The organism is Caballeronia catudaia, assembly GCF_001544755.2.
In the GTDB taxonomy this organism is placed as follows: Bacteria; Pseudomonadota; Gammaproteobacteria; order Burkholderiales; family Burkholderiaceae; genus Caballeronia; species Caballeronia catudaia.
On the sequence record NZ_FCOF02000042.1, the window covers coordinates 1 to 55,897 of the forward strand.

Genomic DNA, 55,897 nt, shown 5'->3' on the forward strand with positions numbered 1-55,897 from the left:
ATCACCGTGTGGCTGGTCGGTCATCCGCCGCTGGCCAGCATGCTCGAACGCACACCTTACGCCGCGCTCTACAGCCGCGTCCAGGCGCGCGTGCAATTGCAGCCTGTGATCGAGCGCGAACGCTTTGCACAACTCATCACACACGCGCTTAAGGCCGCCGGCTGTACCCATACGCTGCTGTCCGATTCCGGGCTCGAACTGCTGCGTCAGGCCTCGCGCGGACTACCCCGGCAGGCCGGGCGCATCTTGCGTATTGCCATGCAGCTCGCAGTCCCCCGCGGACTCAACCATCTCCCCGACGAGCTGTTGCAGCAGGCCATCGAGGAAATGCGTTAAACGCGATCTCTAATCCGTCATTCTTCAATCGCGAGATACACCATGTTCATCTTTACCCGAAACACGACGCCCTGCCGTCCCGAGCTCACCGATGAAGCGGCCTACCTCATCCGGCTCATGCTCGCCGACCTCTACCACTGGTTCGACTGGGAATACGGCAAGCAGGCACGCCGCTATCGTCCGCCCGACGGCGTTCCGCCGCTCGACGAGGATCCACTGGACGATCCGTTCTGACCTTCGGCCCCGGCGTTCATCGCGCCGGGGCCGTTTCACATGGGCGGCCGTATGCGCGACACTTCCCCGTCTGGCTGCCCGTTCCGTCGCGCACTGCTCAAGACACCATTCTTCCCGTCTGGCGCGCGACGAACTTCATCGTCTCACCTCGAATAGCACGCGACGCCGAACCTATTCCAGCGCGCGCCATAACACCATTCGACGCGACCGAGATCGGAATGCACGAGAATCCTCGGACCAGTGTGGCCAATCGCATCGAGGTGACGCGCCACGGCCAGCGCACAAGCGACGCTGTCTTTGCCTCCACTCACCCCAATCGCGACGACCGCATCTGCTGCCAGCAGCGCGGCGATCTCGGGCGTGACGGCGAAATCTCGCGCGGGAGCACCGATGTGTTGATGATTGATGCGCGGCGCGCGCAACGAGGACAGGTCGATGGCTTGGAGCATGGCGAAGAGGAATCGAAGAGGATGATTCATCTTCGCAGTTGCAGCGCGAAGTCAAGGCGGCGAAGGCAGGCAGGTAAGCGCGAGCACAGACAAAAAAGAAAGACCCCTGTGGATCGCTCCGAAGGGTTTTGGTACCACACCTAACTCACTCCGACGAATCATTTCGAATTACCCGATGGGCGCAAAGGACCAATGAGAGCGAGTTTGCCCTCGCTTTTCGGCAGTTGGGATGAGCCGCCGATCATTAGAATAAAATCTTGCTTAAGTTCGTCACGGCCCTCGGATACAAAACGAACTTTAAGCGCCGCTTCCGCAAGGATCCGGCGCTTTTTTTGCTGTTGCGGAGCCTGATCGCGTCATTGCCGCTCGACCGAAGACGATGAATGAGAAGAGGCATAGCGAAATCGCGAGCTTTCCTTCATTCGGCGCCACGCTGGATCAGTAGACTAACGTCATTCCCCGCGCTTCTTGCGCATCGACCTACCCCTCCAGCGTGCTGGAGGTCCATTCTTCTCTCCAGCCGTTTTTGACGGCTATCTTCTGGCGACCACCTGTTGGTCGCCTTTTTTCGTCCCGTTGGGAGCCAATCCCAATGGGAGACGGCTCCCTTTTTTTCTAGGAGCTGTCTATGTCTCGCAATCTCGCACCTATCGTCAAAGTTTCCAGCAACAGCGGTTTCATGGCGAATCAGCGTGTGATCGTTACGGACGTCGAGGCTAGTCCGCCGCAACGCTACACCGGTCGAATCAATTCGGTGTGGAGCGACGGTACGGCGGTCGTGACCTGGGACTATCCGCTCAATCATCAAGCCGAGCGGCATCTCGTGAGCAGCGGTCACGTCAGACTGCATCACCTTAACCGCACCACCTCGTAGGTCCCCTTAGATGACGCGTCCAGTGCAGTTTGCTGGACGCCGGTTCGTTGTTTCCGATGCTTGGAGCTTCCCTTCACGGGCGGCTCCCTCCCTGATTCAGGAGTCGCTCATGTTCCCGATACTCAAACATGCTTTCAGCAGTCTCGCCTGGTACGCCAAACAGGACGCTGAAGCTTGGAAGATGCTGTCGTTTCTCGTCGGCGTGGTGTTCCTCTCGGCTGCGATCGCCTCGCTTACGCACTGACGCGCGCCGCTTCGCATTTCTCGTTGTTCGTTCTCTTTCTTCCCTATGGGGCAAACCAGCCCCTCGGGGACGGATGGCCCCGCTTTCATTTGTTGAGGCAATCCATGTTCAAATTTCTCTTCGCCGTCGTCCTCCTTTCGGCTCTGACCGGCTGCGCCACTGCTGATTTCGGTTCGCCGAACACGTATCAGCGCTATGACGTGCAGCACATCGGTCAGTACGAGCAGGCAACCATCCTGCGCGTTCGTCCGATCACGATCGAGAACCCGTCCGATACATCGGGCATCACTTCGATCGTGAGCGCGGCAGCGGGCGCGTTTCTCGGCTCGCAGGTCATCGGTAATGGTCGCGGCCGATATATCGCCGGCGCGCTGTCCGGCTCGGCCTCCGGGCTGATCGCGCAGCGTGTCAGTTCGGTGATGTCGAGGCACAGCGGTGTCGAAGTCTTCCTTCGCCGCGCTAACGGGCAAACCGTGGTCGTGACGCAGGTCGACGATCAGCAGTACGCGCCGGGTCAGCAAGTCTTTCTCGTCTCCAGCGGGTCCGGCTACCGGATCACCCACTGATCTCTTCGTCCAACATCCTTCAGTGCGCGGTGTGAACCGCGCAAATCCCTTGCGGGGCAGGCTCCCCGCAAGGGACCTGCCTCGTCTTATCCGAGGCAATCATGAAACTTCCCCGAGTGTTTTACGCGGACCGCTGTAGCGCCAATTCAGGCGCGAAGGCGGCCCTTGAGCGTCATGCAACGCGCGTTCTTCGACGTGTCGCGCATGACTTGCGGCTCGCCGGCAGTTCGCACGAAATCGTCAACGATTCACGCCGTGGAAGTTCTGCGGTTCGGGTGTCGCTTCGTACCGAAACGCTTTTTGTCGATGTGGTCGAGCGGCGCTGTGGCTCGGGCGTCGCGCTGTGTTTTAGAACTCGGCGTGGCCGTTCCGACCTCACCGGTGGCGGAGAGAACCACGTCTCCCTGCTGCAGCTTGAAACCAGAGGCGGCTATCAGGCAATGCTTGATGGGCTGCGTCTCGCTGGCGGAATCGACTTGAAGTGCGGAGGTCGTCGATGAAACTGGCGAAGGTGAGAATCGAGTACAGCTCCGGCACGACGATCATCGACCGAGTCACCCTCGATCCAGCGACTGGGCAAGTTCATCTGGCGCCGCGCATGCACGGGCTGTTGAGCAAGATGGAGGAGTCCGAATGCTCGCCGGCGTTCAGCCTGGAGTACAAGGGTTACGTCTTGCCTGTGTCTCTCAAGACTGATGGCGCCTACGTGGTCTCGGTGCCGCCCGATTTAAGGCCGGGGCTGCGAAATAGGCTTTATGCGATCGCTAATCCGTCGAAGGATCAGCGGCAGCAGAACGGCCGGTACCTTCACACGCTATCGGCAGCATCGATCGGCGGTGCGGTGGGTTACGCGCACTCCTCGTCCTCATGGGATTGGGCGACTGCCGTTGGGACTGCTGCTCTCGTCGGTCTTGGAGTAATATTGTGGTATGCAGGATTCTTACATATGAAAGGAGAATGACGTGGGCGCAACGATTTTCACGCTGGTGCTCGGGCTCTCCATCGCTGCCTTCTTCATGTGGACAAACCATAACGGACAGAAGCGCGATCGCGAACGCGATTGGGGCAATTGATTCAACGCAGCGCAAGCTGAGTCACAACACGTAAGCCGCACCCTCCGGGGTGCGGTTTTTTTTCGTCCATCGTTTTCGCGCGCCTACGGGCGCGTTTTGCATTTCAGGAGCCCCACGATGCCTCAACCGATCACCGCTGCACTGCCGATGGGCGTCAGCGCCACCGGCGCGGTCGATGTCAAAGCGGTCGCACGACTGGACACCGAAGGCAAAACGGTGAGTCAGGTTTTCTCAGACCTGAGCCGTGCCTTGTACAAAACGGAGCTCGAGCCGGAGTGGCTGTGCCCGGCCAACATGCTCGACGACGCCAATGAAGCCGTTTACGGCGCTCGTCACAGCAGATTGTGGCCGGAATCGTTCGCGTACGACCGGATCTCCGTGTCCGTCTGCACGGGCAATTCGGAAGGGTGGATCATCCACGTCGACTGGATTAGCCGCCGACCGCCCGTTGACGCGATTGAGCGGACCTACGCAGTTATGCCGTTGCTGCGCGCGAAGGTCTTCTCGAGCGACCACGCGTGGACGCTCGCGCGCGTGATTGCGCGATTGCTCGACGCCGCGTAACGCCGTTCTCTCTTTCCTCGCGCCGGTAGGCGCCACCCACCCTTGCCGGGCATCGACCCGACGGGGATCGATCGCCCGGCTTTTCATTGAGGCAATCGATCATGTATCAGCTTTCCTTCGCAGGATTTTCCCAGTCCTTCCGCACGATGCTCGAAGTGTTGAGCTTCTTCCGGAGCAACACGCTTACCGCCGGCCTCGATGCGGCCGACATATCGCTCGCTTTCTTCGGCCATCCCGTTCCGGTCGCTCGTTTCAACGGCACATTGACCGTGCGCAGACCGGGCACTGCGACCAGCGTCTTCCTGTCGCTGATCGACGAAATCGATGGGGCGTACTTCAGACCCGCCTTCGCCGCATTGGAGCCGTGGCAAATCCGCCGCGAACACTGGCAGCTGCTTTATCTCGCCTTTGATTTGGCTCGGGAGCCGCTGTATCTGTTTTCATCTGATCAGCTGGCGCAAGCCAACGAGGAGGCGGGTAAGTATCGTCGTCGCGGGCTGGATCTTTTCGAGCACCTGCAGCTTGAATCCGAACGCCGTTTCGGATTTCGCTACGCGGGTCCGGTCGTCGAGGACGGAGGCGGTCAGCGCAACGGTCGGCATGAAGTCCATGTCGCCTATGCGCTCGCCGCAGGAAAGCCGGTTCCGCAGGCGGTCATCGATGACTACACCTCGTTGTCGAAGTTCGACTCAGACCTGCAATGGGCAAAGCCGCTGCTTGTTGTACCTGAACTGCGTGGTGCGCTGCCGCTTCCCAAGCTCGCGGCGCTCGCGTCTGTGATGCGTCATTCGAAGCAGGCGATCACCTCACAGAACGCCGCGTTGCTGGTCATGCTCATGGGTCCGGCCCGAAACGAGCCGACCACGGTGGAGATCGACGATCTGTTGCACGCAAAGGGCGTGCTTGATCCGCACCCGTTGCCGGAGGCGTATCTAAAGCCGGTCGACGTCGGACAGCCGTCATGCAAGTTCGCGGAAGTGCTCAGGCGGACATTGGCTGATCAAGCGCGTGACAAGCGGTTGAGCGAGCTCGAGCAGGCGCGGGCAACGGGCACGAAGAGCAAGCGCGATCTCGAACTGGGCAAGCAATTGGCAATTCTCGATCACGGCAGGTCCACGCACACGTTCGGCAACGATCTCGCGAAAGCGATTCAGGAAGGCGACATGTCGTATCTGCTGAGTGTGCTTGATCGACCTGACGACGCGAACCGCGGGACGAAACTGGCTGTGCGGGAAGTGTTCGGAATGAAGCTCATCGGCGTTCGCGCCGCGGCGCGGCGTCGGGCGATCTTCGAGTTGGCTGGCATGGATTCGGCGCAGCAGGCGGAGTGGGAGGCGCTGTCCGTGTCGCAGCGCGAGGCGCGGCGCGTTGCGCGTGAAGTTGCACGTGCCCGCGAGATGGCGCTGATGTCGCGTGTTCGTACAGAGGAGGGTGCTGTCTTGACCGCAGCCGATTGGGTCGATCGCACGATCGCTGAAGGCTTTTCGCAGATCGTGAGCGTCCGCCAGGGCGCAAGCGTGCGGTACGCGCTCGCCGACCCTGTGCGTCGCCTGCAGGTATCGCTTCGTGCGACTGACGGCACGCTAGCCTATGCGCGAGCGTCGCTCGAGCAGCGCGCAAGCTGAGGCGCCTTCCGGCAACCTCTGTCGTGATGGCGCCATCCGGCGCAATCAGCCCTTGTCGGAGCTTGATCCGACAGGGGCTGGTCAGTAGGTTCATCTCATCAACCTCCGCACAACGTGGACAAATCCACCGAAGGTAAATCATGAAACAACCGGAAATGCCGCCGCAAGAGGACGACGCGGCTGTCGTGCTCAGGTCGCGTAAGCGGCTACAAAGAATCGCCGATGACAAACGTGTGAGCGAGGCGGTCTACGACTGGCTCAAGATGTGCAATCTGGACGTGCATAAAGATGGCTCGGAAGCGCTGGTCGGCGTCCTGTCGGCCATCGTCAGCCGTGCCCGCTCGGGGCTGGATCAACCGACCGACGCAGAAGTGCGGGCCGATATCGAGGCCAGCGTTCGATTTGCGTTCGAGCACAACGCATGCCCCAGGACGACGCGTATCTTGCGTGTCGTCGATTTGGAGACGCTTCCTCTCGGACACGGCAGGAGCTAATCAGACAATCTTTAACCAACCCGGCATCCGTTCCGGGTTTTTTTCGCCATCAAGACGGGCGCGGTCGGATAAGGCACCCCAAAAAAGCGATCATTTCGCCGTTGCCAGCGCGGCCAGCTCCCTACACTGCTCTCATCACCCGCGTCTTTGACGCATCGACCTTGCCGGCACCAGCCGGCATTTCGCTTATCGCCCCACAGGGACCACGTCCCTACGGGCGTAGTCTTGATGGGGCTTCCCTGGAAGCCATCATGAAAGTCACGCCCGCTCAACTCACTGAACTTCTCTCGCTGTACGTGCCGAAGCGCCTGCCGGTGCTGATCACTGGGCGCCCCGGTATCGGCAAGAGCGACATCGTTGAACAGACCGCGCAAGCGACTGATCACGAACTGCTCATCAGCCATCCGGTCGTCGAGGATCCGACCGACTCGAAAGGGTTGCCGTTTCCCTCGGCCGACGGCGCAACCGCGAAGTTCCTGCCCTTCGGGGATCTGGAACGCGCGATGACCGCCAGACGCCCGCTCATCTGGTTTCTGGATGACCTCGGGCAGGCCTCGCCCGCCGTGCAAGCCGCCAAGATGCAACTGCTGCTCGCGCGGCGTGTGGGCGAGCACGTGCTCCCGCCGCAGGTGACCTTCCTCGCGGCCACCAACCGCCGGACGGACAACGCCGGTGTGTCGGGCATCCTCGATCCGGTGATTTCCCGGTTCGCCACGGTGGTCGAACTGGAACCATCGATCGAAGGCTGGACGCAGTGGGCCGTGCGCGAAAACATCCCGCCCGCGCTCATCGCGTTCCTCCGCTTCCGTCCGGACTTGCTGTCCGTGCAGAAAACGTCGCGCGATATCGAGAACACACCGAGTCCGCGTAGCTGGGGGTTCGTGGCGAAAACCATGGATGTAGTCCCCAAGCACCTCGAGCTGATCTCCTACGCCGGATCGGTGGGCGAGGGCGCGGCGACCGAACTCCTCGGCTTCCTCCAAATCTTCCGCGAACTGCCGCAACCGGACGCGATTCTCCTCGCACCCGACACGGCCATGATCCCGACGATGCCGGCGGCGCTGTATGCGACCGCAACCGCACTCGCGGCGCGCGCGACCGAGGCGAACTTCGATCGCGTCGTGCGCTACGCCGAGCGACTGGCAGCCGACGGGCATCGCGAGTTTGTGGCGCTGCTAATGCTCGATGCAGTCGAGCGCTCCCCGCAGATCCAGAACTCGTACGCGTTCATCGCGGCGCAAGGCGGTGAGATCGGCAAGATCATCCGCGGCGAGTAATACGCTCCTCAGCTTCACTCTCTATCTCAGCTTCACGTCTTTCAGCGTCACCTCTCGGCCCTGTCGTGTCTTCGGACGCGCAGGGCCTTTTCATTTGCTTCATCCATTCCCATTTCTATACAGAGTTTTCTCATGGACATCACTTCCCTCCAATCGAAGGTCATGCTCTGCTCGGTCACGATTTCCGCCTGGGTCGCCCGCCGTTTCGATGGCAAGGTCACGGAGGAGGTCGAGAACAAGCACCACACGAAGGGCATCGGCAGATTCAACAAGCGCCTGTTGCCCGAGCACGCGCCGAGTTTCGCTGAAGTTGTCACGCTCGCCGGTCGCATCCGCTCGTACTTCTATGACCACACCCTGAAGTACGACCAGTTGGGCGTGCGTCTGTTGCCGACGATGGTCTACATGGATTTCGCCGAAAAAATGCGCTCGTTGAAAGACGAGTTCGACTTGGCGGTCTCCGTGTTCCTGACCGACTATCTAGACCTGAAGGAGGCCGCTCGCGAGGAACTGAACGGGCTATTCAACGAGGCGGACTATCCAACTCTCGCTGAGCTGTCGACCAAGTTCGGCGTCAAGATGGCGGTACTGCCGTTTCCTGACGCCAGCCAGTTCGGTGTCGAATTGCCGGCGAACGTGCTGACGACGCTCAAGAGCGAGCTCGACCAGCACGTTCTGGCGTCGATCGCGACCGCGAACGACGATCTGGTGCGCCGTCTCTACGAAGCCGTTTCGCAGATGGCCAACCGCCTGTACGCGACGGGCAACGTCCGACTGGACGTCGCCAACAACGTGCGGGAACTCTGCGCGCTGCTGCCGAAGCTCAACTTCTCGAATGACCCGCAACTGACGCACATCCTCGAGCAGGCCAAGTCGCATTTGGCCGTGCACACGGGCGCGGAGTTGAAGGATTCGAGCGTACTGCGCTCTCAGGTGGCCAGCAAGGCACAGGAGATCGAGGGGTTGATGGCCGCGTTCATGGGCATGCAGCCGGAGCCGATGGAAGTCGAATCGGCGCACGCGGGCCAACTGCGCCTCGTCGCGTAAGGGGGCGTCATGGACCGCAATACGATAGTGTTGGGGGCCATGTCGGGCAGTTGCGCGGTTCATCCGCGCATTGCCCGGCAGCGCACCGAGCTCGTTCTGTCGCAACCGTTCTTCGGGGCGCTCGCGCTGCTACTGACTGTTCGCGAAGATCCCACGGCCAAGACGTTCTGGGTGGATGGCGAGACGATGGGCTACAACCCTGACTTTCTCGATTCGCTCAGCGACCTGGAAGTGCGCGGCATCGTCGCCCACGAGGTCCTGCATGTGGCCAATGGTCATTGCTGGCGCCAGGGCGCGCGCGATCCGGATCGGTGGAACGACGCCTGTGACTACGCGATCAATCCGATCGTGCTGTCCGCGGGCATGGTTTTGCCGAAGGGTGTGCTGATCGATCCGCGCTATACGGGGAAGTCGGCTGAGGAGATCTACGGGTTGCTCACGCAGGAGGCCAAGCAGAAGCAACAGCCTCAGCCGCCGCAATCTCAGCCTAAATCACAACCGCAGCCGGATCCACAAGGCCAGCAGCAGCCGAGTCCGCCCAATCAACCGTCGCAGTCAAACGGGAAGCAGGGCGGACCACAGGCTCCGCAGCCGGGTCAGCAAACTCGCCCGGATCAGCAGCCCTCGAATCCGGGGTCCTTTGGCGAAGTTCGGCCGTACAAGGGTCCGGACCAGCCGGTGAAGGAAGCGGAGTGGAAGGTCGCCGTCACGCAAGCCGCGAAAGCGGCCGCGATGCGCGGCAAGCTGCCCGGGGATTTGCAGGCAATGGCCGGTGAAGCAGTGCGGCCGCTCGTCGACTGGCGTGCGGTGCTGCATCGCTTCGCGCAGCAGAGCTCGCCGTCCGACTACAGCTTCGCCATGCCGAATCGCCGGTATCTGCATCTCGGGTTCTATCTGCCGGCGTTGCACACGCCAACGATCGGCGACGCGGTCTTCGTGCGCGATTCCAGCGGCTCGGTATTCGACGAGACGCAGGCGCAGTTCGATGCGGAAATCCTCTTGGTTTTCCACTCGTTGAAGCCGGCGCGGCTCATCGTGATGGATTGCGATACGCGCGTGACGCAGGTGCAGGTCTTCGAGCGCGGCGACTCACCGGAGATCAAGCCGGTGCGCGGTGGTGGCGGAACGGCGTTCGTCGAGCCGTTCAATCGCATCGTGCAAGACGGCATGAATCCGGCGTTTCTCGTCTATCTGACGGATATGGATGGGCGGTTTCCGGCCGTCGCACCGCATTACCCGGTGCTGTGGGCATCGACCACACCGCTCGCGCGCGCTCGGAAGGCGCCGTTCGGCGAAACAGTGGAGGTGATTTGCTAAACCAGTGCAGTCGATCTGGACATTACTGAAAAAACCCCGCAGAGTCTGCGGGGTTTTTTTGTTTCTCGAATCCTCTTTCGGCCTCGTATTCGCATTCAGTCATTCGGTCAATGGATTGAGTAACGTCGCGAGGCGCCGCAGCTCTTTGTCGATCCCGCGACGAACGACAGGGAGATAACGCCATCGTGAGATGTGTTCGTGGGGTTCGATCCACCATTGAAGAACACCGCTGTCGCGAAAGTTCGCCTTCAACCACCAACAAATCCGCAGCTCACCACTTGCATCCCGCTTCCAGTGCCCGATGCACACGATGTGCAAATTTCTCTGACGACTCGAAAATGACGAACGGGTTTGACCGATGCAAGTGCCCCTGGCACGACCATAGTGTTTTTACTCCATCTTTCGCGTTCAACACTGTGCAGACAGGTTGTATCCCAATCTCAATCATGGTTTCCCTACACGCCCGCTAGTCGGATCAGTCTAAAGACTCTATGTCTAGCAAAGATTGACCCGCTGCTTGCCGAGAAAGCTACATCTTTTTCAGCGTCTTTCCCCGCTGACAGCGCTACCCAGGTAGCTCTCCTTGCTCTCGATAGCGTGGCAAGCTTCCCTCGCGCAGTCTCGTAGACCAGTGCATCGGCGTCGCTCATCAAAAGCCGCACAATTTGACGCCTCTTTCAGCACCCGCGGGAGCGTTGCAACGCGAACAATACTCGACATGTTAGATCGCCCACAGAGCATCGCATGTCAGACACCGCCGACAACCATCTGTTGAAGTTGCGCCCGCTCGAAGCGGAAGCGGTGCGCATGTTCTTCCGGGCGCTTGCGCCGCTGCGCGAGTTGCTCGACGCGCCCGACCTCGCGGAAATCATGATCAACGATTACCGCAACGTATGGGTCGAGCGGCGCGGTGTGATGACGCGCGAGAACATCGATCTGCGGCCTGAGCACCTCGAAGGCGCGATCTATTCGCTCGCCTCGTCGGTCGAGAAATCGGCGAAGGCGGGGAGCGACAAAGGGATCATCAACGCGGGTCACCAGAATCTCCGTATTGCGGCCGTCATGAGTCCGACATCGATTGACGGGCACGCGCTCAGTATCCGGAAGCACCGCGAATCCAAGCTCGCGCTCACCGACTACGTGAGCATGGGCGCATTCGCCGCATCCAACGCCCGACCGGAATTCGCCGAAGCGATCCACTTTGAGGAAGACATCGAGAACGAGGCGCTGATGCGCGCGGTCGTCGCGCTCGTGCAGTCGCGCAAAAACGTCCTGGTCGCCGGCGGCACGTCGGCCGGCAAGACGACGTTCCTCAACGCGCTCATCGAACAGATTCCTGCGGACCAGCGTGTCATCTCGATCGAGGACACGATGGAACTGAAGCTGCACGTCGCGAACCGCGTGCGGCTGCTCTCCAACGCAGACACGAACGTGACGACCCAATTGCTCGTCGCGCTCTGCCTGCGCTTCCGTCCCGACCGGATCATCGTCGGCGAAGTGCGCGGCGGTGAGGCGTACGACCTCCTGCAGGCGCTCAACACGGGCCACGACGGCGGACTGGCCTCGATCCACGCCAACAACGGGCGCACCGCGCTCAGCCGCCTCGAATCGCTCGCCATGCTCGGCATCCCCAACGGCTCGCGCTGGGAGCTCGAGGACATGCGTAAAAACATCGCCGATTGCTTCAACTACGTCGTGCATTTCAAGCGCACCGGCGAAATGCGGCACGTCTCCGAGATCCTCGAAATCCGGGGCTTCAAAGATAACGATTACGACCTACAACGCGTTTTTTAACGGGAGCATCAAAATGAAGGGAATGAAAGTTCTAATCCACGCCACAACGGTCGCCCGCCGCCTGCGCCCGGGCAAACCGATGCTCGTCGGCGCGCTGCTGAGTGTCGTGTCGATGGCGGCGATGGCCGCCGGCGACTATTCGTCGCTCACGGGACTGACCGACATCATCTGCACGATCAGCAACCTCATCAGCGGCCCGTACCTGTACGGGATCGGCATTGTGCTCATCACCATCGGCGGCGTCGCGGTGGCCAACTCGGAAAGCAACATCGCCAAGACGTTCTCGGTGGTGCTGGTGGGCCTCGGCATCGCCTCGGTGGCCGTGCCGATCATGCGCGATCACTTCCATATGTCTGTTGCCTGCTGATATGCGCCAACACAAGGTGAGTCGAGGGCTGTCACTGCCGCGCCAGATGGGCGGGGCGGATCGTGGACTGGCGATCTTCAACGGCACGTTGACAGCGCTGCTCTGCTACACGAGCTGGAGCCCGGCGTTCCTCGTCGTTGGGGTAATCATGCATGTCTTCCTGCGATGGAAAAGCTCGACCGACCCTTGGTGGCGAATCGTGATGCTGGTCTATAACCGCTATCCGGACGTCTATGAGCCGGGGCCGAGCGAGAAATTCAGCGCGCGTTTCAAGCGCCCGTACGGTTTCGATCAGGATCTACCATGCTGAAGATGACGTTCACGAAGCGCGGGGTGCAGGAAATCGCGCCGTGGGCGACGTTGGTTACGCCCGAACTGGTACTCAATAAGGACGGGTCGCTGCTGACCGTGTTCGAATTCGACGGCGTCGACGCCGACTCCCCGAATCCGGGCAATATCACGGCCGCGCGCGACAACCTGGACCACGCCTGCCGCAACTTCGATCACCGGGTAACCGCGTGGTGGCGCATGTCACACCGGCGCGTGAAGGGCGGGATCGACGGGGTGTTCTCGTCGGCCGCCGCCGCGCGGATCGACGCCATCAATCAGGCGAACATCGGCAGTGGCAAGTATTTCAAGAATTCGCATTCGCTCGCGCTCGCGTTTACGCCCGAGACTGGCATTTCTCGGGTGTTCGACAAGATCAGCTACCACATGACCGTGGGCGGGAAGAATCTGTTCGTCGCGATGTTCGAGGCGGCGAGAGACACGATTTTCGCGCGCAGCGCGTTCGCGTTCGATCTGACGAAGATCCAGAACGAGATCAAGCGCTTTGAATCCGTCATCGATGGCTTCACGGGTGGCGTCACGCGCCTGAACATGAAGCGGCTGCAACTGCAGAACATCCTGTCGTTCCTGCATCAGAGAGCGAATCCCTCGAGTCCGAAACGCCGGGTGCGCTATCCAGTCACGATGCTCGACACGCATCTGACGGAGACTGAAGTGACGATTGGCGCGACCGAACTGATGTTCGAGTCCGCGCACGGCAAGGTGTACGCGCGCATCATCGGCGTGAAAGAGTGGATGGGCTTTCAGGAAGCGGCGCTCGACGTGCTCGCGCAGGTCGACGCGGAGCTGGACGTCTGCGTGATGTTCCGATTTCTCGACACGTCACGCGCGAGCAGCTACATCAAGAAGATTCGGGGTTTCTACAAGGTGGCGGCGTTCAATCCGGTCGCCATCCTGAAGCAGTGGGCAACGAAGGAAGAGCAGAAAAACGACGAGGGGCGCGAGCTGCTCGCCAAAGAGGCGGGCGATGCGCTCGCCAAGCTCGATGCTGAAGGCCAGCAGTACGGCTTCGCAAACATTTCTGTGGTGGTGTACGGCAACACGCCCGAGGAGTGCGAGGACGCGACCCGCCAGGTTGTCGGCGTCATCGGCAACGCGGGCTTCGGCGTCATTCAGGAAAAGACAAACCTGTTCGCGTCGTGGAGCGCGACCTTGCCGGGCCGCTGGGACCAGCAGAAGCGCCTGCAATTTGTTGAGACGCCCGCGATCTCGGACATTGCGCCGCTGTGCAGTGTCGGCGAAGGCAAGAAGGTCAACGACTGGCTGACCGAGCAATCCGGCGCAAAAACCGGCCCGCTCACTTGCCTGCCGACCCGCCATCGGACCCTCCAGTATTTCGACCTCCATCATCCGGGCGGCAAGGCCCATCTACTCGTCGTGGGCCCGATCGGCGGTGGTAAGTCGATTTTCCTGAACTACTTGATGGAGCAGACGGAGCGTCACGGCGCGCGCCGCATCCGCTTTGACAAGGATCGTTCGACGCGCATTCCAACGCTGCTCGCCGGCGGACGATTCATCGACGCCACGGGCCGTTTCGAGGCGGCAACGTCGGTGAATCCGCTCTCGTTGATCGGCGACGAGAAGCACTGGCCGTACGTGGCGGACTGGGTGCAACTGGTCATTGAGGGCGAGGATTACACCTGTACACCGCAGCAAGAAACGGAGATCTTCGAGCGCATCCGCACGCTCGCGGTGGGCTACCCGTCCGAGACGTGGCGGTTGTCGGGGCTGATCACACTGCTGTCGTCCGACCTTCGCGATCGCCTGTTCGTGTGGACGGAAGGGCAGAAGAACGGCCGTTTCTTCGACCATGTCGAGGACGGCTTCGCGATCTCGGACAACCTCTCGATCGAGATGGGCGACCTGTTTCAGAACTATCCCGTTGCCGCGGCGCTGTTCATGGACTACGCGTTCTATCGCATCGCGCAGATTCTGGACGGCAAGCGCTACACCGTGATCGAGATCGAGGAGGCGGGGTTCTTCTTCACGTACCCGAAGTTCTACGCGCGTCTGGAAATCTGGGCCGTCACGATCCGAAAGCTTAACGCTGCCTTGCTCATGGCGACACAGTCGCTTGGACAGCTCGCACGGGTGCCGAATTTCGAGATTCTCAAAGAGAACATCCCGAACATCATCTACCTGCCCAACAGCGACGCGATCAACAACCAGTCGCTCTATCACGACATTTTCGGCCTCACGGCGCATCAGATCCGCATGATTTCGGACGCGGTGCCCAATCGTGACTATCTGTGGGTGACGGCCACGCAGACACGCATGCTGCAAGCCCAGTTCCCGAAGGAAGCGCTGGCCTACCTGCGCTCGGACGGACGCGCTCAAGCGCTACTCGACAAGCACGTGAAGTCTGGAAGTGCCCAGTGGCAGCAGGACTACGTGCGCGACGTGCTTGCCAACGCTTAGCGCGCAATCCGAGGCTCAATCCAACGCTCAATCGAAGGCTCAACGGAGTTAATGGCCATGATCAAAAAAATTCTTCGCTGCATCGTCGCGACCGGCGTCCTGACGATCGGATTCGTGCAACACGCCGATGCAAACATGCCTGTGTTCGATGCGTCGAACTTCATTCAGAACACGATGACCGCGGCCGCCGCCGTCAAAGGTGAGGCTTATCAGGATAGCAACCTGATTTACCAGTACCAGATGATGTTGAACCAGCTTAAGCAGGCGACCAATCTTGACCCCGCCGCGATGCTGGCTCAGTTCAAGAGCATCACCAGCGATATCACGGATCTGTCGAAATACACCAGTGCCCTCAACGATCTGTATGGTGGCCTGCAGAGCAATGCGGAGTATGCGAGCAAGGTTCAGGCGCTTATCACGCAATCGGGCAAGACGCCCGAACAGTGGTTCACTGACCAAAACACGCTGCTGCAGAACAACGACAAGACGGCCAAGCAACTTTTCCAGCAGGGCAACGACGTCATTTCGCACGTCGGGGCGCTCGCTAAGCGCCGACAGGAAATTCAGGACAAGCTGAATATGTCGCCGACGATGGAGGCGACCGCGCAGTTGACCACACACATGCTGGACATCATCTCAAGCCAGAACGGCGATCTCATCTCGATGATGGCGGCCAAGCAACGCAGTGACGCGGTCAAGGACTCGGCCACAGTTGTTCAGCAGGAAGCCAATAACAACGCGAAAGCCGCCTTGAAGGCGCAGCAGGATCGTGAACGGGCGGCATTCGATGCGCAAATCGGCTCGTCGAGGACCCTGGGGCAATGATGAAAGGTCTCGTCATGACGATCCTTCGCGCCTTTTGCCTGATGCTCGTGATCTCTTGGGGCGCCGTCGGCTCGTCCACCGTCGCGTTAGCACAAGCGGCAAGCCCGACGACGGCTTCGGACGCGGCCGCTGCCGCAGCAGGAACGGCGGCCGCGACGGCGCTGCAAAGCAAACCCGGGGAATTCGCGAGTGGTGCGACGCGGGCCGCGGCGCAGATTCACGCATTGCTGGGCGATCTCATGCCGACCGCGATCGCGACAAGCGCGGGGGTGATGACCGAGGCGAACAAATTCGCGTGGGGCTTGGGCATCATCTCGCTCGTCCTCGTCGGGGTGCGTTTCGCGGGAACCCATCATCCAGTGTCAGCCTGGGTCAATCTCTTTGAAGAAGTCGCAATCCTGGGCATCTTCGTAGCCCTCTATCTCGGCTATACAACCACGGCTAATGGCTTCTGGACCTGGTTCGAGCAACTGGCGGGCAATATCAGCGGGGGTGAGAACGGCACCACGGGTGCGGCGATGGCGAAGCTAGCCGGCACCATTTTTGAGGCGGTGAAAGCCAAGTTTAGTCTGGCTGATTTGCTGGATCTTGGCGGCTCGGCGGCGGACATTATCGTTCTCTTGCTGGCCGCCTTCTTCATGTGCGTGGCCTCGATCGTGTTTGTGTACTTCTCGGCGGTGGGTCAAATCCAAGCGGCTGTTGGCATCGTGCTCGGACCGATCGCGCTCGCGCTCGGATTCTCGTCTTACACGCGAAACTATTTTGTGAAATGGCTGGACTGGATGATCAGTGCCGGCATGTATGTCGTCATCGTGGCGATACTGATCAAACTGGTCGGCAACTCGATCACGAACGCTGTGACGGCCGCGACGAACGTCGGCGGGAATACGACGGTGAACGGCGCCTATGTTTTCGATCTCTCGATTTTCGTCCTTCTGCTGTCGTTCGAGATTCCCAAACTGGCGACGATCTTCGGCGGCGGTGCAACTGCGACCGGCACCGGATCACTCAGGCTTCTCAAGGGAATGCTGTGATGGGCGGGCTGCATGAACCGATTCCCGTAGAAGCGCTCTTCACGACGCACCAGAAGCGCATCGAACTGGTACGGCAATGTGCCAACGAGAGTACTGAGTCGGAATTTGGCAGGAAGTGGGTGTCGGTGCTTCGCCGATGTGCGAACTGGTTCTCCTCGATGCCGCTCACGCCTGAGTTGCATTGCGAGCCGGGCGGTGCGTTTCGAGCGACCATCGAATCGACGTTCTACGCGATGCGTCTGGCCGGTGGCCAGAAGTTCGCGGCAGACCTGACTTCGGACAAGCGCAGGAAGCTCGAGCCGCAATATAACTACGCTGTGTTCCTTGCCGCAGCGTGTTCGATGCTCGACGAGCCGTTCCGCCACTTTGAGTTCATCCGCCAATCCGACCGCGCGAAATGGAATCCCGCCGCGCACGGGGCGTTCGGTGCTTGGATAGGTGCTGCGCAGTACGCCGTTGAGCGGCGCGTGGCGCCCCTGAAAAACGAACGGATGCGCACGGCGATGTTCGCGCAGACCGTCATCACGCCCGAGCTGCTCGAAGGGCTCGATACCGCAGTGCACTCCGACCTGTTCAACGCGATCAATCCCGAACGGAGTCCGCAGGGATTCGAGGCACTGGTGCACAAGGTTGTGCGGCAGGCCATGGATGTCTCGGTGAATTTTGAGCAAAAGGCGCAGCGCGCGGTGTTTGCGCCCGTGAAGTTCGATGTGCCGTCCGCCGTTCATGTCGCACTGGAACTGGAGCCGCAGATCGTCGCGAACGCGCCGCAAAGCGCGGCCGCTGGACCTCAGCCTTCCGCTGCGCCGGGGACAGCTGCTACTAATCAAACGGCGCCGAACGAGTCAACTGTTGCATCTTCGCCCGCCCCCGCTGCTGCACCTTCGGGTGGGCCGCAGTTTTCTCAGTCGTTGCTCGATGCGTTGGAGCGCAGCGACGCACAGGCCGTTGCAGCGGCCTCGACTGAGCCCGCTCCTCAAGCCCCGGTGGGAGCTGACGCGTCGGCCGGTGCTGCGCCGTCGCGTCCCGCGCCCATCGATCCCACAACCGCAGGTGCGCCCCCGCGCGCCACGTCGGCGAAGACCGGGCTGACAGATGAGGCGTTGAACGAGGTGTTGGGCCCGGGCTCCGCCATGTTGAAGGAGTTTTTCAAAGCGTTGGCTGGCGACGTGGCCTCCGGGAAAGCGAAGGTGGCGTGGGAAGAGAAGGGACTGGCGGTGCAAAAGCGCCTGGTGGGTGCGTACGGCATGACCAGCGATACGTTGGTCGAGCAACTCAGGAAACGCAGTCTGCTTGTTCGCGCGCACGGCAGTGACGTCTGCATTGTCGAGCGTGCAGGAAGGCTCATCTCGGAGCGGCCGACATCATGAAATACGTCAATCACTTCCGTCCGATCTACGAGTTCCGGCCGTTTCTCCTCTGGCCGGTCCTCATGGTGGGCATTCCCGCTTCGGGCATGCCGTACGGCTGGGCCTTCGCGCTCGTGGGCGCTGTGCTCTTGGCGATTCGGGGCTTTCAGGTGTGGAAGGCGCTGAGTTTTCGCATGGCGATTTCCACCAAGTGGCTCAGCAAGATCCACATCGACAAGCTGCTCGCGACCCAAAAGCTCATGAAGCAGCAAGCGGACTCCATGTACCTCGGCACCGGCTTTGAATGGACGCAGAAGCACACGCAGATTGCACACGAGATCCTCCGCATGCCCGTGACCGACATTCCATCGTTGCCCAAATGGCTGTCCAAAACAGAGGTTGGCCGGGACGTCGAGACGCGTATCGAGAATCTGTTTCGACCGGGAGACAGCGTCCGCGATCGCATGCCGCAGGGTTCGTCGTGGATCCACGGCATGGAGCCGAAGAAGGTACGGGTGCCGTTTCACTACAAGGCGATGGGCGGCCATACGCTGGTTGGCGGCACCACGGGCGCGGGCAAGACGCGGACCTATGAAGTCATCTCTACCCAGGTCATCCACAACCCGAGAGACGTGCTCATCATCGTCGACCCGAAGAACGACGACGAGTGGAAAAGGCGTGTCGAAAAAGAGTGCGCGCGCGCCGGCCGGAAGTTCCTGTACTTCAATCAGGCGAAGCCCAACGAGTCGATCCGCCTCAATCCGCTTGAAAACTGGTCGCAACCTTCCGAAATCCCCTCGCGAATCGCGCAGTTGATGGACGAGGGACCCTTTCGGGATTTCGCGTTCCTGTTCATCGACCGCGCGGTGAAGGGCGAACTGTACGTCGGCGACAAGCCAAACCTGCGTTCGATCCTGAAGTATGCGCAGTCGGGCATCGGTAATCTGCTGGAGCGCTGCCTGCGACGCTTCTTCGTTGAGAACGGCCTGCCGAACTGGGAAGAGTTGACCGTCGCAGCCACGGTCAAGGACGCCCAGCGGCGCAACGACGTGTCCCTCACGGACGGGATGGCGAAGCTTTACCTGGACAAGTTCGCCGCGTACGACAGGGGCCATGAGACGCTCGACGGTCTGATCGCCACGCACACGCACGATCGCGAGCATTACATGCGGATCATCGCGTCGGCGCTGCCGCTGCTGCAGATGTTGGCCACCGGTGAGACCGGTCTGATGCTGGCTCCAAAGGCCGATGACTTTGAGGACGAGCGCGAGATCTGGGACATCGACAAGATCATCAAGCAGAAGGCCGTGCTGTACATGGGGCTTGATTCGCTGTCGAACAACATCGTGCAGAAGGCGATCGCCTCGATGGCGCTGTCCGATGTCGCGGCCGTGTGCGGCGCGATCTACAACTTCTACGCGGAAAAGCCCGATGTCGTTCTGATCATCGACGAAATTGCAGAAGCGATCAACGAACAGGTGATTCAGATCCTCAACAAGGGGCGCGGGGCTGGGTTCAAGGCGTTCGTCGCCTTCCAGGCGCGGGCCGACCTCGAAGCGAAACTTGGAAACGCAGCGAAAATGCTGCAGGTATTAGGAAATTTGAACAATCAGGTGTGCTTAAGATTAGAAGATAGCGACACGGCCAAATGGTTCTCGGACAAGGTCGGCGAGACGGCGATCCGGGTAGTCAACATCTCGAACAGCACCAACACGACGACCGAGGCCCATGCGCTCGAATTCAGCGGCTCGCAGTCGCGCTCGATCCAACTCGAAAAGGTGCCGCTCATTCCTGTGAAGCTGCTTCACAGTCTACCGAATCTGCAGTACTTCATGCGCATCTCAGGCGGCGCCGTGTATCAGGGTCGTATTCCCATCATCGAAGGCTAACACTCAAGACTATGTCCGCTGCATACAAAAACATCATTCGCGATCACAAGCTGTCGCACAGGTTGATTCCGGTTTTCAACGTCGCACCGGAACTCGAGCTTGCCTGTTCGCGTGTGGCCGACTTCATCGGCGAGCGGTTTATGGGAGACAAGCGGCCGCTGGCTGCGGAGATGATCGAATCGGCGCTCGACGGCTTCAGGCGCGCGAAACGCGTGGGTCACCCCCACGTCGCTTTCATGCAGGGGTTGTTCGAGCCGGCCAAGCTGCTCTATGCACGCCGCTACGTCGCGCGGCGTGGCGAAAAGGTCGCTGTCTGGTGCCCCATGATCGAAGCGATCCCGGCTTTCGAGGAGCGCCACGCCAATCACGAATTCGAGATGGTCGACGAACGCTGCCCGGAGCACATTACTGAGCGCACTGCCGCTTTTCAGTTGGCCTCCCGTGTGTTGCAAGGCGAGGCCTTCCGCCGCTACTTTGAGGAATACGATGTCGCTCACCGTTACGATCATAGCGAAGCTGTCGGGAGCTGATCCCCACACGGCGCAACGCGCATGCGACATCGCCGGCGCATTCGATGGCGAGGTCAATGCGCCGATCCCCGAGGAATTCACATACGGTGCGGGCGCACGGTGCTACGCGTTCGCGACCATCGCGCAGACGCGGCCCGCGCTCTTTTGGGGCGGCCTTGTCGCAATCGTTGCGGTTCCGGTGCTCATGCTCGTGAAGGTGCTGCATGGCTAGCCGCTTCGGGTCGCACCTGAAAGTATGGTTCCTGCTGGTGCCGGTGCTCTCGATCGCCGTGATGCCCGCGATTCCTGAGCGAAGCCTGTTCGAGGTGCCGGAAGCCGAAACGAGTTCCTTGATCTCGTCGGTCGGGCAGGAGCGGGCTGATGAAGCCGTGCGCCATGCCAACGAGACATTCCGCCATGCGTTTGTCGACAGCGGCCTGTTGCATCGCACGCTCAACGCGTCCGGTAACGTGGGCGGCATTAACGACGGCGGATTTTCGACGTTCGCCCACACGTGGACGGAGAACTTCTGGCTGCTCGTGTACCGGATGCTGTTCCGCGCGATGGTCATGAAGATGTGGATCGTGGGTACGCTGCTATTCTCGCTCGGCATGTTCATCGACGGCACGGCGCGTCGCAAGATCAAGGCGTCAGCGGCCGGCTTCGTCAGTCCTTTGTCGTTCCATCTCGCGGGACACGGGCTGTTGCTCGTGAGCGGAACGCTGTTCGGCGTGCTCGTTGTGCCCTTGCCGGTACTTGCGGGCTATTGGGTCGTCGTGGCCGCGCTGCTAGGCGTGTTGCTCTGGAAGGCGGCAGAGTCGTTCCAGTCGTCACGGTGAAAGCAGATCGTAAGTTATCGGCTGAAAAGCTCGCAAAAAACTGCGTCTTTGTCCGGTGAGAGGGCTACCCAGGTAGCTCTCTTTTTTTCGCCCTCCCACCACGCATCAATCTCGTCCTGTCAACTGTTACAAGGTGACAGTTCCGACTCGTGGCTCGGCCCACGAAAGCCGCTTCAAATAACACCTGTTTTGACCGTCCGGGCCCGCCTGTCCTCGCAACAATTGTCACTATGGGCAGCGCGATTCGCTTGCCTATTTCCAAATGACGAACTCGGACCCGAAGGGTCTGGACAGGAGAGGCAGATGAGCACGGTGGTCGAAACCGAAAAGGACAATCAGGTCGCGCTGGCCGCGCTGGAACAAGGCACGACCGAAGCGCCGCTCAGGACGGACGGGGCCGACGACGGCGAGTTGGAGCGCGAACTCACCCAGATGGAGGTGGATGCGGACCGTCTGCAGAAGGAAGGTGTGATCTCCACCGACGACGCGAACATGAAGCGCGCCGAGGTAGCGAAGACTCGCAAGCTGTTCCGTGACCTGCCGGCCGCCGAGCGTATCGCGATCATCAAGCGCCGTCGCGAGATCGGCCGTCAGTTGCTGGATCGCCAGTTGCCGGGCGCGGCGGTCGTCACCGCGCGTGTGCGCCTGAACCATACGCGGCTCAAGCCGCTGTTCGAGCAATGGTGGCCGTACATCAACCGCATGAGCATCAACATGCAGCGTTTCGGCCGCTCGACCTTCGGCGAGAGCGACAAAGAAGTCGTCAATAGCGCGCTGGAAAAGCTCCTGGCAGGCATCGAGGGCTATGTCGATGAGCAGCTTCGAGTGGCCGAAGGATTCCGCCAGCAGAAAGAGACTGAGCTTCGTGCCAACAAGGAATTCGTGTTCGAGCCGACGATCCCGATGCCGGCAATGGATATCGAGGTCGAGGCTTACTCGCGTTTCTCGATGCGCGTGCTGAGCGCAATCATGAAATTCGACCGGGCGATGGATCACTTCGACTTCATGGTGTGGAACGGCATTCGTGACCAATCGGACGTCGATGATGAAGCGGTCAACTTCCTCAAGCGCTTCAATCCGCTGGGCATTCGCGGGTACATGACGCACCTGAAGCTGATGACGACGGTACGCGCCAGCTAAAGGACACGAAAGGAGGCAGGATGCTGGACGAACTCAATCCCCAGCAACGGGAAGTCGCCCAGTTGCGTCAGCATTGCGTGGCGATCGCCTGCCCGGGCGCGGGCAAGACCAAGACGATCGCCACCAAAGCAGCCTTGCTGCTGCAGGACAGCGCCGCGATGGTCGGCGCGGTGACCTTCTCCAAGAACGCCGCCATCGAACTGCGCGAGCGTATTCTCACGGCGGCCGGCGATGCCGTGAAGACGCGGCTGATCGCGGGCACCTTCCATTCCCTTGCGTTCAAGCAGCTTAAGCGTCCCGGCGCGCGGCCCCTCGATATCGCGTCCGACGGCGATCGGCTTGGTCTTCTCATCCGTGTGATGCAGGAGTTGGGCCGCGAGGGGAAGGCCGAAGACGTCATCCCAACCATCGAGAAGATCAAGACGAACTTCGGCCGGTGCGACCCCAACACTGGCGACGGCGAGCTGTACCACGCCTATCAGGACGCGCTCGCGCGCAACGGCAAGATCGACTTCCAGGACATGTTGCGCCTGGCCGTGGAAGGGATGGAAAACGGCACGATCCTGCCGTACCCGTTCACCTATCTGCTCGTCGACGAGTTTCAGGACACGGATCCATTGCAATACCGCTGGATCGAACTTCATGCGAAGGCAGGGTCGATCGTCACCGTCGTGGGCGACGATGATCAGAGTATCTACGCGTTTCGGGAAGCGCTCGGCTATCTCGGGATGGAGTCGTTCATCAAGGCGTTTGCCGCGAAGCCGGTCGTGCTCGGCAGCAACTATCGGTGCCGTTCAGAGATTCTGGCGGCGGCGGATCTGGTCATTCGTAACAACGTCGATCGGATCGCAAAGACGCTGCGTGCGGAGAAAGGTCCGGGCGGCAGCGTGCTGAGTTCGCGTCATCCTGACGAATACGAGGAGGCAGTCGCCGCCGTCGAGGTGCTCGGTCCGTTGCTCGCCAAGGGCCAGTCCTGCGCGATTCTTGCCCGCACAAACCGCATCCTCGACCCGCTGGAAGCCGTGTGCCGCTCGCACGGCATCAAGTACTACCGGGCCTCTGGCGCTTCGGTGCTCAGCCGCCCGGAAGGCGCGCTCATGTGCAATCTGCTCGAAATCGTCGAGCGCGTGAAGGATACAGGTCTCGACGCGGTGCTCGCTCACCTGGGCTTGACCGCGCAGCAGCTTCGGGCGCTACACGCAGACATGGGGGCGGAGCTCACCCAGAAGGGGCGTGCCGAGTTGGTTGCCCTCGGTCTGCCTGAGGAGGTCGCCACGAACTACCGCGAATTCATGAAGCGGCTCGCTGAGTGGCAAAGTCTGTGCGAGCGCAAGTTTCATTCGTTGACGCTTTCGGGCGTCGCTGAATGGATGATGAAGTATGCGAAGAGGGAGGCGGCGATTCGCGCAATTCAGGCCACCGATGACGTGCTGTCTCGTCTTTCCGGTACATTCGCCGAACGCCTTCTTTTACTACGGCAGACCAATAACGAGCCGACGCCCGGTGCGCTCATCCTCACGACAATGCATAGCTCAAAGGGGCTGGAATGGGATCACGTGTGGATCGCACGCTCCGAAGAGACTGTGGTGCCTGATCCGAAATCGACGGAGCCGGAAGAGCGGCGCTTGTTCTACGTGGCGATGACGCGTGCGCGCGAGTCGTTAATGATCTCCGGCACGAGCAAGAATTTCGAGTCGAAATTCGTCGGCGAAGCGAAAATCGCGGTCGCTCAGGCCGCTTAACCTGTTAGGCCACGTCCAAACAGCAGCAGACACGTCGCGGCGCGTTCATTCAGACACGCCGTTAAGCTGCTCAACGTCCGTCTCGATCCGAGCTCGCGCCTCTGAGATGGCGCTGTCGAGGTCGCCCGACGCAAGGGGAAAGACAATCCCGTTTCCCTTGAAGGAACCCTGGTGATGCACCCAGGGCTCATAGGCGAACGCGCCGAACGATAACTGCGTCACATTGAGCGTGACTTTGTAGGTGCGTTGCAGGCCTTGGCTGCGCCTGTGACTAAATTCGAGCACGTGAGGTTGGTACATCATCAGCCTCGTCGGGTGGAACGGTCACGGGGAGCGCCGTGCGTGGAGCGATTCGGCGCTCCCTTGAAGAAAAGCTCAAGCAAAGAGCTTACGGCTGGTTCTTCTTCACTTGTTCCTTGGCGTCGCCATACTGCTTGCGCGCTTCGCCTGCACCTTGTTGCACCTGGCCTTTGACCTGTTGCGTGGTGTCGCCGGTCATCTTGCCAACGCCTTCGTTGACCTTACCCTTCGCTTTTTCGAGCGTGCCCTTCACCTGGTCCTTGTTCATGGTCAGCCTCCGTCGTGTCCGTGGAGAATTCCACGCTTAGATTTGAGCAAACTCTGGACCCGTCTTGATTCCCAAAAAACAAAACGCCCGCGCGGTGGCGGGCTAAATCCATATCAGTGGAGACACGGAGGAGATCGGTTAAGTATAAACCCTAATCAAAATTAGACAAGCGGTTTTCCATGGTGCATCCTCTGATGTCGAAGTCTGGGGTTCCAGTGCGGCGTTGCGGGAGGCATCGCGTCCCGATTTAGGATCCGGCCCGTATCCAACATGCAGAAACACCGACCTTCGAACGCCGCCTCTTGAGACGCCGCCTCCCATGTTGTGGTGTGAAAGTCGAAGATCGGTTCGAGTGGGTGCACGTTCAGGCGCCTGCGAAAAAAAGCAGGGGGATCGAAAATGGCCTGATTGAATCGCTCGCGGCGATCGACCTATAAGAGATCAGCACTCTCCGTTTCCAAGTTAGTGGCCAACAAAGAACATGTACAGCGCGCCAATTCCTGCAAAACCTGAAATCGCGCTACCCGCAAGATTCGCTAATCGGCTGTCGATACGGCGCTTCAATTTCAGAAAAACAACGAGGTACGCGACAAGTGCCATCGTCAAGCTGGCGACGATCTTGATTCTACCTGTGACCACCACGAATACGAGCGGTGAGAAATCAACTGCTGCAGTCATCAACGGTTCCTTCGGTTGAGGAAAATCAGCCAATGGCTCGCGAGATGTCGGTCACGTTCGAGGCTTCACGCTCGACGGCCTTGGGCGCGGTCAGCGGGACGCCTGCGATCGGGCTCTGATCGTCGACCGGTTCGCTTTCGATGGTAAGCATGCGTGCGACGCGCTTGAGCGTGCCATCGAGCGAGGCGCGCGGACCAAGGCGGATCGTGCCGCTGTAGTAGATGTCGCCGGAAACTTGACCATTGATTTCGAGCGAGCCGCGCGCGTGTACGTCGCCATCCACCCGGCCATCGACGCGCACGTGCTCGCCCTGTGCGCTGCCCTGGACGAATCCGCCTTCGCCGATGTGCAAGAGACCCTGTGTCGAAATGATGCCGCCGTTGAGCAGGCCAAAGCAGGACACGCCGTGGTCGACCACGATCTCGCCGGTGATGGCGCAGCCCGGCGCGATAAGCGTGATGTTGAGTTCGGTTTTCATGTGAGTTCTCAGAACATTTGCACTTCGTTGGAACCGGCGCGGCTCGCCGGTGCGGGCTTCTTATTCGGGGCCGCCGGGGCGGTGTCGCTGTCGCTTGCCTGCTCGTCGCGCGGACGGACGGTGTGATGCCGATAGTTGTGCGCCCGGGTCGCTGGCGGTGACGACGTGCCGCGCTCGGCTGCTTGAGCCGGTACGGGCGCGACGGCAGCACTCGCGGATGACGTGGTCGCCGGTGCTGGCGGCGCCGGCAGCACGACCGGCACGACCGGCACGACCGGCTTCGATTCTGCCTGCACGATTTGCGGCTGGGGCGCGGCGACCGCACGTGCGGCTTGCGGCTCGCGATGCGAATGACGGATCGGCGAGACGGCTGCAAGATTCGTTTCGTTGGACGCGGTCGGCGTGGCTTTGGCGGCGCCTGCGTTGCCGGTATTCGTGGCCGACGTCGGGCCGAGCGAATTGCGAAACTGATCGGCTGTCAATCCGACGGTCGGCGCGTTGCCGAGGTCGCTCGCGCTCAGCATCGGTGCAACTGCGACCGACCGAGCAGGCGAGGTGTCGATCGGGCGAAGAGCGGGTTCACTGGCGAGGACCGGCGCGGTCGCGTTTTCGCTTTTCTGCGACGAAGCCTTTTCCACGCTGCTCTTTTGCGGCATCGTGCTCGCGCCGACGGCATGCCAGATCCTCGCCGCGCCGACACCCGCCATCGCGACGATCAGTGCGATGAGAAGGGGCTTGGTGCAGCGACGCAAAACCGGACCGGACTTGGACATGCGCGATGTCAGCTTCGACGATTTGCTGTCGCTTTCAAACACTGCCGGTGCCGGCAGCGCCGCGATTTGACGTGGTAGATCAATGGTCATCGAGTCAGGTGCGAACTGCGCATGCAGTCTTTGAATTTCGCGCAAGTCCATGCGGGATCCTCCTGTGTATGTTTGGTCGAGCCGTGTTGGATCGAGCTTAAACAGCGCTGCCGGAAATCAAGGTCGAGCACGGATAAGGTCATTAAAACCAGTTCAATGCGTCTCGTCGGGGTCGGGAAGCAACACACCTTCAGGAGCGAATCTGTTGTTATCCGGAATGCACAAGAAAGGGATTTGCTTGACACGGATTTCAGCCGCCTCCAACGCGGCCTGACGCGTTTGCGGTGTCAGAGAGCGGAACATCAGCGCTTCCATTGTTTTCAGGAAGAGCTGGTCATACATGGAAAGCACGCGAACGAGCCGGCCCGACATGGCGTGCTTGATCTCCAGCGTCACCAACTCGGGTTGAGTGGGTGTGCGTCTGCCCGGCAACTTGTTCGCCCAATCCAGCGCTTTCTTGAAGAAAGCCTCGGCGGCTCGAAATTCCGCTTCGATCGCGATGAGCTTACCGCCACGCGCGACGGTCATTTTTGCGGCCGCGAAGTTGAAGTCTGAGCGCAAAAATTCGCGCGCGAACTTCGAGTAGTAGGGCAGTTCTGTCTGCGCGAGTGTTTCGGCGTGAATTCGGGCGAGACGGCTATCACTGGTGAGCCTTGAAAGGGGGGGAAGACCGCTCTCGGCCGCGCTTTCGTTGCTCGGAGGTGTGGCGCGTGTCGGTTCCTCGTCGGGCATTTCCATGTCGATAACAGCCATGTTCGTTTTCGGTTTCGTCTGTGTTCTCTCTCACATAAGATTTTCATTGTTTAGACAAGTGTCAAGGCAGCGAAAGCTATACGAATTTCGTGAGCTTTCCACTGCACACGAGCGCATTTAACCCGGATACTCACCTCCATTCCCTGCGTCGCTGACGCATCGACCTCGACTCCAAGCCCGGAGTCCATCTTTTTTCTGCAAGCCGTGCCCGCCTTGTGCGTTGGCATGCTCCGACCGGATCGCTACCGGTGTGGAAATCTTCCTTGTGCTGAGTGTGTTCGCTACACACTCCCCAATTTCAGCCGTGATACTCGTACCCTGGCCTGCATTCTTTGCGCCGGTACATCGTTCGAACCCTTCGGGTGTTCTCTCTCCAGAGCCTGATCTCGGTAGAACGATCGAAGTTGGCTGATCTGTGAAACCTGCGGCGGAAGCAATTCCGAAAAGGGCTGTTGCGCGGCGTGACCATGCCGCGCGAGAACGACTTTACGTTCTCTGACTGAGCGCCCGGATTTTCCGGGCGCTCCCTGCACGCCACGTCCCCGAAAGGGACGTGGCGCGTAGGTCTCCCTCTCTATCGATTTCAAGAAGCTCGCTCCCTCACCGGAGCGGGCTTTTTTTTCGTCTGTCGCTCCCCGCGACGGACCTTTCTCAACGGAGGTGCCGTTCATGCTGTTGCCCGACCGCCTCAACCAGCGCATTGCTGAGGCCATCAAGCATCAAATCGATACCGAGCGCGAGCAAGCGGACACCGCGTCCCCTGTTTGGCGTGCCCGCTGCGAAGTTGCTCAGGTCGCGATGTACAGCGACACGGAGCGTTCTGTCTTTATCCACCACGTGAGCGTTCGTCGCGGCAGTACGGCGGCCCGGGAGATGCAATCTCAGGCCGACGCGTTGCGGACCAACGCCATTTTCTTTCTCGCAAGGAAACCGTCATGAACGCCGTTGTTCAGATGTTCGATCACGCCCCGCGCAGTCTTGTCGAAGAGCGAGCCATCCGGCCGCCCACGATCGGCAAGATCCGACCGGGCATCAAAGTGCTCACACGCACCCACCAGACCAACGAAAAGGCGATCAAGCTGTATCACGACATGGTGGCCGCGGGCGAGTCGTATGAAGCGATTGGCAAGCTGCTGGAGACGACGCTTAAGTTGCGCAATGCCCTCGTTCCGAAGAACGTGCCGTACTTCGTCTGCAGACGCTCCGACTTCTCGAATCCGGATACGGCCGACGAAATCCTGCGGCTGTATGGCGAGGATCGCGGGCAGGGGGTGAAGCTGTATCGCTTTCCCGTCATGTTCGCGTTCGACGACTGGCTGCGAAATGTGCCCAACGAGATGGCGGCCTACACGACAGCGGGGCGGCAGTACTTCTCCGAGTATGACCGGGACGGCAAGCGCTACTGCAAGATGTACGCGCCCGTCGAGCGCAATGCCCGTGCTCAACGTGCCCGCCGGTCCTTCGGTGGTCGACTCGTGGTGCACCGGCAGGACGATGACATTCCCGATGGCATCTGCGACCCGCACGTCTGTCCGCAGTATCAGGACCGAAAGTGCAACCTGACCGCGAATTTCGTGTTCGCGATTCCGGATGTGAAAGGCCTCGGCCTGATCGAACTGCCGACCAATTCGATCTACGTGCTTCAGAAAGCGTATTCGGCGATGCAAACCGTGTCGCTCGCGCGCGGCAGGCTCACCGGCACGCGCTTCTGGCTCTCGAAGAAAGAGTTCGACATCACCCGGATCGACGATAACGGGCAAGCCGTTCGGCAGAAGCAAATGTTGACCGTGCTCGATGCTGACATCGACCTCGGCGCGCTGCTCGATGGCGCGGAAGAAGGGCAGCTTGCCCTGGACGCGGCCAGTCGGGCGGTTGCGCTGATCGAAGCGGATGGCTCGGTCGAAACGTTGCATGAAGCGACCCTTCAGCCTGACGACAGCCTGAGCAGCGGCGGTGAATCGGCGGGAATGCCCGAAGTCGAAGGGCGGTTTGAATCCAACGAGACGCTCGAAGAGAAGCGCCACCGGATGTCTGACCTGCTTCAACGCCTTGGGCTGAACCAATCCGAGCGACAGCATGGCTTTCGCGTGTACGCGCACCAGCGGTACGGTCGTGGCTGGATCGAACGAATCGCGGACGTTGATGCGATGAATTCGAGGCTGACCGCCGCGCTCGACGATCCCGCGTCGCTTGACGTCGAGATCCAGGACGCGGTTGGAAGCGTGCTCTACGAATAACTCTAGCCAGTCCCTTTCCCGCGTTATTTCGACGCGGGAAAGGCTGGCGCTTCCTTTCTGTTGCGCATGAGAGCATTTCAGCAAGAGACGCTTGCTCAAATGTTTTCGACCGCGCGACCTCAGCGCATCGAATTCGTCCGCTTCGGCGGCCCATCTATTTGTTCACGCGAAGAAGTTTCCAATGCGTAGAGTCGGCAACTTCACGCTGTTCTTCGGCGCGGACGATGCTTTTAGCAACTGGCATCCGTGCCAGTTCGTGTATCACGGCGTGGCGTTTACGTCGGTGGAACAGATGATGATGTTCTCGAAGGCGAAGCTTTTTGGTGATGAAGCGGCGGCACAAGCCATCCTCTCCGCTCATCATCCCAAAGAGCAGAAAGCACTTGGCCGTCAGGTTAAGGGCTTCGACTTCGGAACGTGGAAGGAAAAACGAGAGTCGATCGTCTACGTTGGTTGCCGCGAGAAGTTCGCGCAGCATCCCGGGTTGCGATCGCTGCTGCTCTCCACCGTTCCGACTGAGATTGTCGAGGCGAGTCCCTACGACGTGATCTGGGGCGTGGGGCTAGGTGAGCGTCATCCCGACATCACAGACAAATCGAAGTGGCGTGGCCAGAACCTTCTCGGCCAAGCGCTGATGAAGGTCCGGGACGCGCTGTCTATTCAATCGCAACAATGACAGCAAGAGCCTATGTTGACTGATCAAAAGCAGATGCGATGTGGCGGCTGCGGGCACGACACTTTCAAGGTGTTCACCGCGGACCGCACCGTACGCATCGTCGTTGAATGCCAGGGGTGCAAGAGCACCTCCTATATCGAACCCGTTCCCTCCAAACTCACGATTGAATGGGGCGAAGGGGAAGGATGCATTACGTGTTTTGAGTCAATCGCTACGTCGAGGTCTGGCGTTGGATCAATTGAGCTGCCTTCCGGAAACGGGGCGGCTCTTTTTCATTATGGAGGCGACGTGAAAATCGCTCATTTCTCTGACTTGCATTACGCGCCCGGGAATCTCGAAGAGGCCGATCGCTGTTTTGGATTCGCGACCGAGCATGCAGTACTCATGCACGCGGATGTAGCTGTCATCTCCGGTGACGCGACCGATCATCGGCTCGACGCGCATGCACCGTCCCTGCATCGGCTCGCCCGACGCATCAATGGGCTCAGCGGAAGTATGCCGGTGCTCATGTTGCAGGGAACGTTTTCGCATGAGCCGCCGGGAACGCTTCGCAACTTCGAACTGATGTCGGCAACACATCAGATCTATGTGGCGGAGCGCGTCCAGCAGGTTAGTCTTCACGAAGGCCGGTTCTACGCATCGAGCGGACCGGTCTTCTCCGAAGACGAGCTGCGCGAAGTACTCTCGATCGGCGCCGAAGTCGTATTCACCTGTTTGCCCACCGTCAACAAGGGGCAACTGGCGGCAGCCGTCGGCGCAAAGGACGCGGCGACGGGACTCGAGGGCGTGCTGTCCGACTACCTCAGTGCCGCTGGACGAATCAACCAGCAGCTTCGCGCTGAGGGTGTTCGGACGGTCGGCGTGTCGCATGGCACGGTCAACGGCTGCACGACCGAGCACGGCGTCACGATGGCAGGCTTCGATCATGAGTTTTCGCTCGGCAGTCTCTTCGAGGCCGAGTGCGACGCGTTCATGCTGGGACACATCCACAAGGCGCAACAGTGGGAGCGTGCCGGGCGAGTGGTGGCGTATCCGGGATCGATCGGGCGCTTCCACTACGGCGAAGACGGCGACAAGGGTTATCTCATGTGGGACGTTCAGGTGGGGCACGCGCAAGCGGATTTCATCGTGACGCCTTCGCGCGAGACCCTCTGTATTGACTTCGATGGTCCGCCTGACATCCAGCGTCTTGCCGCGATCGCGCTGGATGCAACGGACAAGTTCGTCCGCATTCGTTGGCAAGTCGACGAAGAGCACCGCCAGTCGGTCGACCGCGAGGCAATCGCAGCGTTGTTCGCGAACGCAGCAGAGTTGAAGGTCGAAGCGCGCATCCTGCCCGTGGTCCGCTCGCGCGCGCAAGGGATCAGTCTGGAGACGACGATCGATCGGAAAATCGAGCGCTGGTGTGAGCATACGGACGTGACGCCAGGCCCGCTGTTGGATCGGCTGCAGCTTCTCGAAACTGATGATGCTGAGTCGATCGCTGCGCGTGTCCTGTCGAACCTGATAGACAGTGCAGCTGCCCTGGAAAGCTCGCCTGCGGTCAGACCTGCAGCAATACCGGTTGCGGACATCGAAGCGCCGGCAGAGTTGCCGATGCCCAACGCGACGGTTGAAGTCGTGGACTCGGCGTCGATTGGCCCATCCGGTACTCCATCCGGATTGGCCGGGCAGCTTTCGTGGCTCGACGATGATTTGTTCGCGGCGTAGTACAGCCGCGATATGTGAAGGAGGCCAGCACGGCTCCTTCCACTGAACACGTAGCCGTGTTCCGATAGCTCGGAAGTTTCCCGCCGCTATCGAAACAGAGGTTCGCCGCGTCATTGGCGCATCGATACAGTAGTTGCAGCACCTTTCACAAGCAGTTCAATCAATCTTTCACCCTGGCGGGGCGCGACCCCTACCGGGGCGCACTCCGCCCTTTTCATGGAGTGCGTCATGTTTGGTCTTTATCCTGCTGGTCCCTCATGGGTTCGCTCATACTCGCTCGCCGACAACACGGCGCGCGATATTCAAAAGTCGTTGGTGGACTTCGCCGGTTTCACGACGGCGATCCAGCATCAGCCGTTCGGCGAACATCGCGGCGCTGTACTGGCTCAGTTCGGCCAGACGTTGCTGTTGCTGGCGACCACACCCGGTGCGACGGAAGTCGCGATCACGCCGAACGTGCAAATGCAGCATCTGCTCTGGTCGTATCAGGAGGGGTATGCGAGCCAATGGTCACCGGCCGAAATCCGCAGCCTCACGGGCTACAGCGGATGGTCGGAGCTTCTGCTGAACGCGCGACGCGAGTTCAGCAGAGCCTGCGATTACGTGTCATCCGCGCTGGATGGGACACTGCGGGTACCGCAACGAGCGGTCGTCTCGATGGATCTGAACGCCTCGTTTCCCAACGAAGATGACGATGCGTTTTACGCGAAGATGGCTGCGGTTTCGACCTCGTTGTCTGACTCGGAGGGCATGTCATGCGGCCTCTGAAACTTACCCTCGAAGGCTTTGTCGGCGTCCGCGATGGAATGAAGCGGGAGAGCATCACGCTCGATCTGGAATCGCTGCCGGATGGACTGATTGCGTTGACCGGCCCGAACGGGGCCGGAAAGACGACGATCATGGACAACTTGCACCCGTATCCGATCATGCCGTCGCGTGCGTCGAAGCTGTCGGTCGACGCCTTCTCGTACTGGGATCACATCTGTGGCACCGGTGCGCTGAAGGAACTCGAATGGGAGCACGACGGCATTCGCTATCGCTCGTCCTTCACGTTTCGCAAGCCCGGCAAGACAGGCAAGGCGGAGTACTACCTTGCCTATCGTGGCGTCGACGGTACGTGGCGCCCGGTGTCGCTGCCTGACGGAACGGTGTCGGACGGCAAGGCGGAGTCGTATAACTGCTGTGTCGAGGCGATCAACGGTTCGTTGGAGACGTTCTTCACGAGCGTGTTCTCGGCTCAGAACCGGCGGCCGCTCGCGTCCTACGGTGCGGGCGAGATCAAGACGCTGCTGGCCGAACTCCTTGGCATCGACCACCTGAAGGCATTGTCGGCGAAAGCCGCTGATGTCGCGAAGGTGCTCGGCAAGTCGCTCCAAGGCATCCAGTCTGAGCTTGGCGCGCTAGCCGGGAAGCGGCAACGTAAAGCAGACGCTGAGCAGTCGATCGTCGCGCAGGGCAACACCCTGCGTGCCGCTCGGGAGCAACGCGATGCCGCGCTTGAGCATGCGAGCAAGCTTGCTCAGGAGCGGGCGACGCTTGCGTCGAAGCAGACTGAATCTGCAACGACCGAGGCGCGCCTGCGAGAGCTGGGCGTGCGCCGAGACGAGTTGGGGCGTGCCCTGAAAAGCGCGGCAGACGACGAGCAAGCAGCAGCGGTTCGTTGCCAGCAGCGCGTTTCCGTGCTGAGTCGAACCGTCGCGACGCATCAAGCAACGCTGGCTCGCCGTGAGGCGATCTTCGGTGCGGCGGCTAAGCGCGAGGAAGCCGAGTTGGCGATTGCGCGCGAGGAAGCGAGGTTTGCTCCCCTGCAGCGCGACATTGCCGATTTGGAGGTCAAACGCGCGACGTTGACGACGCTCGATGCAACGCTTACCAGCTTGATGAGCCAGGGCACGACGAGAGCCGCGCACCTTGACACGCTGAGCAAGCAGGCGGCTGTTGCGGAGCAAGTGCCGTGCGTCGGTCATTCGATGCATGCGCAATGTCCGCTGCTCGCGCAAGCCTTTCAGGCGAAAGAGCAATCGGAAGTACAGCGTGTTTCGGTGGCGAATCTTCGCGCGGAGTATCGCGAGAAGAAAGCGCAGGCCGAAGCCTTGTCTCGCGTGCCGGCTGAGTTGGCGGCAAAGCGCGTCGAGATGCTGGCCATCACCGATGCGGCCGCGCAGCTTCGCCGTGCGTTGCAGGCGGCGACCGAGCTTGCTGCGACGAAGCCACTGCTCGATGCCGCCGTGTCAGGGCTCGAAGCCGCGCAAGCGGAACTGCGCTCGATCACTGAGGAAAGTGCCGCACGCACCGCCAAGTACCAGTCTGAGAAGACGCGTATCGAAGCAGAGCTTGCTCGCATGACCGAGGAGGTCGGGCGACTGGCCGCCGTCGATGTGACAGCCGCTATTGCGAAGCTGGACCGTGACATCGCAGCGAACCGGGAGACCGTCGCGGCACTGGATGGTCGGATCGAGCAATCGATCCGCTCGCAGAGTGTGTTGCAGGCCGAAGCGGAAGCCTTGGCGTTGGAGTTGGAGAAGTTCTCGGCCACGCAGTCGCGTGCCGATCGCCTCTCCGACGAAATCGCGCGATGGAAGCTGCTGGCTAAGGGCTTGGGCAACGACGGCGTGATCGCGTTGACCATCGATGACGCGGGTCCGGCGCTGACGCACACCGTCAACGAGCTACTACTCGCATGCTACGGGATGCGCTTCACGGTGGAGATCCGCACGCAGCGCACGCTTGCAAGCGGTGAACTGCGTGAGGGCTTCGAGATCCTCGTTCACGACGCCGAGTCCGACAGCGTCAAGTCGGTCTCCGTTATGTCCGGCGGTCAGAAGGTCTGGATCAACGAGTGTCTCACGCGGAGCATCGCGCTCTATCTCGCGCAGAACACCGGTCAGCCGTACCAGACCTTGTTCAGCGACGAGTCAGACGGTCCGCTCGATCCCGAACGCAAAGTGCAGTTCATGCGCATGAAGCGTGAGGTGCTGCGCCAAGGTGAGTATCAGCGGGAGTTCTTCATCTCGCAGACGCCCGACCTTGTCGCTGAGGCCGACGCGGTCATCGACGTACAGGCGCTTGCCGCCTGATCTCTTTTTAACCCTTGTGGGGAGTCGCCCCCTCAGGGGACTCCCCCGGGGGCGCTCCCGTTTCCCTTCATCCTCGCGCCCTTTGGCGCTATTCCCGCTATGGCAAACCTTTTGATGCTGCTGCTCGCGGCAGCCGGCAGTCCGTCCCACTCGAATGCGGTGCCTCACCAGCCGCCTGCGCAGCAAGCTGCAACGGCTACTGCTCAGTCGCAGCCGCCGCGTCCGCCATACCTGCGTCGCGCGGCTGCGTTCGATACCGGCCGTTTGCGTCGCATCTGACAACGGCTCTTTTTCTCTCACTTTTTGACTGGAACGTTCCATGGCCTATTCCTGCACTGATTTTGTCGACGACGTACTGAACGACATGGTGATCCGAAGCTGGATCAAGCCCGGGCAGTACGGGGCCGACGACCCGCAAGCTCAATGCAATGCGGTGCTGGGCGCGATTATCGACGCTGACTTGTCGCTGCGCCTCGCCGCTGACGCGAAGCAGTTTCATGCGGAACTGCTGGATTCCGTCGAAACCCTGACCGCCGTCGCCGAACAGTACGGCGCGTCCGCCCTCGCGAATGTCATCTATCTCCAGACGGCCATTTTGAAGGGCGGGGTGATCGAACTCACGCGGGACGAAGCGGAGAATTTCTCTTTTGTTAGAGACCTGCCTTCGGGCGGTCGCTGGTGGCAAAGCGTCACGCTGATCGAGTAAGTGGCACAGATCGCCGTCCATTTTCTTTCCTCAACCCGTGCGGGCAAGCGACCCGCTAGGGTCGCCCCGCATTCTTTGTGTGGAGTGTTTTTATGTTTGAAGCAGCCAAGCTGGGCGCATATCCCGAGCAGTTTCCCACCCTCGAAGCGGCGATTGGCTATATCGCCGGCACCGCGACGCACGCGGGTGAAGTTCGCCCGTGGATCCGGAACATCGATACGAAAGTGTTCTTGATTATCGGCGGCAGAGTGCAACCCCAAAACGGAGTGCGGCAATGACGCCGCCGTGGCTGGAGCAATACGCCAGTGGCCAGAAGACCGGCTACGCACAAGCCCTGATGGCGTACGCCGACTACTACAGCGTCGATGGATCTGCTGACGATGACCCGGAAATCGAAGAACGGATCGCCATGCACCGGCAGCCGCTCGTGGGTTACGCGAGTCGGACGGGCACCCGCCGCAACCTGGCCGCATTGAAGGGAGCCGACTGGCGCTTGTTGGTCTCAGCCAAGGGCGAGTTGCGTACCGAGGGCTTTGCCCGCTATGCGTTGGATAACGGCGCTTGGACCGCCTACCAGCAGGGCCAGCACTTCGATGAGCACGCGTTTGCGGTCGCCGTCGAACGGCTCGGCGAGCGGGCCGATTGGCTTGTCCTTCCGGACATCGTCATGGGTGGCATGGCCTCGCTCGACTACTCGCTGAAGTGGCTTGAACGACTTCGCGGCATGCCCTGCCGGATGCTGATCGCAGTTCAGAACGGTATGCAGGTCGACGACCTTGCGTCGCTGTTGTCCCCTGCGGTTGGCATCTTCATCGGCGGTTCAACGGAGTGGAAAGAGCAGACGGCGCACGTGTGGGGGTCCCTCGCGCGACGGCGTCACTGCTACTTGCACGTCGGTCGCGTGAACTCGGCGCGGCGCATCCGCATCTGTGCCGCCGCCGGTGCGGATAGCTTCGACGGTACTAGCGTGAGCCGGTATGCGAAGTCGCTTCCGCGACTGGATCGCGTAACGCGTCAAGCCGACATGTTCGCCGCAGCGCACGACGGCCTTGAAGAGGCGCAACGTGCGACGGCTGACCTTTTGATTTAACCATTGACCCTTTGAACCCTTTCGGGAGCGCATCCCGAAAGGGTCGCTCCTATTTTTCTGGAGCGAACAAGATGGAACAAGAAATTCTCTCGAAGATGGAAGCTGCGATCAGCGTCATGCAGCGGTACATCGAACTTGGGCATGGTCTGAGCTGCGCCTATTCGGGTGGCAAGGACAGCACGTGTGCTCTGGTGTTGACGCTTGAAGCGATTCGCCGTACCAGCGGCACGACGGTCACCCATCATGTTCAGTCGGGCGATACGATGATTGAGAATCCTACGATCGCAAACTTCTTGCACGCAGTGCTGGATGAGTTGCAGTTGTATATCGAAGCGTCGGCGTTGCCCGTCCAAGTCCACGTGACGACACCTTCCTTGGCAAGCCAGTTCGTCGTTTCGACGATCGGACGTGGCACGTTGGTACGCACACCTGAGAATGGCGTTCGTGACGGTAGAAGGACGCGTGCGTGTGCGGACGAGTGGAAGGTACGGCCGGGAGGTCGCCTTCGAACACTGCTTGAACGACGAGCGGCAGATGACGGTGCTCGCGAAGTCATAACGGTGCTCGGGTTGCGCAAGGACGAGAGTACGTCCCGCGCGGTCGCAATGGCTGAACGGCGAGACAGCGCGGAAGTTGCTGTCAGAAGCAGAACCGGGGCACTTACACTCTCTCCGCTGAGCGAATGGACTTCGGACTGAGATTGACCCGCCAAAACGGACACCTATCCTTTGGAAAAGGGGGTGCCAGAATGGGCAAGCATCGAGCACCGTACCCGGCGGAGTTCCGGGCTCACATAGTCGAGCTGGTGAAGGCGGGGCGAACACCCGAGGAGCTCGCGCGAGAGTTCGAGCCTAGTGTGCAGACGATAATCAACTGGGTGGCGCAGGCGGATATTGACGCCGGCGTGCGTCAGGAGGGGTTGACCACGGCTGAGCGCCAGGAACTAACCCGTTTGCGCCGCGAGAATCGGCAATTAAAGACGGAGCGCGACATTCTCTCTCACGCCGCGGCCTGGTTCGCCCGCGAGACAGGAGCCGTGTCCTCGAAGGATACGGATTCATGAGAGCAAACCAGGCCCGTTGGCCCATTGCTACGATGGCGCGGCTGCTGGGAGTCTCGACCAGCGGTTACTACGCGTGGCTGGTGCGGGAGCCATCAAGGCGGTCACGTAGCGATGCTCAGCTACTGACGCGCATTCGTACGCTGTATGCGAGTTCGCGAGGTACGTATGGGGCGCCGCGCATCCATGCGCAACTTGCGCACGAGGGAGTGCACGTGGGACGCAAGCGAGTCGCGCGCTTGATGCGCATCGCGGACCTACGGGGAGCAAGCCGACGGCGCTGGCCACGTACAACGCGCCAGCGTGCGGGGGCACGGCGTGCGCCGGACCTCGTGCGCCGGCACTTCAATGCTGAAGGGCCCAACATACTGTGGGTCGCAGATGCCACCTACATCCCGACGACAGAAGGCTTTCTCTATCTGGCCGTGGTGCTTGATGTCTTCAGCCGGCGCATCATCGGCTGGGCGATGTCGAACCACTTGTACACCGAACTGATGTTGCGCGCGCTCGACATGGCCCTCCAGCAGCGACGTCATGAGGGCGTGATTTTGCATTCCGACCAGGGGGCCCAATATACCTCCATTGCCTTTGGGCGACGCTGCCGCGAAGCAGGCGTGCAGCCGTCGATGGGTACAGCCGGCGACGCCTACGACAATGCGATGTGCGAATCCTTTTTTGGAACGCTTGAAGCAGAGCTCCTGTCGCGCGAACACTTCGCGACCCAAGAACAAGCACGGAGGCGCATCTTCTCCTTCTTGGAAGGCTGGTACAACATACGCCGCCTGCATAGCAGCATCGGCTATTGTTCGCCGCTTGAATTCGAAAACCTGAGCGCGAAGACAACAACCGCATCACCCTGCGGGTTGTCCACCGCCGGGCAGCGTCGTGGTCGTGAGAAGCGACCCGCTGCCCGTCCGTGGACAACCCGCGACTCAACGCTTAACGGAGGCCGGACCACGACAAATCTTTAACTGCAAATCCGTCCGTCGGAGCGGGTCAATCTCAGACGACGTGTGGACAATGCTCGCGCTGCTGGCCGATGCTCGCGACCTGACGTTTCCGTCGTCATTGGCACCGGCCACGATCCACCGCCTGTCCGATATCTATCGGGCAGGAAACGGAGGAACGTGCGGTGTTGTGGTGGGCGAATCGGGTGCTCGGGCCGCGTGCGGAAGCAGGTTCGGGTGTGCTTTTTGTTGTGTCAGTGGCGATCGTGACAAGTCGCTTGAGGCCATGATCGAGGATGAGCAATACGGGCATCTTCGTTCGCTCAACGACTTCCGCAATTATCTGCTCGCGATCCAGTGGGATATGTCGCGGCGCGAACTGGTGGGGCGTTCGCTGAGCGATGCGGGCTACACGCGCATCCAGGCAGACACCTACAGCTACCTGACGCGAGTCGACTTGCTCAAGAAGCTCTGCAGTATCGACGCGGCCGAGCGCGACCGTGCCGAAGCGCACTCAGGCGCACTGGCGAGCGGATCGATTCCGGATTCGGAAGAGAATCGGGTGCTGTGCGAGCCGCAGTTCGAATTCGTGACGCCGCAGCAGTTGGTGGCGATCGACTTCTTTCTGTCGATGCATCACTATGCGCCGCATGCCTTTCCGGCACTGGCGGTCTGGCACGACGTCAACGTGTTGAGACGTCGCTATCCGACTCCAACGCTCGAACCGCTTCCGAAGCCGGATATCGTGCTGCACGGCTGGTATCCAGTCGGTCAGTACGACAAGGAGGCGCCTGCGACGGGATTGCGCTCGTTCGATGCTGAACAGTGGAACCCGTACCGGCATCCGGGTCGGCCCGGGCGATATGCGAGAACGACGGGCGGTGAGCAGACGGTGTATTTCGAGGAGACGTCGCAGTTCGACGTCGACGCGGAAGCGGCGTGCCTGTTCGTCACGTGCACCTACGACACCGCTTTCATGCTTAACACGCAGCATCGCGACGCGATTGACTCAGCGCATTTCTGGCTGAACGAGGGCATCGTGAAGTTGCCGACCGGCATGGCCCAGCGCTATCAGGAGATGGCGAAGCGCGGGCAGTACTTCTCTCGACTCGCGCAACGCTTGAACCTGACGCCGGCCGAGCTCGACGCACATCTGATCGAGAACGCCATCGGCGACGAAGCGCATCAGGCACTGTTGGGCTATGACACGACGCAGTTGAGTCTCTTTGCAGAAGCGGCGTAGCTGCAACCAAGCTTTTGAACACGTCCCAGGCTAAAAACCTGGGACGTTTTTTTCTCCCAAGTCGAATTGGTCGAAGTTCGGTGCGGGGAGCGCCTCGCCGGCCCGAACGCCGAGGAGTTGAAGGGCGCGGGTGATCGCGGCCGTCTCGCGCGAAAAATCAAGCGTTACGGACTCGCCTTCCATGATGATCTGCGCGCCAGAATGGACGCAGAAGGCATGGAGCGCCATGTTCAGGGCGCGGGCAATCTCTCCGTCACGTGTTTTTTCCTCAAAAATCGGATTCATCGCTGTTCCCCTTTCGCAGGCCGTTGCTTTGTCAAGCATGCGCTGTACCGAGAGAAGCCGGGAAGGAAACCAACAAGCCTCGCCCAGTCGCTGAGGGAGGCCCCGCTTGGCGCGTGTCGAACTTCAAAACGGTAAAAGGAGCGACGAAACAAGCTCGGGCGAAGGGCATCAGCAAGCATTCCACGATCGGAAGTTCGTCGACTCGTCCTCTCCAATGGCTGCGACCTGACGAAACTTCGAACGCCCGCCGGGGCCTCTCGATTCGTCCGAAAAAACGGGGAGATTGACGAGAATGTGGATAGCCCCATGGGTGGCAGTTGATCTCCCCTGCCAAGCGAGTCCCTCGCGCGTGCGGTCATCAAGGGCAAGAGCGGGCTTGCGGCAGCTAGCTTTTCCGATTCAACTTAACCGTGGCGATGGCATCGGATGTTCCAGCATGCCACCGAGGCCGTAATTGGTTCTAGATCGCGCTCATACGATGGCCCAGGTGGCCGTCGCATTCCGGGAAGGCTTCCGAAACAGGCTTAAAGCTTGCGAGGGTGCCCCACATAGAAGGGGATCATGCTCAAATGGGAGGGGATCATGCTCAAATTGTTCAGCATTTTGATGCTCGCGGTGGTGTTCTCCGGATGCGTTACAGCTCCACCGTACAGTGACGGCGCGCCCGCATACGGCCCCGGCTACTACGCACCGGGCCCCAGCATCGGTGTTGGCGTTGGGGGCGGCAGCTACGGTTCCGGGGTGGGCGTCGGCGTAGGTGTGGGATTCTGAGAGCCTTCGCAGGAGATCGGTCCCGAAGGGTTCGTTGAAGCGTTTTAACGCGTGTACGCGCGCCGAGTCGACCGCACGTGCGCGACGCTCGCGATCCCGGCGAAGAGCGGCGACCGCCTGAGCGAATGATCTCAGGCGGCGTTTCATTGGCGCATGTGAGACATGTCGCGTTGCGCTCGCCGTATAGTGTCCCTGGCTTCAACCTGGTTCGTGCTGCGGGCATTCCGTTTGGAACCAATAATCGACCAGGCGTTGTGCGGCCTGGAGGTCGTCCGGGTAGTATGGGTCGTCATACCATGGCGACGGGTCGTAGCCCGCTTTTCTCAGCGCAGCGAGTTCGCTTTGGTGTTGCGCCATCGTCGGAGAAGCGTTACTCCTGAGCGCGGCCAGGTCGCGGGCACTCAGTCGGACTGAGGTGCGGCCCCGCATACGGCACATACGGGCCGCTGCCAATAACGCATCCGGCAAGCGCAAACGCGATCACCGGTAGCGTCGACCGGACTCTCAGCAAGGCAATCATGACGCGTTCTGCCTACTTGTCTCTACTTCCAAGTTCGCTATGTTTGTGCGAGTGTGTTGCGCCGTGGACCAGTTCATAGTGGGCTCCTTTGCCGCTACGGGTGGGCGGAAAGTGCTCGCCTTCAACGCGTGACTTCAAAGCCTGTTCTGCCGTCGCTCTCCGTCACCACCTTATAAATGCCGGAGGTTTGGACCTTCTCGCCAGGTTTGTGCTGCTCTGCCATGTTCGTCTCCCTATTGATGTTTCAGTCGGGCATCAGCAATGCGCGTTCCGTGCGATGAAGGCAGTCAGCGAGCCTTCTTCTGAAGGTTCCGGAATTCGTTGAAGTGGCGGATCGCTTTGGTTGCATCGCCCAACTCCTCGTGGATTCGCGCCGCGTTGAAATGAGCGTCGGCGAAGTCTGGCGCGAGCTCGATGCAGTTTCGATATGAGTGAAGCGCATCTCTCAGACGTCCCGAATCCTCCAGCGCGACGCCGATATTGAAGTGCAATATGGGATCGTCAGGCTGGTACCGCAGCGCGCCTTCATAGACTGCTATCGCTTCGGCGAACCGTTCTGACTCGACGAGAATGCATCCGAGATTCAAGGATGCGTTGGTGTAATCAGGGGCGCGCTCAAGCGCCTCGCGGTACACCGCCTCGGCCGCGTCGACGTCACCTTCCTCGAGTGCTCGAGCGCGACGAAAAAGGATGATGGCGGCCTCGCGGGCGTCAATCGCCCGTTGAGCTGCCGGAAAAGAAGCGACCTCACCACACGCCGGCCGGGGCTCGAAGTCCAGCAGTAGTTGTCCGGTTTCTGCATCCCACTGACGGCTGGTTTCGTCTTGCACGGCAACGCGGTTGCCAACCGCTGCGATTCGCACGCTTGTAAGCGATCCCTCGCGCGTCCAACTTTTCCTGAGATGGTCAAGGGCGCGAACGATCTTCATCGGCGAAACGCCCGCCACGCGCAACGCATGCGCGGTCCTGAGCGTCACGATGTCCTGGAAGGTGAAGCGGAACTCGCGCCGGCCTCCGGTTGCGGGCGACACGAAGCCGGCCGCAATCAGTCGCTCAACGACGCTGCGTGAAACGCCGAGCATGCGTTGCACGTCGCGCAAGCTGTATCCGTCGTCTCCATATCACCGCTTCGTACCCGTCTTACGCGCGGGGGCGGGCTGTTCGTCAGTCATCGCGCGGCGCACTGAGCGACGCTTGGACACGGGCGCCGCTTCGGTTGGTGCTTCCTGTGCTGGTGCTTCGTCCGCGGAAGCTTGGGCCCGTATCCCTCCACGGGAAGTCTTGCGCGCTGTAGGTCGAGTTGCCGGCGGCTCTGCAGGAGGCCTCTTCTTCAGACTGGCGCGCAACGCCTCGACAAGATCGATGACCTGCGCGCCGGGCTGCGCGATCGTCGGCGCTGCGGTGATCTTGTTGCCTGCGATCTTCTTATCAATCTCCGCGAGAATGCGTTCCTTCTCTTCATCCTTGTACGCCGCCGCGTCGTAGCCATCGACGCGGTACTGCTCGATAAGCTGCTCCGCAAGCTGCAGTTCCGCTGGCTGGACCTCCGGATGCTCGATGCCAATGTCCGCCTGGGAGCGGACTTCGTCCGCATAGAGCAATGTCTGCAGGATGATGCCGTCGCTGCCGGCGCGCACTTGCACCATCTTCTGCGAACCCTTCCACACCCACTTCGCAAGCGCACAGGTTCCGCTATCCTTCATCGCCTGATACAGAAGTTGGTACGGCTTGCCGCCACGTTTGTCGGGAGCGAGGAAGTAGGACTTATCGAGACAGATCGGATCGATCGCTTCACCAGGCATGAACGACACGATGTCGATCGTGTGGCTTGCGGTGACTTCCAGGGCCTCGAGCTCCGACTTTTCGAAAATGACATACTGGTCTTTCTCAAACTCGTAGCCTTTGACCATATCAGCGCGCTCCACAACCTTGCCGTCGTGCGGGCAGACGTACTGTTGTCTGAGTCGAGTGCCGCACTCTTTGTGCATGAGGTTGAAGCCGACGCCCGACTTACTCTCCGTGGCGGTGTAGACTGACCGGCACCGAGACGAGACCAAAGCTTAAAGTCATTGAAGCGATCGAACGAGCAGCCATCGTTCCCCTCCTTGGGTAGCGGTCCCGTAGCCGCCACGTAGCAATACGTAGCGGCCCCGTTGCTGGCCAGGCACCTCAGGTTATCTTGGCGACATGGGCCTCGTCCATTCGTCGATGCCGGCTTAGCCCGGCGGCCACCCGCCATTCTTCGAGCACGCGCTCGAGCAGATCGTAGGTGACCGGCTTGCGCAGATATCCGTCAAACGACGGAAAATCATTGTCGCCCAAATCCGACCTACCCGTCATCGCTACCATGTAAGCCGTCTGCGACGCGCCGTTCAATCGAAGCCCGTCGCAGATATGCCGGCCGTCGCCATCGGGCAGTTCGACGTCCGCGAGGATGACGTCGAAGAGCTGGCTGCTCGCCAGTGCGCGCGCGGTTTTACAGTCGTGTGCGATAGATGGCCCGTGACCCATCTGTTCGATGAGCGCGGCCAGACCCGCCGCAAAGTCGTGGTCGTCGTCCAAAACAAGGATCTGCATGGTGTTCCCCAGCGGCGCTGCGGTTTTTGACCGCGTGGGCACGGCTATGCATAGACGATGCCAACTCTTGACGCAGCCGATCAGCCGTGGCGTTACTGCCTTCAACAGATTTCCGGGGCGGCGCGTGTAGATGCCAAACTTCCAACGACAGGCAAAAAGGGCGTGACTGTGGTCGAAGACTTTAGGAAAAGCGAGGCGCGGTGGGGGGGCGAAGCAGGCGGGCTTTCCGAATTCCCCAGCACCCATCGACAGAGGACATGGCGATTGTCCTGTAGCGGCCAAATACGCGACTCGGCTTCTGAGATCGCAGGCGTTAGGGGAGACGCTCGATCGCCGAAGCCACAGATTGTCCGCTCGACCAGAAATCCACCCAGGGGTCGCACGTTTGGAAACTCAAATATTCGCGTGCCGTCTGGACGTTCCACTGCGCGCCGCTCTTGAGATCGCCGAGCTGTTCCCACGCCACCGGCATCGAAACGCCCATTCCCGGTCGGGCGCGCGCTGAAAAAGCTGCTGCCGTCGTCTGTCCTTTCCCATTGCGCAGGTAGTCGACGTAGACCTTGCCCAGGCGATTTGCGGGCCCGGATATCGCGGAGAAGCGCTCAGGGATCGTCTTCGCCAGATGCCGGACGAAGGCCTGCGAGAAGGACTTGACCGTCACGTAATTCAACTCTGGAATGAGCGGCACGACGACATGCAGGCCCTTGCCGCCGCTTGTTTTGAGCCATGACTTCAGATTGAGCTCGGACAGCAGCGTGCGAACGAGCAGAGCGGCCTCCTGAACGTGATTCCATTTCACGCCTTCGCCCGGATCGAGGTCGAAGACCACCCGGTCGGGTTCGTTGATCTGAGGGACGACCGAATTCCACGTATGAAACTCGATCGTGTTCATCTGTGCAGCGGAGAGCAAGGCGTCTGCCGTATCCACCGTCAACAACGGCGGGTGGTTTGGCCAGAGTTCGCGGTTGTGCGCAGTCAGGCCCGGCATCGCCGTTCGCTCAGCGTGCTTTTGAAAAAACAGGTTGCCAGCCACGCCATCGGGCGCGCGAACCAGGGCCACGGGCCGGTCTTTCAAATGCGGCAAAATCCAGTCGGCCACGCTCGCGTAGTAGCGAACGAGATCAGCCTTCGTAATCGTCGCCGACGGATCAATGACTCTTTCCAGGTGAGTGATCTTGAGCTGCGGCGACGGCTCTGGCAGCTGTGTCTTTCCTCCTTCGCGGACGACGCTGCGCGCGGGCTTATCGAGGCGCAGACCTTTGAACGACGACTGCCGGATCACACCGTCGCCGGTCCATTCGGCGAACTCGACTTCCGCGACCGTGGTGGGTTTGAGCCACCGTTCGCCGCCGGCTGCGCGTCTGGACCATCGGCGCGCCTTAGTGACCTGCACATCGAAAGGCGCCGTGTCGACCTCCAGTGGGATGAGCCGATTCCAAAGTTCCCGAGCGGTCTTTGCGTCCCACCCGGTGCCGACGCTTCCGGCGTCATGAAGCTTGTTACCCTCGTAGTAGCCAAGCAGCAGACTGCCGACCTCACCCGATTTGCCGCCGCGTCCGGTCATGCCGCAGACGACCAGTTCCTGCCTGAGGGGAGCCTTCGCCTTCAACCACGATTCCGTGCGTCCCGACTCGTAGGGCGCATCGCGCCGCTTCAGCACCAGACCTTCCAGCCCGAGCCCCGCAGCGGCTTCGAACACCTGAGCAGGCGGCGCGTCAAAATCCTGACTGAACAGAAGCTGCTCGCCTGCCTCTTCAAGAACGCTCGCCAGTTGAGCTCGCCGCGCCCACAACGGGACCTTCCTGAGATCCTTTCCATCCAGGTACATCAGGTCGAAGAGGAAGAAAACGATGTCCTTGTTGTCTCGCCCGTCGATCGCGTTTTGAAGTGCCGAGAAGCTCGGAATGCCGTCTTGGAGCACCACAATCTCGCCGTCGAGCCATGCGCTCACAAGCGGAAGGTCCTTGATCGCGACGGCGAGCGCCGGAAACTTCGCGGTCCAGTCGTGTCCGTTTCGGGTGAAGAGCTTGACTCGCCCTTCTTCGATGCGGGCAAGCAGCCGGTAACCATCCAGCTTGGTCTCCGTAATCCAGTCGCCTGTGCGGGGAAGCGTGCTCGCCAGTGTCGCCAGTTGCGGCTCGAGTTTCTTTGGGAGCGGTGCTGGCACCGCGGCGGAGATGTCGATCATGTCGATCGTTTCGATCGCCGACTTTCCGGCACGAGCGCGTCGCGCCGCTTTCGGCTCGCGTTCCTCAACCAGTCCCAAGGGATGTGCAATGACGCTGTCGGGCAGCGCCTTGATGACGTCGTATTCCTCGAGCGGGCGGGCCCACTCGTCTCGCTTCTTGAACAACATCCACTGGTCTTGCTTGTCGTCCGGTTTGGAGATGCGCACCAATTCCCATAAGCCAGCAAGCTTCCGACCGTGCAAGCGAAAGATCAGCTTCCCGGTCTCCATGCCTTTGACTGCATCGCCGACCGGCTCCCACGTTCCGTGGTCCCACACAATGACCGTGCCGGCGCCATACTGCTTAGCCGGGATCGTGCCTTCGAAGGATGCGTAGGAAACAGGATGGTCCTCGACGTGCACGGCCATCTGCTTTTTGCTTGGGTCGTAGCAAGGACCTTTGGGCACAGCCCAGGAGAGCAATACGCCGTTGAGTTCGAGGCGGAAATCGTAATGCAAACGGCTCGCCCAGTGTTTCTGCACGACGAAGCCGAGCTGGCGTGCGCTGTCGGGCGTCTCGGCGGTAGACGCAGACGGCTCGGGCGTAATGTCTAAGTCCCGCTTCTTCCGGTAACGGGCGAGGGGCGGCGCGGTGGTGTCGCGGGGCGAGGCCATGCTGTGATAGTCGGTAGGGGCGGCGGTGCCCGATGATCATCGTCCACGACCGATGATCGTCGTCCACGACCGATGATCATCGTCCACAACAATATGCGCGCACAGCACGGTTGAGCAACCGCAGCGCGCGCGGTGCCCGGCGAGTCTCGGGCACCGTTCGCAACTTCATACGCCTAGGACGGCTTCTTATCGGCGTCCTCGTCCGTTGTGCCGTCCTCGTCGGTCTCGATACGCGTTGTGCCGCCGGTCGCGGGCGGGTCGCTCGCAGGAAAGGTATCCTCGACCGACTTGTCGACCTGGTCCTCCGACTTCTCGCTGGTGGGGTTCTGCTCTTTGGGCGTGGTAGCCATGGTGTCCTCCAAGGATGGTGCCAGTCGGGGCGAGCAAGGACCATTCCATTGAAAACCGCGGCGCAGTGTTTCGCGAAGGCAACGACGCGTTGAGCACCGCGAGGCAAGCTGCTATGTTGGCAGCACCTCAACTTCTTCGAGACCGCTTCGATGGATACCACGCTATCTGCAGACGAAATTCGTGTCCGCGCGTATCTGCTGTGGGAAGCGGAAGGCTGCCAGGACGGACGTGACGAACATTATTGGCATGAAGCGATTGCGCAACTCAGGCGCGAACGTGCTGGGGCGCCGGGCAGTACGGGCATCGGCCCGGTTGCTACTCCAGATGCTTCCCAACCCAAAGCGCGCAAGAAAGTAGCGGCGAAGAAGGTCGGTCAAGAGGCGCCTGCCATGGTCGGAAAAAAGAATGGCTCAGCAACGAACGGCAAACAGAAAACCGCGAAAACTCCCAAGGTGGCTGCAGAGCGTCAGGCGAAGACCGACACCAAGTCTGAAGCCAAGTCCGACTCGAAAGCCGACGCGAAGGTGAAAGCGCAGGCCAAGGCGAAGGCGGGGGCGAAGTCGAAGACGCAGGGGGCGGACGCGACAGCGGCCGCGCCGAAACCGCCGAAGCGGTCGCAGCGAATCAAAGCAGACGCCGGGCAAGAGCAGGCAAGCTAAGCAAAAACAGCTCAGCGAGAGCAGCGGCGGCGACGGTTGAATCGGCGCAATGAAGCTCGGCCCCGGCCGCGTGGACCTCAGCAGAAGTTGCGACTTACGGTCGTGAGCCCGCCGACCAGATGGGACATGTCAACGAGGCGCTGGGCAACGAGGTGCCGGACCTCGCCTTCGCACTGCCAGGTGCCGTACACGGCGAGGAGTGCTGCGCCTAGGGCCTCTTTTCGCTGCTTCTCGAGTAGCGACGGCCAGACGATCACGTTGACATTGCCCGTCTCGTCTTCCAAGGTCACGAACATGACGCCCTTCGCGGTGCCCGGTCGCTGCCTTACGGTAACAAGTCCACAGCCTCGCGCCAGTCGTCCGTTGCGATACGTGCGCAGCGTCGCGGCGGGCATGAGCCGGTGCTCCAGCAGGACGGGGCGCAGAAGCGAAAGCGGATGCCGGCCCAGCGTGAGTCCCGACGCGTTGTAATCGCTGACGATGTCGTCCGCTTCGGACGGCGCGCCCAGCGCTGGCGTTTCATCATCGATGCGGCTGTCGGCCAGAATGTCCCGGTCGGGGACGGCCGCGACCGATTGCCAAAGCGCTTCGCGGCGATTGCCGGCAAGCGACCGCAGGGCATTCGCCGCTGCGAGCACCTGAAGGTCCCGTCGATCAAGCTGAGCGCGGCGCGCCAGGTCACTCACGCTCGAAAACGGCTTCACGGCGCGCGCGTTCTCGATGCGCTCGGCGGCACCGTCTCGCATGCCTTTGAGTAACGATAAGCCCAGACGCACGACGGGCTTCGCGCGATCGATGCGACGCTCGAGCACCGAGTTCCAGCCGCTGATGGTGACGTCGACCGGCACGACCTCGACACCGTGACGCTTCGCATCCTGTACGAGCTGCGAGGGGGAATAAAAGCCCATCGGCTGCGAATTGAGCATCGCGGCAAGGAAGGCAGCGGGCTCGTGGCATTTGAGCCAGCTGCTGGCATACACGAGGAGGGCGAAACTCGCTGCGTGACTCTCGGGAAAGCCGTACTCGCCGAAGCCTTTGATTTGCTCGAAGATGGCTTCCGCGAACGCTTTCTCATAGCCGCGCGCCTGCATGCCGTTGACGATGCGATCGTAATACTGCTGCAGCCCGCCTTTGCGTTTCCAGGCCGCCATCGCGCGACGCAGTTGATCCGCCTCGCCCGGCGTAAAGCCCGCAGCCAGGATCGCGACCTGCATCACCTGCTCCTGAAAGATCGGCACCCCGAGCGTGCGACCCAGTGCGACTTCCAGTGCTGGACTGGGATAAGTCACCGGTTCGATCTTCTGACGCCGTCGAAGGTAAGGGTGCACGGCACCGCCCTGAATCGGCCCGGGACGCACGATCGCAACCTCAATCACCAAATCGTAGAAAGTCCGCGGCTGCATGCGCGGCAACATGCTCATCTGGGCGCGCGACTCGATCTGAAAAACACCAACCGTGTCCGCTTGCGAAATCATCTCGTACGTCTCAGCGTCTTCCGACGGGATGTCCTGCATCTCGAAGCGTTCGCCGCGCTGCTCGGAAACGATATCGAGCGTGCGGCGAATGGCCGACAACATACCGAGCGCGAGCACGTCGATCTTCAGCAGGCCAAGTGCTTCGAGGTCATCCTTGTCCCACTGAATCGCGCTGCGATCGGCCATCGCGGCGTTCTCGACGGGCACGAGCCGCGTGAGCTTGCCTCGGCTGATGACAAAGCCGCCGGAATGCTGTGACAGGTGCCGGGGGAAATTCAGGATCTCAGCGGCCAGTTTCGCCCACATCGTGATGAGCGGGTTGGTCGGATCGAGCCCCGACTCCTCGAAGCGACGCAACAGATCCTGCGAATGATCAAACCACTGATGGCTTTTGGCGACCTTGTCGACGATCTGCGGATCGATGCCGAGTGCCTTGCCGGTTTCGCGTAACGCGCCACGCGGCCGATAGGTCGAGACCGCAGCGGCAATGGCGGCGCGATCGCGGCCGTACTTGCGATAGATGTACTGGATAACCTCTTCGCGCCGCTGGTGCTCGAAGTCGACATCGATATCGGGTGGCTCGCCGCGTTCTTTCGAGATGAAGCGCTCGAACAGCATGTTGCCGCGCGACGGATCGACTTCGGTGACGCCCAGGCAATAACAAACTGCGCTGTTCGCAGCGGACCCCCGGCCCTGACACAGGATGTGCTGGCTGCGCGCGAAGCGCACGATGTCATAGACTGTGAGGAAGTACGCTTCATAGCGCATCTCGCGGATCAACTGCAACTCGTGCTCGATCTGCTGCTGAACCTCGTGTGGGATGCCGGTCGGGAAGCGCCTATGCGCACCGATATACGTCTCCTGCCGCAGATACGCCTCGTGCGTAAAGCCGTCCGGCACGAGTTCGTCGGGGTACTCGTAGCGCAGTTCATCCAGTGAGAAGGTGCAACGCTCGAGGATGTCGAGCGTTTGCGCGAGTGCGTGAGCAGGATACAGATTGGCCAGGCGCAGCCGCGAACGAAGGTGTTGCTCGGCGTTGGGCGCGAGGTCGTAGCCGCACTCCGCCACGGGCTTGCCAACGCGGATCGCCGTCATCGTGTCCTGCAGCGGCTTGCGAGAGCGCACGTGCATCACGACGTTGCCCAGTGCGACGACCGGTACGCGGTGCTGTTCGGCGATGTATTCGACGCTGCCGCGATGAATGTCATCCATCGCGCGTTGGTGGAGGATCAGGCCGCCCCACGCGCGGGCGGGAAACGTCTCGTTGAGCCATTCGAACTGCGCGGAGAGGGCGTCTTCCTTTGCGGGAAAGTCCGGCACGAGGATCGCCAGGCAGTCAGGCATGCCGCGCAGATGCGCGTGCTCTTTCTCGGGCTTGGAAAGGTCGTGCGGCGTGAGCAGGTACGAACCCTTCGCCGCCCGCATGCGACCGAGCGTGATCAGCTCGGACAGGTTGCCGTAGCCATTTCGGTTTTGTGCGAGCAGGATCAGGCCGAACGCCGGGCGCTTGTCCGCGTGAACCAGCCGAAAGTAGGAGCCGATGATCAGCGGCAGCTTTTCTTCTTTCGCCTGGACGTGCGCGCGCACGACGCCTGCAAGCGAGCATTCGTCGGTGATCGCCAGGCCGAAGTAGCCGAGCTGCGAGGCGCGCAGCACGAGTTCTTCGCCGTGGGATGCGCCGTGCAGGAACGAAAAGTTCGTGAACGCGAAAAGCTCGGCGTAGTCGGGAAGGGCCGACGAAAAGAGATCCACGGCAACACCACCGATTATCCGAACAGCCCGTGAAGAAACCAGCGGACTTCGTCGGTCTTCACGCTCGGTCGTTCACGGTAGATCCAGTAGCAGCTTTTATCGGTGGCTTGCGCGACGTAGTAGTCGCGCGTGACCAACTCGCCGTCGTGCCAGCCAGCTTCAATGCGTTCGCCCGTCGAGACGAGCTTGAGCGGCGAGCCGTAGAACGGCCGGTGATTCTTGATCATCAGCCGCACGGGCGTATGGAGCAACCACGTCGGCCGCGGAAGTTCGGCTGGGGGAGGACACGCCTTGACCGTGTCCTGGACCGGCACCCAGCTATTCGCCTGTTCGGGGCGATGGTCCGACGTCGGTGCGGGCCGCAAGACATTCTCGGCGCCCAATCGAGCGACCAGCAATTCGAGCAGGCGATTGTGATCCTGGGCGGAGCCGCCCGGATCGGGGAACAGCGAGTCGCTGGGCGGCTCAGCCGGCTGCACCTTCGATGCCGTCAGGCGCACTGCGATGACGGCCGCCTCGAGCTCGATACGCCCGAGCCGTTCCTTGAGTAGTCGCACGAGGTGCTCTTCGTGCCATGTCGGCTCGGCCAATGCGATATCGATCACCGTCGGCTCGATCGCCTGACGGCCGCGCTCGTGTTCCAGCGTGATGGTCGCCTGCGTCAGCGCGAGCTGCTGCGCGCTCAACCAGCCGCACAGTTGCACGATCAGGCGTCGCGCGGAAAACAACACCGCTTCTGCGTGCTCGACGCGGTCGGGTAGTTCGATGCGCGCGCTGAAAGACGGCGGCAGCTCCAGCCACTCGTAGAGTTCGGGCGACAGGCCGTAGGCGCGATCGAGAGAATCCAGTAAGTCCACGCCACACCTCTTTTTAAGCCCTGCACGCGGCAGGCGTCGAATATCGTTGAGCACTCGGCAACCAAGGCCGTTAAACCACTCGGCGAAAGACCGAACTTCAGGCACCACCATGAAGGGCAACTCGCCGAGCGTGCGTTCAAGCGAACTCATCTTGAGCACGCGCCGGCGACCGCGTTTTGCGAGCAACCACGCGCCTTGCCCCGTGGGCGCCACGCTCATGCGTGCGGTGACGCCGATAGCGTTCACTACCTTCCGGAACTGTCGACACACATGCGCGATGCCCCCGAAAAGCCGGAGACTCGCCGTCACGTCGACCACGATGGTCTCTTCCTCACGCACGGCGACCTGAGGCGAAAACCGCAGCAGCGCAAAGGCGACTTCGCGTTGCACGTCGAATTCGCGTGCAGGGCTTCGGTCGTACATCAGCGCGTCGGCCGCGAGTGTCGTGACGCCACCGCGCTTCATGCCCACCCTCACGCCTGCGTCTCTTGCTGCCTGATCGAGCACAATCACCTTGTCGCGTTCCAGCACCACACAGCCGTGTTCAGTCGGAGATGACCATCTCGGACGGAACACCTCCAGCGAGAGCCGGGGCAGGAAGATGGCGACGAACACGGCCATGGGCGCTGAGCAGAATCGGTGAGGGTTGAAGGTGGATGGACAGTGGATCGGTTCGGGTGGGCCCTCGTCGCTTGATCACATCGACGACGATGCCGCCGTCGGCGGGCCGCACACCCAGCCGTAAAGCGGCAGGCGACGAATCCTGGGCGGCGGCAAGCGGACGGATCAGAATCAGCAGGGTTTCCGTCGCTTGCGCCGCCAAATGCAGCCGCCGTAAGGCCTCGGACCGAATGTGCTGTTGCCAGAAGAGCAGCGCACCGCAACTTCGGGCGTTCAGCACGCGCTCGGCGCACCAGAGTGCGTCCGCCGTTTTGGGCGCACGCAGCATCATCAGCTTGTCGAGCGGCAGGCCCAGATACGAAAAGGCCAGACTGTTCGGCACGTGCGGCGCCTGCAAGAGCGCGACCGGCCGCTTGCTAGCGGCCACGAGCGCGGGCTTGAGCAGTCGCATCTCGCCGATCCCCGGCTGCTGCACCAGCAGTTCGACCAAGGCGCCGACAGGCCAGCCGCCGCCGGGCAGTTCCGCCGACAGGGCGGCGTAGCCGGTGTCGATGGTCTTGCCGTACGCACGCGCGAGCTGATTCCCCCTCCAAAGATCCGGGTGAATCGACTCGATGTGTTGAGGCAGAGCGGCCATGGCAAGAGGGGCTAGCGGGAATACTGTATAAATGTACAGTGGTATCTTAGCTCAAAAAGTGAAGCAGTGAATTGCTCCCTTTTAACTGGCTGCAGAAAAGCCTGAACGATATGCTTGTGAGACATCCGATGCCGGAGTTCGCCGACTTCGTCGTCCAACTGCGCGAGGCGTTCGGCGACGCGACGCTCGACGAGGCGGTCGCTCGCGGCAAGGCGTCAGAGCCCACCTTCTTCGCGCGGGAGAACGGCCGGACAGGCGGGACGAACCCGCTGGAAGACTTCAACTACTGGCAGGTCGACGCAATCGTGCGCGACCGCCATGACTGCGCGGGGTGCGATGGTTCGTGCGTCGGGACGGGACTGTGCTGCAGCGAGCACGGTCGATCCGCCGTTGAAAGTCGGGAGCGCGTCCGCACCTGCAGGTAGTTGGCACTGAGGTGGTGCGCAGTTGGCATGAAGTTGGCAATGAAGTGGCGAGTACGTGGGGAGCCGGGAACGAGATGAACATGCCTGATATTGATGAACTGAAAGGCGCGCGAGCAGATTTGCTCTGCTTTTTGGTGGCGACCGTTGCCGCTTCGTACGCGCTGACGCAGGAATGGCGCGTGGACCATGTGGTCGAGAGCAGCCGCATCTGGCTCAAGCGCAATTTTGTCACCGTGCAATGGCTCGAGCGCGTACGCATCGGCCAACTTGCCCTCAAGATCGCTCGGCGTGACCTCAAAGGAGCGGGCATCGCCGTGCGCCAGTCGGATGTGCAGGCGCTCTTCACTGGCGACATGGGCCTGAACCATGCGAGCACGGTGGTGCAAAAGATGATGAGGCTGTGCCGCGAGGCCACGGGCACGGCAACATAAACCGATCGAAAATCGAAAGGGGGGCGGCAGTGTGCTACTCGGCGCAGATTCAGGCTGACTATCGGCGATACGTGAAGATGTTCGGCGCGCAGATGGACATTCGTGAGTTCGCGCGCCTGTTCTGGGAGCGCGCCGAAGGCAGCAAGGCGAAGATCCCGAGGGCGATGGAAGACGCCTTCCGAGAGCCTCAGACCGATGACGAGCGCCAGGTCAAGACTTTCATTGATCGGTATAACGCCGAACAGGCGACCAGGGTCGAGCAGGATCTTTTCAAGCAGCGCACGCGACTGGCCGATGCCGAGCGGACGCTGCAGACGAAGACGACTAAAGCGGCGACCGAAAGCAAGCGCATTGCAACGGACAAGATCGATGCAGCACTACGGCGCTTGGCCGACTTCGGTCGAACTGAACAAGAGCCGCGGGACTCACGCATCTTTCCGGGTTACTACGCCCCCGTGCTGGTGGTCGAAGATGGGCAATATGTCATCAAGCCGATGCGCTACCAGTGTCGCATCGCGGGGAAGCCTGCGAATTACGATGTCAAGTACCCCGGGACATATAACGCGCGGCGCGATAGTCTCGAGAAATTCTGGAAACCGTGCTTTGGCTATACGCATGGCCTATTGTTGGTCGATGTCTTCTATGAGAACGTCGCGAGGGCAAAGTGCGAGAACACGCTGTTCGAAACGCATGAGGGACCGCAGGCACCCGGCGAAAACGTCGTCCTGGAGTTTCGCCCCAACAACGGTCAGCTGCTGATGGTGGCGTGTCTCTGGTCCAAGTGGACGGCTCCCGGTCAGCCGGATCTCCTATCGTTTGCCGCCATCACCGACGAGCCGCCTGCCGAAGTGGAAGCAGCAGGGCACGACCGTTGCATCGTGCCAATCAAGCCCGAGAACGTCGAGGCATGGTTGAATCCCGATCCGTCGAATCTCGATGCACTGTGCAGGATTTTGGATGACCGCGACCGTCCGTACTACGAACACCGACTTGCCGCATGACATTGGCAGCTTATTGATGGTTTATGAAAGGGGAGCGTGCAGCATCATCGGAGCAAGCAAAACCTAACCCTCCCACGGTCGATTGAAAGCGGAAACGGACGAACCATTGAAAATTTGCGACAAAAAGTGCGCCGAAAGATGACGACGTTCTCACTTTGATCGTTTCAATCACGCTGCCTTTCACAGTCAGTGCTGTTCGACCTTGAAAGGTGGGAGTGGCAGGGTTTGCCCATCGACGAAAGCAAACGCGCAG

At 60.8% G+C, this 55,897-nt stretch carries 57 protein-coding genes and 5 pseudogenes (1 of these 62 cut by a window edge); 44 read left to right on the plus strand and 18 right to left on the minus strand.

Going from position 1 to position 55,897, the window contains the following annotated elements; translation table 11 throughout:
- The 26 genes and pseudogenes from AWB75_RS29210 to AWB75_RS29335 form a co-directional block, all read left to right on the plus strand.
- A pseudogene (locus tag AWB75_RS29210) lies at window positions 1–336 on the plus strand (AAA family ATPase); the annotation flags it as partial.
- A 42-nt stretch (window positions 337–378) separates the two neighbouring features.
- Window positions 379–570, plus strand: a complete 192-nt coding sequence (locus tag AWB75_RS29215; protein WP_061127505.1) for a hypothetical protein — start codon at window positions 379–381, stop codon at window positions 568–570.
- 218 nt (window positions 571–788) lie between these two features.
- On the plus strand, window positions 789–1,163 hold the full coding sequence (locus AWB75_RS37800) for a hypothetical protein (RefSeq protein WP_159462818.1): 375 nt from the start codon (window positions 789–791) through the stop codon (window positions 1,161–1,163).
- A 484-nt stretch (window positions 1,164–1,647) separates the two neighbouring features.
- Window positions 1,648–1,893 (plus strand): hypothetical protein, encoded by a 246-nt coding sequence (locus AWB75_RS29225; protein ID WP_143746524.1) that lies wholly within the window; start codon window positions 1,648–1,650, stop codon window positions 1,891–1,893.
- Window positions 1,894–2,067: 174 nt separating this feature from the next.
- Complete coding sequence (locus tag AWB75_RS29230; protein WP_327220055.1) at window positions 2,068–2,703, plus strand: outer membrane lipoprotein; 636 nt, start codon at window positions 2,068–2,070, stop codon at window positions 2,701–2,703.
- Between the two features lie 101 nt (window positions 2,704–2,804).
- Entirely contained in the window at window positions 2,805–3,203 is a 399-nt protein-coding gene (locus AWB75_RS29235; RefSeq protein ID WP_200823051.1) for a hypothetical protein, read from the plus strand.
- Window positions 3,200–3,664: a hypothetical protein gene (locus tag AWB75_RS29240; protein ID WP_061127509.1), complete on the plus strand. Its 465-nt coding sequence runs from the start codon at window positions 3,200–3,202 to the stop codon at window positions 3,662–3,664. Before AWB75_RS29235 ends, AWB75_RS29240 begins: the two co-directional genes overlap by 4 nt.
- A gap of 229 nt (window positions 3,665–3,893) precedes the next feature.
- On the plus strand, window positions 3,894–4,340 hold the full coding sequence (locus tag AWB75_RS29245) for a hypothetical protein (RefSeq protein WP_143746525.1): 447 nt from the start codon (window positions 3,894–3,896) through the stop codon (window positions 4,338–4,340).
- A gap of 101 nt (window positions 4,341–4,441) precedes the next feature.
- A complete protein-coding gene (locus AWB75_RS29250; RefSeq protein ID WP_061127511.1) occupies window positions 4,442–5,965 on the plus strand; it encodes a hypothetical protein in 1,524 nt (507 codons plus the stop codon).
- A 140-nt stretch (window positions 5,966–6,105) separates the two neighbouring features.
- Window positions 6,106–6,459 carry a hypothetical protein gene (locus AWB75_RS29255; RefSeq protein ID WP_143746526.1) on the plus strand — a complete coding sequence of 118 codons (354 nt, stop codon included), beginning with the start codon at window positions 6,106–6,108 and terminating at the stop codon, window positions 6,457–6,459.
- Between the two features lie 251 nt (window positions 6,460–6,710).
- The gene (locus tag AWB75_RS29260; RefSeq protein WP_061127513.1) at window positions 6,711–7,736 is read left to right on the plus strand and encodes an ATP-binding protein; all 1,026 of its coding nucleotides are present in this window, start codon (window positions 6,711–6,713) and stop codon (window positions 7,734–7,736) included.
- A gap of 132 nt (window positions 7,737–7,868) precedes the next feature.
- Complete coding sequence (locus AWB75_RS29265) at window positions 7,869–8,783, plus strand: hypothetical protein (RefSeq protein WP_061127514.1); 915 nt, start codon at window positions 7,869–7,871, stop codon at window positions 8,781–8,783.
- A 9-nt stretch (window positions 8,784–8,792) separates the two neighbouring features.
- The gene (locus AWB75_RS29270; protein ID WP_061127515.1) at window positions 8,793–10,100 is read left to right on the plus strand and encodes a vWA domain-containing protein; all 1,308 of its coding nucleotides are present in this window, start codon (window positions 8,793–8,795) and stop codon (window positions 10,098–10,100) included.
- Window positions 10,101–10,844: 744 nt separating this feature from the next.
- Window positions 10,845–11,894: a CpaF family protein gene (locus AWB75_RS29275; RefSeq protein ID WP_061127516.1), complete on the plus strand. Its 1,050-nt coding sequence runs from the start codon at window positions 10,845–10,847 to the stop codon at window positions 11,892–11,894.
- Window positions 11,895–11,907: 13 nt separating this feature from the next.
- Complete coding sequence (locus AWB75_RS29280; protein ID WP_061127517.1) at window positions 11,908–12,261, plus strand: TrbC/VirB2 family protein; 354 nt, start codon at window positions 11,908–11,910, stop codon at window positions 12,259–12,261.
- A 46-nt stretch (window positions 12,262–12,307) separates the two neighbouring features.
- Window positions 12,308–12,571 (plus strand): conjugal transfer protein, encoded by a 264-nt coding sequence (locus AWB75_RS29285; protein WP_061127553.1) that lies wholly within the window; start codon window positions 12,308–12,310, stop codon window positions 12,569–12,571.
- Window positions 12,565–15,027 (plus strand): VirB4 family type IV secretion system protein, encoded by a 2,463-nt coding sequence (locus tag AWB75_RS29290; protein WP_061127518.1) that lies wholly within the window; start codon window positions 12,565–12,567, stop codon window positions 15,025–15,027. The genes AWB75_RS29285 and AWB75_RS29290 overlap by 7 nt, the downstream gene beginning before the upstream one ends.
- Before the next feature lie 57 nt (window positions 15,028–15,084).
- Window positions 15,085–15,852, plus strand: coding sequence for a hypothetical protein (locus AWB75_RS29295; protein ID WP_061127554.1), 768 nt, complete (start codon window positions 15,085–15,087; stop codon window positions 15,850–15,852).
- On the plus strand, window positions 15,849–16,886 hold the full coding sequence (locus tag AWB75_RS29300; protein WP_061127519.1) for a type IV secretion system protein: 1,038 nt from the start codon (window positions 15,849–15,851) through the stop codon (window positions 16,884–16,886). The genes AWB75_RS29295 and AWB75_RS29300 overlap by 4 nt, the downstream gene beginning before the upstream one ends.
- Window positions 16,886–18,256: a TraI domain-containing protein gene (locus AWB75_RS29305; protein WP_061127520.1), complete on the plus strand. Its 1,371-nt coding sequence runs from the start codon at window positions 16,886–16,888 to the stop codon at window positions 18,254–18,256. The genes AWB75_RS29300 and AWB75_RS29305 overlap by 1 nt, the downstream gene beginning before the upstream one ends.
- On the plus strand, window positions 18,250–20,124 hold the full coding sequence (traD, locus tag AWB75_RS29310) for a conjugative transfer system coupling protein TraD (RefSeq protein WP_087086977.1): 1,875 nt from the start codon (window positions 18,250–18,252) through the stop codon (window positions 20,122–20,124). Before AWB75_RS29305 ends, traD begins: the two co-directional genes overlap by 7 nt.
- Before the next feature lie 11 nt (window positions 20,125–20,135).
- On the plus strand, window positions 20,136–20,654 hold the full coding sequence (locus AWB75_RS29315; protein WP_061127522.1) for a hypothetical protein: 519 nt from the start codon (window positions 20,136–20,138) through the stop codon (window positions 20,652–20,654).
- On the plus strand, window positions 20,611–20,865 hold the full coding sequence (locus AWB75_RS29320; RefSeq protein ID WP_087086979.1) for a hypothetical protein: 255 nt from the start codon (window positions 20,611–20,613) through the stop codon (window positions 20,863–20,865). Before AWB75_RS29315 ends, AWB75_RS29320 begins: the two co-directional genes overlap by 44 nt.
- Window positions 20,858–21,472 (plus strand): DUF4400 domain-containing protein, encoded by a 615-nt coding sequence (locus tag AWB75_RS29325; protein WP_061127523.1) that lies wholly within the window; start codon window positions 20,858–20,860, stop codon window positions 21,470–21,472. The genes AWB75_RS29320 and AWB75_RS29325 overlap by 8 nt, the downstream gene beginning before the upstream one ends.
- Before the next feature lie 303 nt (window positions 21,473–21,775).
- Window positions 21,776–22,612, plus strand: a complete 837-nt coding sequence (locus AWB75_RS29330) for a hypothetical protein (protein WP_061127524.1) — start codon at window positions 21,776–21,778, stop codon at window positions 22,610–22,612.
- 20 nt (window positions 22,613–22,632) lie between these two features.
- Entirely contained in the window at window positions 22,633–24,354 is a 1,722-nt protein-coding gene (locus AWB75_RS29335; protein ID WP_061127525.1) for an ATP-dependent helicase, read from the plus strand.
- Between the two features lie 45 nt (window positions 24,355–24,399).
- Here the strand turns inward: AWB75_RS29335 and AWB75_RS29340 are convergent, their stop codons facing one another.
- The 5 genes from AWB75_RS29340 to AWB75_RS37360 form a co-directional block, all read right to left on the minus strand.
- On the minus strand, window positions 24,400–24,657 hold the full coding sequence (locus AWB75_RS29340) for a hypothetical protein (RefSeq protein ID WP_327220056.1): 258 nt from the start codon (window positions 24,655–24,657) through the stop codon (window positions 24,400–24,402).
- Window positions 24,658–24,742: 85 nt separating this feature from the next.
- The gene (locus AWB75_RS29345) at window positions 24,743–24,922 is read right to left on the minus strand and encodes a CsbD family protein (RefSeq protein WP_061127526.1); all 180 of its coding nucleotides are present in this window, start codon (window positions 24,920–24,922) and stop codon (window positions 24,743–24,745) included.
- A 462-nt stretch (window positions 24,923–25,384) separates the two neighbouring features.
- A complete protein-coding gene (locus AWB75_RS29350) occupies window positions 25,385–25,600 on the minus strand; it encodes a hypothetical protein (protein WP_061127527.1) in 216 nt (71 codons plus the stop codon).
- Window positions 25,601–25,625: 25 nt separating this feature from the next.
- Window positions 25,626–26,078 carry a bactofilin family protein gene (locus AWB75_RS29355; protein ID WP_061127528.1) on the minus strand — a complete coding sequence of 151 codons (453 nt, stop codon included), beginning with the start codon at window positions 26,076–26,078 and terminating at the stop codon, window positions 25,626–25,628.
- Window positions 26,079–26,086: 8 nt separating this feature from the next.
- Complete coding sequence (locus AWB75_RS37360; RefSeq protein ID WP_143746527.1) at window positions 26,087–26,602, minus strand: hypothetical protein; 516 nt, start codon at window positions 26,600–26,602, stop codon at window positions 26,087–26,089.
- 31 nt (window positions 26,603–26,633) lie between these two features.
- Here AWB75_RS37360 and AWB75_RS37365 point away from each other — a divergent pair, with 31 nt between their 5' ends.
- Window positions 26,634–26,921, plus strand: a complete 288-nt coding sequence (locus AWB75_RS37365) for a hypothetical protein (protein ID WP_143746528.1) — start codon at window positions 26,634–26,636, stop codon at window positions 26,919–26,921.
- Window positions 26,922–27,094: 173 nt separating this feature from the next.
- Here the strand turns inward: AWB75_RS37365 and AWB75_RS29365 are convergent, their stop codons facing one another.
- The gene (locus AWB75_RS29365; RefSeq protein ID WP_061127530.1) at window positions 27,095–27,694 is read right to left on the minus strand and encodes a hypothetical protein; all 600 of its coding nucleotides are present in this window, start codon (window positions 27,692–27,694) and stop codon (window positions 27,095–27,097) included.
- Between the two features lie 798 nt (window positions 27,695–28,492).
- Between AWB75_RS29365 and AWB75_RS39660 the strand changes: the two genes are divergently transcribed.
- The 12 genes and pseudogenes from AWB75_RS39660 (at window position 28,493) to AWB75_RS29425 (ending at window position 40,440) form a co-directional block, all read left to right on the plus strand.
- Complete coding sequence (locus AWB75_RS39660) at window positions 28,493–28,633, plus strand: DUF7696 family protein (RefSeq protein ID WP_456061787.1); 141 nt, start codon at window positions 28,493–28,495, stop codon at window positions 28,631–28,633.
- Entirely contained in the window at window positions 28,630–29,931 is a 1,302-nt protein-coding gene (locus AWB75_RS29375; protein WP_061127531.1) for a recombination directionality factor, read from the plus strand. Before AWB75_RS39660 ends, AWB75_RS29375 begins: the two co-directional genes overlap by 4 nt.
- A 181-nt stretch (window positions 29,932–30,112) precedes the next feature.
- The gene (locus tag AWB75_RS29380; RefSeq protein WP_061127532.1) at window positions 30,113–30,607 is read left to right on the plus strand and encodes an NADAR family protein; all 495 of its coding nucleotides are present in this window, start codon (window positions 30,113–30,115) and stop codon (window positions 30,605–30,607) included.
- A gap of 288 nt (window positions 30,608–30,895) precedes the next feature.
- On the plus strand, window positions 30,896–32,317 hold the full coding sequence (locus AWB75_RS29385) for a metallophosphoesterase family protein (protein WP_061127533.1): 1,422 nt from the start codon (window positions 30,896–30,898) through the stop codon (window positions 32,315–32,317).
- A 216-nt stretch (window positions 32,318–32,533) separates the two neighbouring features.
- Window positions 32,534–33,085 (plus strand): hypothetical protein, encoded by a 552-nt coding sequence (locus tag AWB75_RS29390; protein WP_235012288.1) that lies wholly within the window; start codon window positions 32,534–32,536, stop codon window positions 33,083–33,085.
- A complete protein-coding gene (locus AWB75_RS29395) occupies window positions 33,073–35,394 on the plus strand; it encodes an AAA family ATPase (RefSeq protein ID WP_061127535.1) in 2,322 nt (773 codons plus the stop codon). Before AWB75_RS29390 ends, AWB75_RS29395 begins: the two co-directional genes overlap by 13 nt.
- Before the next feature lie 319 nt (window positions 35,395–35,713).
- The gene (locus tag AWB75_RS29400; RefSeq protein ID WP_061127536.1) at window positions 35,714–36,100 is read left to right on the plus strand and encodes a hypothetical protein; all 387 of its coding nucleotides are present in this window, start codon (window positions 35,714–35,716) and stop codon (window positions 36,098–36,100) included.
- Between the two features lie 92 nt (window positions 36,101–36,192).
- A complete protein-coding gene (locus AWB75_RS29405) occupies window positions 36,193–36,378 on the plus strand; it encodes a hypothetical protein (protein WP_061127537.1) in 186 nt (61 codons plus the stop codon).
- A complete protein-coding gene (locus AWB75_RS29410; protein WP_061127538.1) occupies window positions 36,375–37,190 on the plus strand; it encodes a hypothetical protein in 816 nt (271 codons plus the stop codon). Before AWB75_RS29405 ends, AWB75_RS29410 begins: the two co-directional genes overlap by 4 nt.
- 71 nt (window positions 37,191–37,261) lie before the next feature.
- Window positions 37,262–37,888: a phosphoadenosine phosphosulfate reductase domain-containing protein gene (locus tag AWB75_RS29415; RefSeq protein ID WP_061127539.1), complete on the plus strand. Its 627-nt coding sequence runs from the start codon at window positions 37,262–37,264 to the stop codon at window positions 37,886–37,888.
- A 50-nt stretch (window positions 37,889–37,938) separates the two neighbouring features.
- Window positions 37,939–39,074, plus strand: a pseudogene (locus tag AWB75_RS29420) (IS3 family transposase); the annotation flags it as partial.
- Window positions 39,075–39,270: 196 nt separating this feature from the next.
- Window positions 39,271–40,440 (plus strand): hypothetical protein, encoded by a 1,170-nt coding sequence (locus AWB75_RS29425; protein WP_200823054.1) that lies wholly within the window; start codon window positions 39,271–39,273, stop codon window positions 40,438–40,440.
- Window positions 40,441–40,470: 30 nt separating this feature from the next.
- Here the strand turns inward: AWB75_RS29425 and AWB75_RS29430 are convergent, their stop codons facing one another.
- Window positions 40,471–40,764, minus strand: coding sequence for a hypothetical protein (locus AWB75_RS29430; RefSeq protein ID WP_061127540.1), 294 nt, complete (start codon window positions 40,762–40,764; stop codon window positions 40,471–40,473).
- Between the two features lie 522 nt (window positions 40,765–41,286).
- Between AWB75_RS29430 and AWB75_RS29435 the strand changes: the two genes are divergently transcribed.
- Window positions 41,287–41,496 (plus strand): hypothetical protein, encoded by a 210-nt coding sequence (locus AWB75_RS29435; protein ID WP_374729977.1) that lies wholly within the window; start codon window positions 41,287–41,289, stop codon window positions 41,494–41,496.
- A gap of 198 nt (window positions 41,497–41,694) precedes the next feature.
- Here AWB75_RS29435 and AWB75_RS29440 read toward each other — a convergent pair.
- The 7 genes and pseudogenes from AWB75_RS29440 to AWB75_RS38245 all read right to left on the minus strand — a co-directional run bounded on the left by AWB75_RS29440 (window position 41,695) and on the right by AWB75_RS38245 (window position 47,785).
- Window positions 41,695–42,016 (minus strand): annotated as a pseudogene (locus tag AWB75_RS29440) (DUF4148 domain-containing protein).
- A 12-nt stretch (window positions 42,017–42,028) separates the two neighbouring features.
- Window positions 42,029–42,239: pseudogene (locus AWB75_RS29445) on the minus strand (hypothetical protein).
- 64 nt (window positions 42,240–42,303) lie between these two features.
- Complete coding sequence (locus tag AWB75_RS29450) at window positions 42,304–43,116, minus strand: tetratricopeptide repeat protein (RefSeq protein WP_268807878.1); 813 nt, start codon at window positions 43,114–43,116, stop codon at window positions 42,304–42,306.
- Window positions 43,117–43,137: 21 nt separating this feature from the next.
- Window positions 43,138–44,110 (minus strand): annotated as a pseudogene (gene ku, locus AWB75_RS29455) (non-homologous end joining protein Ku).
- Between the two features lie 75 nt (window positions 44,111–44,185).
- Window positions 44,186–44,593: a response regulator gene (locus tag AWB75_RS37805; RefSeq protein ID WP_159462819.1), complete on the minus strand. Its 408-nt coding sequence runs from the start codon at window positions 44,591–44,593 to the stop codon at window positions 44,186–44,188.
- A gap of 313 nt (window positions 44,594–44,906) precedes the next feature.
- Window positions 44,907–47,435 carry a DNA ligase D gene (gene ligD / locus AWB75_RS29465; RefSeq protein WP_061127543.1) on the minus strand — a complete coding sequence of 843 codons (2,529 nt, stop codon included), beginning with the start codon at window positions 47,433–47,435 and terminating at the stop codon, window positions 44,907–44,909.
- Window positions 47,436–47,608: 173 nt separating this feature from the next.
- Window positions 47,609–47,785, minus strand: coding sequence for a hypothetical protein (locus tag AWB75_RS38245; protein WP_200823052.1), 177 nt, complete (start codon window positions 47,783–47,785; stop codon window positions 47,609–47,611).
- Window positions 47,786–47,935: 150 nt separating this feature from the next.
- On the opposite strand from AWB75_RS38245, the gene AWB75_RS29470 reads away from it, so the two are divergent.
- A complete protein-coding gene (locus AWB75_RS29470; RefSeq protein ID WP_061127544.1) occupies window positions 47,936–48,445 on the plus strand; it encodes a DUF2934 domain-containing protein in 510 nt (169 codons plus the stop codon).
- Window positions 48,446–48,522: 77 nt separating this feature from the next.
- Here the strand turns inward: AWB75_RS29470 and AWB75_RS29475 are convergent, their stop codons facing one another.
- From AWB75_RS29475 to imuA, 3 genes are read right to left on the minus strand one after another with little or no spacing between them, the layout of a single operon-like run.
- Window positions 48,523–51,672 carry an error-prone DNA polymerase gene (locus tag AWB75_RS29475; protein ID WP_061127545.1) on the minus strand — a complete coding sequence of 1,050 codons (3,150 nt, stop codon included), beginning with the start codon at window positions 51,670–51,672 and terminating at the stop codon, window positions 48,523–48,525.
- Window positions 51,673–51,686: 14 nt separating this feature from the next.
- Window positions 51,687–53,150 carry a Y-family DNA polymerase gene (locus tag AWB75_RS29480; protein WP_087086981.1) on the minus strand — a complete coding sequence of 488 codons (1,464 nt, stop codon included), beginning with the start codon at window positions 53,148–53,150 and terminating at the stop codon, window positions 51,687–51,689.
- Window positions 53,074–53,787 carry a translesion DNA synthesis-associated protein ImuA gene (imuA, locus tag AWB75_RS29485; protein WP_061127546.1) on the minus strand — a complete coding sequence of 238 codons (714 nt, stop codon included), beginning with the start codon at window positions 53,785–53,787 and terminating at the stop codon, window positions 53,074–53,076. Before imuA ends, AWB75_RS29480 begins: the two co-directional genes overlap by 77 nt.
- A gap of 128 nt (window positions 53,788–53,915) precedes the next feature.
- Here imuA and AWB75_RS29490 point away from each other — a divergent pair, with 128 nt between their 5' ends.
- The 3 genes from AWB75_RS29490 to AWB75_RS29500 all read left to right on the plus strand — a co-directional run bounded on the left by AWB75_RS29490 (window position 53,916) and on the right by AWB75_RS29500 (window position 55,644).
- Window positions 53,916–54,212: a hypothetical protein gene (locus tag AWB75_RS29490; protein WP_200823053.1), complete on the plus strand. Its 297-nt coding sequence runs from the start codon at window positions 53,916–53,918 to the stop codon at window positions 54,210–54,212.
- Between the two features lie 74 nt (window positions 54,213–54,286).
- Window positions 54,287–54,643 carry a hypothetical protein gene (locus AWB75_RS29495; protein WP_061127548.1) on the plus strand — a complete coding sequence of 119 codons (357 nt, stop codon included), beginning with the start codon at window positions 54,287–54,289 and terminating at the stop codon, window positions 54,641–54,643.
- Window positions 54,644–54,672: 29 nt separating this feature from the next.
- The gene (locus AWB75_RS29500) at window positions 54,673–55,644 is read left to right on the plus strand and encodes an SOS response-associated peptidase family protein (protein ID WP_061127549.1); all 972 of its coding nucleotides are present in this window, start codon (window positions 54,673–54,675) and stop codon (window positions 55,642–55,644) included.
- A gap of 186 nt (window positions 55,645–55,830) precedes the next feature.
- Here AWB75_RS29500 and AWB75_RS29505 read toward each other — a convergent pair whose 3' ends face one another.
- A protein-coding gene (locus tag AWB75_RS29505) for a hypothetical protein (RefSeq protein ID WP_061127550.1) crosses the window boundary here: on the minus strand, window positions 55,831–55,897 show its final stretch. It continues 164 nt past the right edge of the window; only the last 67 of its 231 coding nucleotides appear in the window; its start codon lies off the right edge, out of view — the gene reads right to left on this strand; it ends in the stop codon at window positions 55,831–55,833.

Bases quoted from the DNA above. Each gene is read 5' to 3' on its own strand.
- AWB75_RS29305 (WP_061127520.1), top strand. From the start codon at position 16,886: ATGGGCGGGCTGCATGAACCGATTCCCGTAGAAGCGCTCTTCACGACG.
- AWB75_RS29300 (WP_061127519.1), top strand. From the start codon at position 15,849: ATGATGAAAGGTCTCGTCATGACGATCCTTCGCGCCTTTTGCCTGATG.
- AWB75_RS29280 (WP_061127517.1), top strand. From the start codon at position 11,908: ATGAAGGGAATGAAAGTTCTAATCCACGCCACAACGGTCGCCCGCCGC.
- AWB75_RS29495 (WP_061127548.1), top strand. From the start codon at position 54,287: ATGAACATGCCTGATATTGATGAACTGAAAGGCGCGCGAGCAGATTTG.
- AWB75_RS29330 (WP_061127524.1), top strand. From the start codon at position 21,776: ATGAGCACGGTGGTCGAAACCGAAAAGGACAATCAGGTCGCGCTGGCC.
- AWB75_RS29375 (WP_061127531.1), top strand. From the start codon at position 28,630: ATGAACGCCGTTGTTCAGATGTTCGATCACGCCCCGCGCAGTCTTGTC.
- AWB75_RS29380 (WP_061127532.1), top strand. From the start codon at position 30,113: ATGCGTAGAGTCGGCAACTTCACGCTGTTCTTCGGCGCGGACGATGCT.
- AWB75_RS29260 (WP_061127513.1), top strand. From the start codon at position 6,711: ATGAAAGTCACGCCCGCTCAACTCACTGAACTTCTCTCGCTGTACGTG.
- AWB75_RS29365 (WP_061127530.1), bottom strand. From the start codon at position 27,694: ATGGCTGTTATCGACATGGAAATGCCCGACGAGGAACCGACACGCGCC.
- AWB75_RS29410 (WP_061127538.1), top strand. From the start codon at position 36,375: ATGACGCCGCCGTGGCTGGAGCAATACGCCAGTGGCCAGAAGACCGGC.
- AWB75_RS29425 (WP_200823054.1), top strand. From the start codon at position 39,271: ATGCTCGCGCTGCTGGCCGATGCTCGCGACCTGACGTTTCCGTCGTCA.
- AWB75_RS37800 (WP_159462818.1), top strand. From the start codon at position 789: ATGCACGAGAATCCTCGGACCAGTGTGGCCAATCGCATCGAGGTGACG.
- AWB75_RS29480 (WP_087086981.1), bottom strand. From the start codon at position 53,150: ATGGCCGTGTTCGTCGCCATCTTCCTGCCCCGGCTCTCGCTGGAGGTG.
- AWB75_RS29295 (WP_061127554.1), top strand. From the start codon at position 15,085: ATGATCAAAAAAATTCTTCGCTGCATCGTCGCGACCGGCGTCCTGACG.
- AWB75_RS37360 (WP_143746527.1), bottom strand. From the start codon at position 26,602: ATGCTGAGCGCGAGCGACCTCGGCAACGCGCCGACCGTCGGATTGACA.
- imuA (WP_061127546.1), bottom strand. From the start codon at position 53,787: ATGGCCGCTCTGCCTCAACACATCGAGTCGATTCACCCGGATCTTTGG.
- AWB75_RS29335 (WP_061127525.1), top strand. From the start codon at position 22,633: ATGCTGGACGAACTCAATCCCCAGCAACGGGAAGTCGCCCAGTTGCGT.
- AWB75_RS29490 (WP_200823053.1), top strand. From the start codon at position 53,916: ATGCCGGAGTTCGCCGACTTCGTCGTCCAACTGCGCGAGGCGTTCGGC.
- AWB75_RS29275 (WP_061127516.1), top strand. From the start codon at position 10,845: ATGTCAGACACCGCCGACAACCATCTGTTGAAGTTGCGCCCGCTCGAA.
- AWB75_RS29225 (WP_143746524.1), top strand. From the start codon at position 1,648: ATGTCTCGCAATCTCGCACCTATCGTCAAAGTTTCCAGCAACAGCGGT.
- AWB75_RS39660 (WP_456061787.1), top strand. From the start codon at position 28,493: ATGTACAGCGACACGGAGCGTTCTGTCTTTATCCACCACGTGAGCGTT.
- AWB75_RS29405 (WP_061127537.1), top strand. From the start codon at position 36,193: ATGTTTGAAGCAGCCAAGCTGGGCGCATATCCCGAGCAGTTTCCCACC.
- AWB75_RS29240 (WP_061127509.1), top strand. From the start codon at position 3,200: ATGAAACTGGCGAAGGTGAGAATCGAGTACAGCTCCGGCACGACGATC.
- AWB75_RS29470 (WP_061127544.1), top strand. From the start codon at position 47,936: ATGGATACCACGCTATCTGCAGACGAAATTCGTGTCCGCGCGTATCTG.
- AWB75_RS29345 (WP_061127526.1), bottom strand. From the start codon at position 24,922: ATGAACAAGGACCAGGTGAAGGGCACGCTCGAAAAAGCGAAGGGTAAG.
- AWB75_RS29245 (WP_143746525.1), top strand. From the start codon at position 3,894: ATGCCTCAACCGATCACCGCTGCACTGCCGATGGGCGTCAGCGCCACC.
- AWB75_RS29235 (WP_200823051.1), top strand. From the start codon at position 2,805: ATGAAACTTCCCCGAGTGTTTTACGCGGACCGCTGTAGCGCCAATTCA.
- AWB75_RS29285 (WP_061127553.1), top strand. From the start codon at position 12,308: ATGGGCGGGGCGGATCGTGGACTGGCGATCTTCAACGGCACGTTGACA.
- ligD (WP_061127543.1), bottom strand. From the start codon at position 47,435: ATGGCCTCGCCCCGCGACACCACCGCGCCGCCCCTCGCCCGTTACCGG.
- AWB75_RS29395 (WP_061127535.1), top strand. From the start codon at position 33,073: ATGCGGCCTCTGAAACTTACCCTCGAAGGCTTTGTCGGCGTCCGCGAT.
- AWB75_RS29430 (WP_061127540.1), bottom strand. From the start codon at position 40,764: ATGCTTGACAAAGCAACGGCCTGCGAAAGGGGAACAGCGATGAATCCG.
- AWB75_RS29265 (WP_061127514.1), top strand. From the start codon at position 7,869: ATGGACATCACTTCCCTCCAATCGAAGGTCATGCTCTGCTCGGTCACG.
- AWB75_RS29215 (WP_061127505.1), top strand. From the start codon at position 379: ATGTTCATCTTTACCCGAAACACGACGCCCTGCCGTCCCGAGCTCACC.
- AWB75_RS29350 (WP_061127527.1), bottom strand. From the start codon at position 25,600: ATGACTGCAGCAGTTGATTTCTCACCGCTCGTATTCGTGGTGGTCACA.
- AWB75_RS29325 (WP_061127523.1), top strand. From the start codon at position 20,858: ATGGCTAGCCGCTTCGGGTCGCACCTGAAAGTATGGTTCCTGCTGGTG.
- AWB75_RS29390 (WP_235012288.1), top strand. From the start codon at position 32,534: ATGGAGTGCGTCATGTTTGGTCTTTATCCTGCTGGTCCCTCATGGGTT.
- AWB75_RS29320 (WP_087086979.1), top strand. From the start codon at position 20,611: ATGTCGCTCACCGTTACGATCATAGCGAAGCTGTCGGGAGCTGATCCC.
- AWB75_RS38245 (WP_200823052.1), bottom strand. From the start codon at position 47,785: ATGGCTACCACGCCCAAAGAGCAGAACCCCACCAGCGAGAAGTCGGAG.
- AWB75_RS29255 (WP_143746526.1), top strand. From the start codon at position 6,106: ATGAAACAACCGGAAATGCCGCCGCAAGAGGACGACGCGGCTGTCGTG.
- AWB75_RS29355 (WP_061127528.1), bottom strand. From the start codon at position 26,078: ATGAAAACCGAACTCAACATCACGCTTATCGCGCCGGGCTGCGCCATC.
- AWB75_RS29250 (WP_061127511.1), top strand. From the start codon at position 4,442: ATGTATCAGCTTTCCTTCGCAGGATTTTCCCAGTCCTTCCGCACGATG.
- AWB75_RS29435 (WP_374729977.1), top strand. From the start codon at position 41,287: ATGCTCAAATGGGAGGGGATCATGCTCAAATTGTTCAGCATTTTGATG.
- AWB75_RS29270 (WP_061127515.1), top strand. From the start codon at position 8,793: ATGGACCGCAATACGATAGTGTTGGGGGCCATGTCGGGCAGTTGCGCG.
- AWB75_RS29290 (WP_061127518.1), top strand. From the start codon at position 12,565: ATGCTGAAGATGACGTTCACGAAGCGCGGGGTGCAGGAAATCGCGCCG.
- AWB75_RS29415 (WP_061127539.1), top strand. From the start codon at position 37,262: ATGGAACAAGAAATTCTCTCGAAGATGGAAGCTGCGATCAGCGTCATG.
- AWB75_RS29340 (WP_327220056.1), bottom strand. From the start codon at position 24,657: ATGATGTACCAACCTCACGTGCTCGAATTTAGTCACAGGCGCAGCCAA.
- AWB75_RS37805 (WP_159462819.1), bottom strand. From the start codon at position 44,593: ATGCAGATCCTTGTTTTGGACGACGACCACGACTTTGCGGCGGGTCTG.
- AWB75_RS29400 (WP_061127536.1), top strand. From the start codon at position 35,714: ATGGCCTATTCCTGCACTGATTTTGTCGACGACGTACTGAACGACATG.
- AWB75_RS29315 (WP_061127522.1), top strand. From the start codon at position 20,136: ATGTCCGCTGCATACAAAAACATCATTCGCGATCACAAGCTGTCGCAC.